The 57,671-nt window shown below is 50.9% G+C and carries 56 protein-coding genes and 4 tRNA genes (2 of these 60 cut by a window edge); 22 read left to right on the forward strand and 38 right to left on the reverse strand.

Features of this window, described 5'->3' with window-relative positions:
- The 9 genes from P2G88_RS13965 to P2G88_RS14005 all read right to left on the reverse strand — a co-directional run.
- Window positions 1-802: the 5' portion of an amidohydrolase family protein gene (locus P2G88_RS13965; protein ID WP_275797103.1), read on the reverse strand. It extends 446 nt beyond the left edge of the window; the window shows 802 of its 1,248 coding nt (coding positions 1-802); it begins with the start codon at window positions 800-802; its stop codon lies off the left edge, out of view.
- A gap of 97 nt (window positions 803-899) precedes the next feature.
- Complete coding sequence (lnt, locus tag P2G88_RS13970; protein WP_275796985.1) at window positions 900-2,426, reverse strand: apolipoprotein N-acyltransferase; 1,527 nt, start codon at window positions 2,424-2,426, stop codon at window positions 900-902.
- Window positions 2,404-3,282, reverse strand: coding sequence for a CNNM family magnesium/cobalt transport protein CorC (gene corC, locus P2G88_RS13975; RefSeq protein ID WP_275796987.1), 879 nt, complete (start codon window positions 3,280-3,282; stop codon window positions 2,404-2,406). Before corC ends, lnt begins: the two co-directional genes overlap by 23 nt.
- Before the next feature lie 32 nt (window positions 3,283-3,314).
- Complete coding sequence (ybeY, locus tag P2G88_RS13980) at window positions 3,315-3,776, reverse strand: rRNA maturation RNase YbeY (protein WP_275796989.1); 462 nt, start codon at window positions 3,774-3,776, stop codon at window positions 3,315-3,317.
- Window positions 3,773-4,807 (reverse strand): PhoH family protein, encoded by a 1,035-nt coding sequence (locus P2G88_RS13985; RefSeq protein ID WP_275796991.1) that lies wholly within the window; start codon window positions 4,805-4,807, stop codon window positions 3,773-3,775. Before P2G88_RS13985 ends, ybeY begins: the two co-directional genes overlap by 4 nt.
- Before the next feature lie 12 nt (window positions 4,808-4,819).
- On the reverse strand, window positions 4,820-6,253 hold the full coding sequence (miaB, locus tag P2G88_RS13990; RefSeq protein ID WP_275796993.1) for a tRNA (N6-isopentenyl adenosine(37)-C2)-methylthiotransferase MiaB: 1,434 nt from the start codon (window positions 6,251-6,253) through the stop codon (window positions 4,820-4,822).
- A 119-nt stretch (window positions 6,254-6,372) separates the two neighbouring features.
- Window positions 6,373-7,233 (reverse strand): DMT family transporter, encoded by an 861-nt coding sequence (locus tag P2G88_RS13995; RefSeq protein ID WP_275796995.1) that lies wholly within the window; start codon window positions 7,231-7,233, stop codon window positions 6,373-6,375.
- Window positions 7,234-7,340: 107 nt separating this feature from the next.
- On the reverse strand, window positions 7,341-7,835 hold the full coding sequence (locus tag P2G88_RS14000; RefSeq protein ID WP_275796997.1) for a nuclear transport factor 2 family protein: 495 nt from the start codon (window positions 7,833-7,835) through the stop codon (window positions 7,341-7,343).
- A gap of 89 nt (window positions 7,836-7,924) precedes the next feature.
- On the reverse strand, window positions 7,925-8,215 hold the full coding sequence (locus P2G88_RS14005) for a hypothetical protein (protein ID WP_275796999.1): 291 nt from the start codon (window positions 8,213-8,215) through the stop codon (window positions 7,925-7,927).
- A 228-nt stretch (window positions 8,216-8,443) separates the two neighbouring features.
- Between P2G88_RS14005 and P2G88_RS14010 the strand changes: the two genes are divergently transcribed.
- A complete protein-coding gene (locus P2G88_RS14010) occupies window positions 8,444-9,604 on the forward strand; it encodes an FAD-dependent monooxygenase (RefSeq protein ID WP_275797001.1) in 1,161 nt (386 codons plus the stop codon).
- 103 nt (window positions 9,605-9,707) lie between these two features.
- A complete protein-coding gene (locus P2G88_RS14015; protein ID WP_275797003.1) occupies window positions 9,708-11,360 on the forward strand; it encodes a winged helix-turn-helix domain-containing protein in 1,653 nt (550 codons plus the stop codon).
- Here P2G88_RS14015 and P2G88_RS14020 read toward each other — a convergent pair.
- Window positions 11,333-12,517, reverse strand: a complete 1,185-nt coding sequence (locus tag P2G88_RS14020) for a hypothetical protein (protein ID WP_275797005.1) — start codon at window positions 12,515-12,517, stop codon at window positions 11,333-11,335. The genes P2G88_RS14015 and P2G88_RS14020 overlap by 28 nt on opposite strands.
- 570 nt (window positions 12,518-13,087) lie before the next feature.
- Here P2G88_RS14020 and P2G88_RS14025 point away from each other — a divergent pair.
- A complete protein-coding gene (locus tag P2G88_RS14025; RefSeq protein ID WP_275797007.1) occupies window positions 13,088-14,215 on the forward strand; it encodes a helix-turn-helix transcriptional regulator in 1,128 nt (375 codons plus the stop codon).
- 113 nt (window positions 14,216-14,328) lie between these two features.
- A complete protein-coding gene (locus tag P2G88_RS14030) occupies window positions 14,329-14,832 on the forward strand; it encodes a nuclear transport factor 2 family protein (RefSeq protein WP_275797009.1) in 504 nt (167 codons plus the stop codon).
- Between the two features lie 78 nt (window positions 14,833-14,910).
- Here the strand turns inward: P2G88_RS14030 and P2G88_RS14035 are convergent, their stop codons facing one another.
- The 8 genes from P2G88_RS14035 to P2G88_RS14070 all read right to left on the reverse strand — a co-directional run bounded on the left by P2G88_RS14035 (window position 14,911) and on the right by P2G88_RS14070 (window position 19,388).
- Window positions 14,911-16,053, reverse strand: a complete 1,143-nt coding sequence (locus P2G88_RS14035; RefSeq protein WP_275797011.1) for a nuclear transport factor 2 family protein — start codon at window positions 16,051-16,053, stop codon at window positions 14,911-14,913.
- A gap of 84 nt (window positions 16,054-16,137) precedes the next feature.
- Complete coding sequence (locus P2G88_RS14040; RefSeq protein WP_275797012.1) at window positions 16,138-17,172, reverse strand: helix-turn-helix domain-containing protein; 1,035 nt, start codon at window positions 17,170-17,172, stop codon at window positions 16,138-16,140.
- A 33-nt stretch (window positions 17,173-17,205) separates the two neighbouring features.
- Window positions 17,206-17,454 (reverse strand): DUF2164 domain-containing protein, encoded by a 249-nt coding sequence (locus P2G88_RS14045; protein WP_275797013.1) that lies wholly within the window; start codon window positions 17,452-17,454, stop codon window positions 17,206-17,208.
- 24 nt (window positions 17,455-17,478) lie between these two features.
- The gene (locus tag P2G88_RS14050; protein ID WP_275797014.1) at window positions 17,479-18,903 is read right to left on the reverse strand and encodes an alanine/glycine:cation symporter family protein; all 1,425 of its coding nucleotides are present in this window, start codon (window positions 18,901-18,903) and stop codon (window positions 17,479-17,481) included.
- 128 nt (window positions 18,904-19,031) lie between these two features.
- Window positions 19,032-19,106: transfer RNA gene (locus P2G88_RS14055), tRNA-Gln, on the reverse strand.
- Between the two features lie 36 nt (window positions 19,107-19,142).
- Window positions 19,143-19,217, reverse strand: a tRNA-Gln gene (locus P2G88_RS14060).
- Between the two features lie 3 nt (window positions 19,218-19,220).
- Window positions 19,221-19,305, reverse strand: a tRNA-Leu gene (locus tag P2G88_RS14065).
- A 6-nt stretch (window positions 19,306-19,311) separates the two neighbouring features.
- Window positions 19,312-19,388 (reverse strand) — tRNA-Met (locus P2G88_RS14070).
- Window positions 19,389-19,580: 192 nt separating this feature from the next.
- On the opposite strand from P2G88_RS14070, the gene P2G88_RS14075 reads away from it, so the two are divergent.
- The 3 genes from P2G88_RS14075 to P2G88_RS14085 all read left to right on the forward strand — a co-directional run bounded on the left by P2G88_RS14075 (window position 19,581) and on the right by P2G88_RS14085 (window position 20,878).
- Window positions 19,581-20,336, forward strand: coding sequence for a transporter substrate-binding domain-containing protein (locus P2G88_RS14075; protein WP_275797015.1), 756 nt, complete (start codon window positions 19,581-19,583; stop codon window positions 20,334-20,336).
- Window positions 20,337-20,422: 86 nt separating this feature from the next.
- Complete coding sequence (locus tag P2G88_RS14080) at window positions 20,423-20,665, forward strand: hypothetical protein (protein WP_275797016.1); 243 nt, start codon at window positions 20,423-20,425, stop codon at window positions 20,663-20,665.
- A 15-nt stretch (window positions 20,666-20,680) separates the two neighbouring features.
- Window positions 20,681-20,878, forward strand: a complete 198-nt coding sequence (locus P2G88_RS14085; protein WP_275797017.1) for a RidA family protein — start codon at window positions 20,681-20,683, stop codon at window positions 20,876-20,878.
- A gap of 35 nt (window positions 20,879-20,913) precedes the next feature.
- Here the strand turns inward: P2G88_RS14085 and ychF are convergent, their stop codons facing one another.
- From ychF to P2G88_RS14105, 4 genes are all read right to left on the reverse strand, one after another.
- Window positions 20,914-22,005 (reverse strand): redox-regulated ATPase YchF, encoded by a 1,092-nt coding sequence (gene ychF / locus P2G88_RS14090; RefSeq protein WP_275797018.1) that lies wholly within the window; start codon window positions 22,003-22,005, stop codon window positions 20,914-20,916.
- Window positions 22,006-22,019: 14 nt separating this feature from the next.
- Entirely contained in the window at window positions 22,020-22,604 is a 585-nt protein-coding gene (gene pth, locus P2G88_RS14095) for an aminoacyl-tRNA hydrolase (protein ID WP_275797105.1), read from the reverse strand.
- A complete protein-coding gene (locus tag P2G88_RS14100; RefSeq protein ID WP_275797020.1) occupies window positions 22,604-23,239 on the reverse strand; it encodes a 50S ribosomal protein L25/general stress protein Ctc in 636 nt (211 codons plus the stop codon). Before P2G88_RS14100 ends, pth begins: the two co-directional genes overlap by 1 nt.
- A 142-nt stretch (window positions 23,240-23,381) precedes the next feature.
- On the reverse strand, window positions 23,382-23,795 hold the full coding sequence (locus tag P2G88_RS14105; RefSeq protein WP_275797022.1) for a hypothetical protein: 414 nt from the start codon (window positions 23,793-23,795) through the stop codon (window positions 23,382-23,384).
- Between the two features lie 109 nt (window positions 23,796-23,904).
- Here P2G88_RS14105 and P2G88_RS14110 point away from each other — a divergent pair, with 109 nt between their 5' ends.
- Window positions 23,905-24,603, forward strand: a complete 699-nt coding sequence (locus P2G88_RS14110; protein WP_275797024.1) for a transporter substrate-binding domain-containing protein — start codon at window positions 23,905-23,907, stop codon at window positions 24,601-24,603.
- A gap of 55 nt (window positions 24,604-24,658) precedes the next feature.
- Here the strand turns inward: P2G88_RS14110 and P2G88_RS14115 are convergent, their stop codons facing one another.
- Genes P2G88_RS14115 through lolB form a run of 3 tightly spaced genes read right to left on the reverse strand, consistent with a single transcriptional unit; the run spans window position 24,659 to window position 27,089 of the window.
- The gene (locus P2G88_RS14115; RefSeq protein WP_275797026.1) at window positions 24,659-25,606 is read right to left on the reverse strand and encodes a ribose-phosphate pyrophosphokinase; all 948 of its coding nucleotides are present in this window, start codon (window positions 25,604-25,606) and stop codon (window positions 24,659-24,661) included.
- A gap of 44 nt (window positions 25,607-25,650) precedes the next feature.
- A complete protein-coding gene (gene ispE / locus P2G88_RS14120) occupies window positions 25,651-26,511 on the reverse strand; it encodes a 4-(cytidine 5'-diphospho)-2-C-methyl-D-erythritol kinase (RefSeq protein WP_275797028.1) in 861 nt (286 codons plus the stop codon).
- A complete protein-coding gene (gene lolB / locus P2G88_RS14125; RefSeq protein ID WP_275797030.1) occupies window positions 26,496-27,089 on the reverse strand; it encodes a lipoprotein insertase outer membrane protein LolB in 594 nt (197 codons plus the stop codon). Before lolB ends, ispE begins: the two co-directional genes overlap by 16 nt.
- Window positions 27,090-27,220: 131 nt before the next feature.
- On the opposite strand from lolB, the gene hemA reads away from it, so the two are divergent.
- The 9 genes from hemA to P2G88_RS14170 all read left to right on the forward strand — a co-directional run bounded on the left by hemA (window position 27,221) and on the right by P2G88_RS14170 (window position 36,205).
- Window positions 27,221-28,483: a glutamyl-tRNA reductase gene (gene hemA, locus P2G88_RS14130; protein ID WP_275797032.1), complete on the forward strand. Its 1,263-nt coding sequence runs from the start codon at window positions 27,221-27,223 to the stop codon at window positions 28,481-28,483.
- Window positions 28,484-28,531: 48 nt separating this feature from the next.
- Window positions 28,532-29,620 (forward strand): peptide chain release factor 1, encoded by a 1,089-nt coding sequence (gene prfA / locus P2G88_RS14135; RefSeq protein ID WP_275797034.1) that lies wholly within the window; start codon window positions 28,532-28,534, stop codon window positions 29,618-29,620.
- Window positions 29,610-30,458 carry a peptide chain release factor N(5)-glutamine methyltransferase gene (gene prmC / locus P2G88_RS14140; RefSeq protein WP_275797036.1) on the forward strand — a complete coding sequence of 283 codons (849 nt, stop codon included), beginning with the start codon at window positions 29,610-29,612 and terminating at the stop codon, window positions 30,456-30,458. The genes prfA and prmC overlap by 11 nt, the downstream gene beginning before the upstream one ends.
- A 92-nt stretch (window positions 30,459-30,550) precedes the next feature.
- On the forward strand, window positions 30,551-32,101 hold the full coding sequence (locus P2G88_RS14145; protein ID WP_275797038.1) for a DUF3369 domain-containing protein: 1,551 nt from the start codon (window positions 30,551-30,553) through the stop codon (window positions 32,099-32,101).
- A gap of 141 nt (window positions 32,102-32,242) precedes the next feature.
- Window positions 32,243-32,620 carry a SirB2 family protein gene (locus P2G88_RS14150; RefSeq protein ID WP_275797040.1) on the forward strand — a complete coding sequence of 126 codons (378 nt, stop codon included), beginning with the start codon at window positions 32,243-32,245 and terminating at the stop codon, window positions 32,618-32,620.
- A 19-nt stretch (window positions 32,621-32,639) separates the two neighbouring features.
- Window positions 32,640-33,443 (forward strand): tetratricopeptide repeat protein, encoded by an 804-nt coding sequence (locus P2G88_RS14155; RefSeq protein WP_275797042.1) that lies wholly within the window; start codon window positions 32,640-32,642, stop codon window positions 33,441-33,443.
- 34 nt (window positions 33,444-33,477) lie between these two features.
- A complete protein-coding gene (locus P2G88_RS14160; RefSeq protein ID WP_275797044.1) occupies window positions 33,478-34,725 on the forward strand; it encodes a DUF819 family protein in 1,248 nt (415 codons plus the stop codon).
- Window positions 34,722-35,573 (forward strand): 3-deoxy-8-phosphooctulonate synthase, encoded by an 852-nt coding sequence (kdsA, locus tag P2G88_RS14165; RefSeq protein WP_275797046.1) that lies wholly within the window; start codon window positions 34,722-34,724, stop codon window positions 35,571-35,573. Before P2G88_RS14160 ends, kdsA begins: the two co-directional genes overlap by 4 nt.
- Window positions 35,574-35,575: 2 nt before the next feature.
- Window positions 35,576-36,205 carry a hypothetical protein gene (locus tag P2G88_RS14170; RefSeq protein WP_275797048.1) on the forward strand — a complete coding sequence of 210 codons (630 nt, stop codon included), beginning with the start codon at window positions 35,576-35,578 and terminating at the stop codon, window positions 36,203-36,205.
- 69 nt (window positions 36,206-36,274) lie between these two features.
- Here P2G88_RS14170 and P2G88_RS14175 read toward each other — a convergent pair whose 3' ends face one another.
- Entirely contained in the window at window positions 36,275-36,526 is a 252-nt protein-coding gene (locus tag P2G88_RS14175; RefSeq protein WP_275797050.1) for a hypothetical protein, read from the reverse strand.
- A gap of 194 nt (window positions 36,527-36,720) precedes the next feature.
- Between P2G88_RS14175 and P2G88_RS14180 the strand changes: the two genes are divergently transcribed.
- Genes P2G88_RS14180 through rlmM form a run of 4 tightly spaced genes read left to right on the forward strand, consistent with a single transcriptional unit; the run spans window position 36,721 to window position 39,669 of the window.
- Window positions 36,721-37,623 carry a transcriptional regulator GcvA gene (locus tag P2G88_RS14180; protein WP_275797052.1) on the forward strand — a complete coding sequence of 301 codons (903 nt, stop codon included), beginning with the start codon at window positions 36,721-36,723 and terminating at the stop codon, window positions 37,621-37,623.
- Entirely contained in the window at window positions 37,623-38,240 is a 618-nt protein-coding gene (locus tag P2G88_RS14185; RefSeq protein ID WP_275797054.1) for an alpha/beta fold hydrolase, read from the forward strand. The genes P2G88_RS14180 and P2G88_RS14185 overlap by 1 nt, the downstream gene beginning before the upstream one ends.
- On the forward strand, window positions 38,237-38,611 hold the full coding sequence (locus P2G88_RS14190; protein ID WP_275797056.1) for a DUF423 domain-containing protein: 375 nt from the start codon (window positions 38,237-38,239) through the stop codon (window positions 38,609-38,611). Before P2G88_RS14185 ends, P2G88_RS14190 begins: the two co-directional genes overlap by 4 nt.
- Complete coding sequence (rlmM, locus tag P2G88_RS14195) at window positions 38,611-39,669, forward strand: 23S rRNA (cytidine(2498)-2'-O)-methyltransferase RlmM (protein WP_275797058.1); 1,059 nt, start codon at window positions 38,611-38,613, stop codon at window positions 39,667-39,669. Before P2G88_RS14190 ends, rlmM begins: the two co-directional genes overlap by 1 nt.
- A gap of 243 nt (window positions 39,670-39,912) precedes the next feature.
- On the opposite strand, the gene P2G88_RS14200 is transcribed toward rlmM, so the two are convergent.
- From P2G88_RS14200 to yhbY, 12 genes are all read right to left on the reverse strand, one after another.
- Window positions 39,913-40,206 (reverse strand): GIY-YIG nuclease family protein, encoded by a 294-nt coding sequence (locus tag P2G88_RS14200; RefSeq protein ID WP_275797060.1) that lies wholly within the window; start codon window positions 40,204-40,206, stop codon window positions 39,913-39,915.
- Between the two features lie 1,061 nt (window positions 40,207-41,267).
- Window positions 41,268-43,301 carry a DUF3488 and transglutaminase-like domain-containing protein gene (locus P2G88_RS14205; RefSeq protein WP_275797062.1) on the reverse strand — a complete coding sequence of 678 codons (2,034 nt, stop codon included), beginning with the start codon at window positions 43,299-43,301 and terminating at the stop codon, window positions 41,268-41,270.
- Window positions 43,288-44,289 (reverse strand): DUF58 domain-containing protein, encoded by a 1,002-nt coding sequence (locus P2G88_RS14210; protein ID WP_275797064.1) that lies wholly within the window; start codon window positions 44,287-44,289, stop codon window positions 43,288-43,290. The genes P2G88_RS14205 and P2G88_RS14210 overlap by 14 nt, the downstream gene beginning before the upstream one ends.
- 1 nt (window position 44,290) lies before the next feature.
- On the reverse strand, window positions 44,291-45,208 hold the full coding sequence (locus P2G88_RS14215) for a MoxR family ATPase (RefSeq protein WP_275797066.1): 918 nt from the start codon (window positions 45,206-45,208) through the stop codon (window positions 44,291-44,293).
- Between the two features lie 220 nt (window positions 45,209-45,428).
- Window positions 45,429-45,824 carry an H-NS family nucleoid-associated regulatory protein gene (locus P2G88_RS14220; protein WP_275797068.1) on the reverse strand — a complete coding sequence of 132 codons (396 nt, stop codon included), beginning with the start codon at window positions 45,822-45,824 and terminating at the stop codon, window positions 45,429-45,431.
- 883 nt (window positions 45,825-46,707) lie between these two features.
- Complete coding sequence (locus P2G88_RS14225) at window positions 46,708-48,456, reverse strand: tetratricopeptide repeat-containing diguanylate cyclase (RefSeq protein ID WP_275797070.1); 1,749 nt, start codon at window positions 48,454-48,456, stop codon at window positions 46,708-46,710.
- A complete protein-coding gene (locus P2G88_RS14230) occupies window positions 48,456-48,662 on the reverse strand; it encodes a hypothetical protein (protein WP_275797072.1) in 207 nt (68 codons plus the stop codon). Before P2G88_RS14230 ends, P2G88_RS14225 begins: the two co-directional genes overlap by 1 nt.
- Window positions 48,663-48,716: 54 nt before the next feature.
- The gene (locus tag P2G88_RS14235; protein WP_275797074.1) at window positions 48,717-49,259 is read right to left on the reverse strand and encodes a GNAT family N-acetyltransferase; all 543 of its coding nucleotides are present in this window, start codon (window positions 49,257-49,259) and stop codon (window positions 48,717-48,719) included.
- 560 nt (window positions 49,260-49,819) lie between these two features.
- Entirely contained in the window at window positions 49,820-50,629 is an 810-nt protein-coding gene (locus P2G88_RS14240) for an SAM-dependent methyltransferase (protein ID WP_275797076.1), read from the reverse strand.
- Window positions 50,630-51,119: 490 nt separating this feature from the next.
- Entirely contained in the window at window positions 51,120-53,075 is a 1,956-nt protein-coding gene (locus P2G88_RS14245; protein WP_275797078.1) for a beta-propeller domain-containing protein, read from the reverse strand.
- 1,028 nt (window positions 53,076-54,103) lie between these two features.
- Window positions 54,104-55,399 carry a pepsin-like aspartic protease gene (locus P2G88_RS14250; protein WP_275797079.1) on the reverse strand — a complete coding sequence of 432 codons (1,296 nt, stop codon included), beginning with the start codon at window positions 55,397-55,399 and terminating at the stop codon, window positions 54,104-54,106.
- Window positions 55,400-55,937: 538 nt separating this feature from the next.
- Window positions 55,938-56,234: a ribosome assembly RNA-binding protein YhbY gene (gene yhbY, locus P2G88_RS14255; protein WP_275797081.1), complete on the reverse strand. Its 297-nt coding sequence runs from the start codon at window positions 56,232-56,234 to the stop codon at window positions 55,938-55,940.
- A 419-nt stretch (window positions 56,235-56,653) separates the two neighbouring features.
- On the opposite strand from yhbY, the gene ftsH reads away from it, so the two are divergent.
- A protein-coding gene (gene ftsH, locus P2G88_RS14260) for an ATP-dependent zinc metalloprotease FtsH (protein WP_275797082.1) crosses the window boundary here: on the forward strand, window positions 56,654-57,671 show its 5' portion. The gene runs 917 nt beyond the window's last position; the window shows 1,018 of its 1,935 coding nt (coding positions 1-1,018); the start codon lies at window positions 56,654-56,656; its stop codon lies beyond the right edge, outside the window.

The raw sequence follows: 57,671 nt of genomic DNA on the forward strand, positions 1-57,671 counted from the left end.
TAATGGCTTCATCATCGAGGAAGCTGGCATGCTCTACGCTGCGCACCCCGGCTTTAATCGCGGCTTTAATGCCTTCGGTGCCATGGGCGTGAGCGGCCACATGAATGCCGCGCAGATTGGCTTCTTCAACAATGGCATTCATTTCTTCCTGACTGTATTGCTGCGCGCCGACTTTGGTGCCTTTTGACAGCACCCCGCCGGTGGCGCAGTACTTAATCAGATCGGCACCGTACTTGATATTCATGCGCACCTTTTCACGCACCGCCCAAGGTCCGTCGGCTACCGCAGGGGATTTGTCCTGATATTCATAGGGCAGCAGATTGTTGTCGCAATGGCCGCCGGTGATCCCAAGAGGAATGCCCGACGCAAAAATCCGTGGTCCAGGTACTTCGCCTTTGTTAATGGCATCACGCAGCGCCACATCCGAATAGCCGCTGGCGCCCACATTGCGAATGGTGGTAAAGCCTGCCTCCAAGGTGGTTTTCGCATTAGCCACACCGGTAATGGTCTCGGCTGGCAGCGATACTGCCAATCCCTTATAGCCATGCACAGCGGCATCAGAGGTGATATGCACATGCATATCCATCAGGCCGGGCAGCAGGGTTTGCCCGCTGAGATCAAGGAGTTTGGCGCCTTCGGGAATGGCCAGTTTGCCCTGTTCACCGATATCACGGATACGGTTGTCTTCCAGAATAAGCAGGGGCTTTTGTTGTAGTTTGCCGGTTTTGACATCCAAAAGGGCATCGGCTTTAACCACAGTGATATCGGCTTGTGCAGTGAGTGATATGGCACTGACTAACATGCCAGTGGTAAGAGAAAGGTAACGCGCTGTTTTCACAATGGATTTTCCTGAGGTTACAAAGCTCTCAGGATAGTGTTAAGCGACCCATTAATTCAAGCTAGATCCAATCGGTGCGCGGTAACCATAGGGCCAGACCAAAGCCGGCCAGACTGAGCAGCACAATCCATAGATCACCGTAGGCGCCAAAGGGCGTATCGCCGCGGTAGGTAGGCACCTCTGCACGTAATACTGCATCTTCAAATTGTGGCACTTTTGCAATGATTTGACCGTTGGCATCAATCACTGCGGTAATGCCGTTGTTGGTCGCGCGAAGCACAGGTATTCCAAACTCTTTGGCGCGTACCTGGGCTATTTCCAGATGTTGGTGGGGACCGTGTGAGCGGCCAAACCAAGCGTCATTACTGACGGTCAGAATAAAATCCGTATAGGGATGCAGGTTGGCGCGCATTTGTTCCGGGAAGGCAATTTCAAAGCAGATCGCGGGGGCCAGGCGATAATCATTGGCGATCAGGTTATTCTGCTCGAAGTTTCCGCGGCTGAAGGAAGACATGGGCAGATCAAAAATCGGTGCCAAGCCTCTGAGCCAATCCTCCAGAGGAATAAATTCGCCAATCGGCAACAGGTGGTGCTTGGCATAGCGATTGGTATGCATATAGCGATAGTGGCCCTGTTTTTCCCCGTGCAAACTGCCCACACCAATTAACTGGTTAAAGGCTTGGCGGGTTTCAAAATTGTAATTGACGATGCCGGTAATCAGGCCCGTGCCGTTTTCTGCGGCAATTTCGTCCAGCTCACCCAAATACTCGGGGACCAGGGGCTCTAGTCTGGGAATGGCGGCTTCCGGCCAAATGATCAAATCGGCATCCCAGTAGGGGGCGGTCATCTCCAGGTACTTGCGCATGGTGGGACCGTCTTGTTCCGGTACCCAGCGTAATTCCTGCTTAATATTGCCCTGCACCATTACCACATCGGCATGCTTGCCGGTGGCTTTGGTCCAGCTATGTCCATCCAGAACCACACCGCTTATCATCGGCACAACTACCAACAAAGCAGCCGACAGCCAATGGCGCTGACGCAACAGCAGCATGACGCCCGATGCCATAAGCACCAGCAGCAGACTGACGCCGGTCTCACCGACAATAGGTAGCCAGCCTCCTAAGGGACCATGAAGCTGACTGTAGCCAAGCGATAGCCAGGGGAAGCCGGTCAACATCCAGCCACGCAGCCATTCTGTGACATACCAAATCAGCGGGATGGCCATGGGCCAATAGGGGAGCTTGATAAAGCGAACCAGCAGCCAACTGGCCAATGCGGGATACAGAGCCAAATAGAGACAGAGTAACAGCATCAGGCTTAAGGAGCCGAGCAAGGGTAAGCCGCCAAAATCGGCAATGCTTACGTGTACCCAGCTGACACCTGCGCCAAACCAGCCGAGGCCGAAAGACAATCCGGTCAGAAAAGGAAAAGCCCTGCCTGGTCCTGACAACAAAGCAAAAAAGCCAAGCAGCAGCAATGGCACCAAATACCACTGTGAAAAAGGCGCGTAGCCCAGCGTCAGGCCTGCCCCAAGAGCAAGTGACGCCAGACTCAGGGCGTAGCGGTTAACCGCCTTGTTCTTCGGCATCATCCTTTCTGGGCAGACTCACTTTAAGCTGGATCAGACGTCGTTTATCGGCGTTGGCGACCCGAAATTCGATGCCGTCAATTTCCACCGCTTCGTCGCGACTTGGCATATGACCAAAGGCGCGCAGCACAATACCGCCAATGGTATCGGCTTCTTCTTCATCGAAGTGGGTGGAAAAAAATTCGTTGAAGTCCTCAACCGGGGTCAAAGCTTTCACTGAATAGGTGCATTTGTTCAATGCACGGATATCATCGGTTTCATTGTCCTCGGCGTCGTGCTCGTCTTCGATTTCACCGACGATCAACTCCAGGATATCTTCGATGGTGACCAAGCCTGATACGCCGCCGTACTCATCGACCACGATAGCCATATGGTAGCGTTCCTGACGGAACTCACGCAGCAATACATCCACGCGCTTGCTTTCCGGCACGATAATGGCCGGGCGCAGGATCTCTCTGAGCTTGAATTCCTTTTCGGAATCGAAACCATACTCAAGCAGGTCCTTGGCCAGCAAAATCCCTTCGATATGATCTTTGTCTTCGTTGATCACCGGAAAACGGGAATGAGCGGACTCGAGCACCACAGGCAGAAATTCTGCCACTTGCTGGTCGATACCGATGGTCATGATCTGGGCGCGCGGGATCATAATGTCTCTGACCCGCATTTCACTGATTTCCAGTACCCCTTCGATCATGTCGCGGGTAGCGCTGTCTATCACTTCGCGCTGCTGTGCTTCGCTGATCACTTCGACCAGCTGCTCTCTGTTTTGCGGTTCTCCCGACAGGGTCTGGACTATTTTTCCCAGCCAACCCGACTTGGAAGAACCGTTACTAGAGTGGGGATTGTCGTCGCTCATAGGCTCCAATCTATATTAACGAAGAGGGGCTATCATTCCCGATCCGCATAGGGATCGTCAATTCCTAATTGGCCGAGAATGGCGATTTCGATACCTTCCATCTCCTCGGCCTCAGCATCCTCAATATGGTCAAAGCCAAGCAAATGCAGGGTACCGTGCACACAAAGGTGGGCCCAATGGTGTTTAAGTGGCTTGTTTTGCTCTGAGGCTTCACGGGCGACCACCGGTGCACAAATCACCAAATCACCGAGCAAATCTATCTCGATACCGGGCGGAGCCTCGAATGGAAAGGACAGCACATTGGTGGCGTAGTCCTTTGCGCGATACTCATGGTTTAGCTCACGGCCTTCCTCTTCGTCGACGATACGCACGGTGAGTTCACCGCTTGTAAGGCCTTGAGAATGCAACGTTGCATCTACCCATTGTTGAATATCAGATTCAGCGGGTAAATCCGGCGCATCACTGGCTAATTGCAGATCAAGGGTGGCTATCAATTGGATTTGTTCTCGTCGTTGCCGTTGGCTTTTTGCTGTTTTAACACTTCCTGCTGACGATCATGCTCTTCATAGGCCATGATAATGCGTGAGACCACCGGGTGGCGCACTACGTCATTGGCGGTAAAGAAATTAAAGGACACATCCTTCACCTCTTTCAGCACTTCGATGGCATGGCGCAGGCCGCTGCGTACGCCGCGCGGCAGGTCTACCTGAGTGATATCACCGGTGATCACCGCGCGGGAATTAAAGCCAATGCGGGTCAGGAACATTTTCATCTGTTCCACCGTGGTGTTCTGGCTTTCATCCAGAATAATAAAGGCATCATTGAGGGTGCGGCCGCGCATATAGGCCAATGGCGCCACTTCAATCACGTTTCGCTCAATCAGCTTTTCCACCTTTTCAAAGCCGAGCATTTCAAACAGGGCGTCGTACAAGGGGCGCAGATAAGGATCGACCTTTTGTGATAAATCGCCAGGCAGGAAACCCAGCTTCTCGCCGGCTTCCACTGCTGGGCGGGTCAACAGAATACGTCTGATTTCCTGGCGCTCCAGCGCGTCCACCGCACAGGCCACCGCCAGGTAAGTCTTACCGGTACCGGCCGGTCCTACCCCAAAGCAGATGTCATGATTAACGATATTCTGCACATACTGAGACTGATTGGGGTTACGTGGCTTAATCACACCACGCTTGGTTTTGATATGTACTTCTTTGCCGTACTTACCGGCTTCAGCCTGCTCCAGGCACTTGGCTTCCTGAATAGCCAGATGCACTTTTTCAGGGGCAAGGTCCGGAATAAGACCTTTGATCGGCTGGGTTTCGATATACAGCAATTTCAACAGTTCTGCGGTGGCGTTAGCCTGCTGGGGGTTACCCAGGACCTTAAACTCGTTGTTGCGATAGCTGATTTCCACCCCCAAACGGCGCTCAATCTGCTTGATATTGTCATCGAAGGGACCACAGAGGCTGGACAGTCGCTTGTGGTCGTTTGGTTCTAAAATAACGGCATTGCTGACGAGTTGACTGGACAAGTCTGGACTCTCCTAGCTTGGCATAAACTGGCCCACGCCCAGTGCATCGGGCAAAGTAGCGGCCTGTTTGTTGATAATGGTTTGCGGGGCGATGCTGATACGCAGGCCCATGTCTTTTTCACGGCGGATCACTTCGCCGCGCAGGCTGTTGGCAAATACATCGGTGATGCGTACATCTACAAATTCGCCAATCATATCTGGACTGCCTTCGAAGTTAACCACACGGTTATTCTCGGTACGTCCTGACAGCTCCATCAGATCCTTACGGGACGGGCCTTCCACCAAAATGCGTTGCTCGGTACCTACCATGCCACGGGCAATGCGCAAGGCTTGCTGGTTGATACGCTGCTGTAACAGATACAGACGCTGTTTCTTGGTTTCTTCAGAGACATCGTCAGGCAAATCGGCCGCCGGCGTACCGGGACGGGCGCTATAAATAAAGCTGAAGCTGAGGTCATAATCGATGGCCTGGATCAAATCCATGGTGGCCTGAAAATCATCATCGGTCTCACCAGGGAAGCCGATGATAAAGTCGGACGACATACTCAGATTCGGGCGAATTTTCTTCAGACGACGGATTTTAGACTTGTACTCAATCGCCGTATGGCCACGCTTCATCAGGGTCAGAATACGGTCTGATCCGCTTTGCACCGGCAGATGCAGGTGATCCACCAACTCCGGAATATGGGCGTAGGCTTCAATAATATCGTCGGTAAATTCCACCGGGTGCGAGGTGGTGTAGCGGATACGATCGATACCGTCGATGGCAGCCACTAAATGCAACAGCTCGGCAAAGGTGCAGATGCTGCCGTCATGGTTGGCGCCACGGTAGGCATTAACGTTCTGACCCAGCAAATTGACTTCACGCACGCCTTGCTCGGCCAACTGGGCGATTTCAAAAATCACATCGTCGGCCGGGCGGCTGACCTCTTCGCCGCGGGTGTAGGGCACCACGCAGAAAGTACAGTATTTGGAGCAGCCTTCCATAATGGAAACAAAGGCCGTAGGGCCTTCGGCACGCGGCTCGGGCAGGCGGTCAAACTTCTCGATTTCCGGGAAGCTGATATCTACCACCGGTGAGCGGTCGCCTTTGACGGAGTTAATCATCTCCGGCAGGCGGTGCAGAGTCTGCGGTCCAAATACGATATCCACATAAGGGGCGCGATCGCGAATATGCTCGCCTTCCTGAGATGCCACGCAGCCACCGACGCCGATAATCAGATCGGGATTCTTTTTCTTCAGCGTCTTCCAACGACCCAACTGGTGAAACACCTTTTCTTGTGCTTTTTCGCGGATAGAACAGGTGTTGAGCAGGATCACGTCGGCCTCTTCAGGATTTTCAGTGGCCTGATAACCGTGGGTGGAATCCAGCAGGTCCGCCATTTTCTCCGAGTCATACTCGTTCATCTGGCAGCCCCAGGTCTTAATAAATAGTTTCTTGCTCATACAACCCTGACAAAGAAAGAATAATGAAAGGCCGAAGGCCCTTCGCAAAAAGATTAAACCGGTAACGAACCGCGCATTTTACCGCCAGGGCGGCTTGGTTGCCAGCATTCGCTTAAATATCACCATAACCAGCGCTGGCGAATCGTCAGGTTGGCGGCCCAGAGGATCAGTACAAAGCCGCCGATAAGCCCCATATGCACCGGTTCATCCCAGAACCAGTAACCCAATATGGCGGCAAAGATTACACTGGAGTAAGTTAAAAGACCGATACGCACCGGCGAGGCCAGCTTAAAGGCCTTGGTCATTAATAATTGCCCCAGGGCGGCCAGCAGACCCATCAGCGCCAGCCACTGCCAGGCTTCCACCGGCATCGGCTGCCAGTTGATCAGCATGGGCACGGCAGAGACCAGGGTGGCCAGACCGGTAAAGTAGATAACGATACGGGCCGAGGGTTCGGTACCGGACAAGTGACGAATGGTGCATTTGGTAAAGGCCACCAAACAGGCGCAGCCAAGGGCCAGCACTATGTAAAAATTCATCTCTTCGCCACCTACCGGACGCAGGATAAACCCGGCGCCCACAAAGCCAATGCCGATGGCGATCAGACTTTTCTGACCGATTTCTTCCTTTAGCCACAGCTTGGCGATTATCGGCACAATAAAAGGTGATACCAACAGCGCCATCATGGCCTGTGCCAGCGGCAAATTGGCCAGCACCACAAAAAAGCAGTACATGGCAATCAGCCCTGAAGTGGCGCGCATTAAATGTAAGTGAAAAAAATCGGTTTTAAGGCTGCGAAGTCCCGCACGCAATATCCAGGGCATAAGCGCTGCCATGGCAAACAAATTGCGGAAAAACACCAGTTGGGTTTGGCTGACGGTTTCGCTTAAGTGTTTGACCAGCGCACCGACCCCGGCAAACAGGGCTTCGGCCAGCACCAGGCAAAGGGCACCTAACAGCGGAGCGGAAAAGGGCGGCAAGGGGGATTATCCGAAATTTATCAGGGGCTTATTGTAACATTTTGAAGAGGTTAAGCATCGGCCAATTTGTGCAAACCGTATTAGCTTTGGATTATCAAAGTGCTGTCCTAAAACATCGAATTATCGTTTTTCGAGTCCGCCGGTACTGCCTGAATCACATTCCAGTGTTCAGCAAATTTTCCTTCTTGCATACGAAAAATATTGACCACCGCACGACCCAAATCCTCAGGGCCACGCCTAACATGCTGGTGGATCCAGACCAGATCGCCGTCCGCCGCAGTGCGTTTGATTGAGGTGCTGATATCTGGATGGTTTTGGTAGCGTTTGGCAAATATCGCCAACACCGCTTCCCGGCCGTCTTCCACATGAGGAGAGTGTTGAATGTAATGCTCTGAAAAACATTGCTCGCGCAAAATATCGATACGCTTTGCCGGTGCTAAATCCGGCCTGTTCTCCAGAATCTCCATGCAATACAAGGCTTTTTCAAGGTTAGCGTTTTCACTGCTTCGAGGCTGAATGTCATTTGCCTGGCAAACTCCTGTTAGCAAAAGATTTATTGCCGCAATTTTGGATACGAACCCTAATGTAGGAACAATGGCCATTGTGTAATCCTTTTTCAATTGATCATCCCAGAATAGTAAAAAATCACCGCGGCTTGCGAACAAGCCGCCGTGATCCAGGAAGTCAGGCCCTATTCAGCCATCCGACGTGAAGTATCCTCGGCGGTGGAAAGGGTACGAGCGATCATCTGCATGTCAGCGTCAGCGCTTAGATTTTCTTGCACCTGGTGCTGGATATCGGCATCCAGGCGAGCGTTGATATCTTCACTGGCTTTCAGATAATGATATTCCACCAGATTTACGCTTTTGGTGCTGTAGTAAAAGGTATGGCGACTATATTGATTATCGCTGTTTTCGGTTGCCAAGGCCGCACTGCTTAGGCCAATCAGGGCAACGGCTGTTATTTGAGTCAGGCTGTTCATAATGTCCTCGGCTTGGGTTATTGAGGCAACAGATGTCGCCTCTTGCCTATATATGTAACCTCTGCGAGCCAAAAGGTTGTTTTGTTGTTGTAAAAGTTCATGTCAAACCGCCGACTTTCTATCGGCTTGTTACATTCGTAGCAAAAACTGTTGTTAAACGCGCCAGATCAAAGATTGGTCGACAGTCTGTGTTAAACTTTTTCTAACTGTTTGAGCGGTATATAAAAAATGACCAAATTCGATGTCATTATCGGTGGCGGTAGTATGGTTGGCGCGGCCATGGCGCTGGGTCTGGCTCGTCGTCACTGGCAAGTGGCGGTGGTGGAGCCGCATCCGGTGCAGCCTTTTTCAGCCTCGCAACCACCGGATTTAAGGGTGTCTGCTATCAGTGCTGCTTCGGAAACACTGCTAGATGCGCTGGGTGCCTGGGACGCGGTATCTGCCATGCGTTTATGTCCCTATTCCCGCTTGGCGGTATGGGAAGCTCCCGGCAGTCGCACCGAGTTTGATGCTGATAAAATTAATGTCAGCCGTCTGGGCCATATTATTGAAAACCGCATATTACTGTTAGGTCTGCTCGAGGCCCTCAAAGCCTGCTCCACGGTGACCTGGTTTAATGCAGCAGTTAGCCAATTGTCTGTTGGCAAGCCATCCAGCCTGTGCTTAAGCGATCATCAGGTACTGGAAGCTCCTTTGATCATTGGCGCCGATGGTGGGCGCTCCAAAGTGCGTGAGTTGGCCGGTATCGGCACCAGTGGCTGGCAGTATAGCCAGCAAGCCATGGCGATTTCAGTAAAAACCCAAGCCCCGCAGCAGGATATTACCTGGCAGGAGTTTCATCCCAGTGGTCCGCGGGCATTTTTACCCCTTTATGATGGTTACGCCTCTTTGGTGTGGTACGACAGCGCAGATAAAATCCGTGAATTGCAGTCACTGTCACCGGCGCAGTTGAAAGCGGCAATTAAGACTGCTTTCCCACCAGAATTGGTGGATTTTGAGGTGTTGGATACGGCGGCCTTTCCCCTGGCCCGTATGCATGCCAATCAGTATGTGAAAAACAATGTGGTGTTGGTAGGCGATGCCGCTCATACCATTAATCCACTGGCCGGGCAGGGACTGAATCTGGGCTTTAAGGATGTGGCTTGTTTACTGAACGAGTTGGATGGCATTGAGGCCGGCGATAGCGAAGCACTTGGTAACGCCTTAAAACGCTATGAGCGTAAACGCCGCCCGGATAACCTGATCATGATGTCGGCCATGGATGCTTTCTACCTGGGCTTTAGCAATGATATCGCGCCATTGCGCCTTGCCCGTAATCTGGCGCTGTCACTGGCCGAGCGTAGTGGGCCGATTAAAGATAAGGTGATGAAATATGCCATCGGACTGTGAGTGCGACAGTATGACCAATGCTTAAGTTTTCTGGCCTTCTAACACCGACATGGCGCTGGTAGACTGCCAGGCAATGTCTTAATCACAGGGATGCAGAACCTCATTGCAACCGTTTCCTATTGGTCAGGGAGAATTTGATAGTAAAACCGGACAATTGCGTCATGGTGATGTTTCCCATGCGCTAAAGCCCCTTCATGCCAAACTGCTTACCCATTTTGTCACGCAGCCTGGAATGGTTTTTAGCGTGGAAGCGTTAAAGACGCAGGTTTGGCAGCAGCAATATCTTACCGACAGCGCAGTAAAAAAAGCTATCAGCGAACTTCGCAAAATACTCTCCCCCTTGTTACAAGACGCCGAAGGCGGTATCGAAACGCTACCAGGTCAGGGCTATTGCTACCGCCCCGCAGAGGCTAGGAAAAGCCTTGGTTTGGCGACCCTGCTCAGATGGCCAACGGTCATCGTCGCCACGCTGGGGATGCTGATTGCGGTGATTTTGTGGTGGCAAAGGCCACAGACAATCACCTTGACCCTGGTAGAACAAACCGATCCGCAATCGCAGCAAGGGCTGCAAATCCAATCTATTAATGAAGTGCTGCGTACCAGCTTGTTGGGATCGCTCACGCCTTATTTCGACGTTCGCCAATTGTATTCAACGCCTGTCTCTGCTGACTTGATTTTGCGTTATCAGGTATCAGGGAAAGGGCAATTAACTATGCATCTGGAGGATGAGTCGGGCGCAAGGTTATGGGAGAAACAAGCCCTAATCGATGAGGATATCCATGACTTTGTGTTGCAGGTGTTAGCTGAGCTCTCCAGCATTCTCGATGTGCCCCTGGCATTGCCGCTAAACGCAGAAATGCATCAATCGGAGGCTTATGCCCTCTACCTGAAAGGGAAAATCATTTATTACCAAGGCGGTGCGACTGACAAGGTGAAAACCTATTTCACCCGCAGTTTACAATTGCAGGCGGACAATAATCCAAGCCAGGGGGCGCTGTTGGATATTCTCGGCCTTGAGGTTCGTTCTTTACCCTTTGAAAAGCGCACGCCATCGAAGATGATGGCCCTTAACAACCAGGTTAAGGCGGTCGAACAGCATCTTGATGGTAATGTGGATAATCATGTGGCCCTGGCTAAATACTTTTTGGTCAATCAAGGTGATGCCAAAGCAGCCCTCAAAGTGCTTGATGATGCGCCCATTTCACTCACCCATGCATACGACTTGCACGTGCTTGCTCTTACCTACGCGCTGAATGGCGAAAAACAGCAAAGTCGTTTCTTAATGCAACTGGCCGAACAGCGTTTCCCGCAACGTAACGTGGTGCTTTGGTATAAGGCCATGGTGCATTTGATTAATGGGGAACTCAGCGAAGCCAGGTTGCAGGTCCGCTGGGCACAGGATGTGGCACCTGATTGGTATCCGCTCAACTATATTGCTGCTCATTTGTTTAATGGGGAAGTTCAATCGGTTCTTGAGTACCTGGCCGACAGCCCATTGCAAATACTAAAAATGGATTGGAGAAAAGACCAAAAGCTTAATGAGGAAGTAAAGCGCTACTTTAATGAGCTTAGCCTGCCGCAATGGCGCCCCTTTGAAGCGGAACTTGCCTATTTGCTGGCTGGTTATTTTGGTCTTCAACATGAAATGGAAAAAACGGGCCAGTATATACTGGCCCAATATCCGGAGAAAAAGATGATGCTGTCGATGATCGACAGCTGGTTAGCCCTTTATGGTGCGGCTTCGTCTTCAGGCTGAATGGGTTGGCCCTGGTGGTCGAACTGGGTTTCTATGGCGTTGCCAGCCTCGTCGTAGCTAAAGCGACTTACGGCAACTCCCGTCTTACGCAGACCGTTATCGTCGCCAAAGTAGCTGATGGCAAGACGACGGCCATGTTCGTCACGTTCAATGTCGATGCGGGCAAAGCCAGCGTCGGGATCAACAATCAATTCGCCGTTTTTATTCAGGAATTGCCAGCCGGTGAAGTTGCCAAGTTCATCTTTAAAGGTGCCGACACGACAGACACCACTGGCTTTGCAGAAGGGCTTGCCGTCGGCTGTCTGGTAAGATTCTTCAAACATGGTGTATTGGCCCAGGCGACGATCCTGCCAGGTCATTTTATACTGCCATTGGGCGTAGCCGCCATCGGTTATGTTGCTCGCCCGGTTGGCCAACTGGCCGCCAATGTCGCGAAAATCCCAGCCCAATTCATTCCCGAACTCATCAAAATGCAGGCGCATTTCGGCAAAACCGGCGGTTGGATGGTTTGCGCGCTTCAGGGATTGGGGATCGAGATAAATGATCTGATAAAGATGATCATTGCTGTCTACGGTGATCAAAGACTGCTCAAAGGGTAGGTATTCAAAGATAATATTGGCGCTGCCATCAGTCTTAAACTGGCGCTGGATAAACTGGTCTTTGGCAATGTACTCGGCCCTGAACATAGCACTGCCGGTACCGACGCTAACCGGCTCGCCATCAAGTCCATAAAGGGTTAATTCAACTTTGTTACCACTTTTTCTATAGGCTTCGTGATGAACATTCTGGCTTTGATAATAGTGCCGCCACATGGTAGCCGGTTGACCATTTTCATCATAGTAGCGACGGTCATGGCCCTGTTCATGGTAGCTATAGCGCACTTCATGGGCACTATAATAGGCGGCGGATAATGGCGTATCGCCCTGATAGAAAGCCATACTGGTCAATCTGCCTTGGTTATCATAGGTGACCCGGTAGTGGCGGAGTGCTTTGGCTTGTTCTGCGTCAATCTCGCCACGCGGGCGGTATTCAAGCAAAGGGGTGATGACCCCGGCCAACTTGGCAAAGTAATGGATATTGTCGTTCCCAGCCATAGATGGCATCGACAGGGCAGCCAGAGTAATAATCAGACACTGCCTGAATAAGCGCACAAACATATATTTTTCCTTGTTCGGGGTAGAGTCAAACCTACCCTATTCTTTGTGTTGCCAGGAAGCCAGTTACCGCGGGTTACCTGAGGTTACCTCAATAGAAAACTTATTATCCCACTGCTTGTGCATCTAACCATCTTGTTATCGGTGCAGTGCTTTGCAGGCCTTTTGCCATGGCCTACTTGCAAAGTTTGCCACATTGTTTTTCGTTTTTCGTCAATGTTTCCTCTGGGCTTCTTACAACCTTCATGCACAGAGTCAGCTGGCTCGGAATGGAGGATTCAGACCCGACAAAAATTTGAGGAACCCTCTTGTCCGGACGGTCTCAGAATTTGTGCAGGCGTAGAACCAGTGTTGCAGTAGTACTGGGTTGTCCGGGGGCGGGGAATTTGGGCATGGCGCTTAATCCCTGCCCGGACAAGAGGCCACACTCTGCAACTTAAGCTGCCGCTATGCCCTGTTATGCAATGAGACGGGTTACCTTAGGTTACCCAAGGTAAAGGCACTATTGCCTGTTAGTGACCTTTGGTTAAATGGGTATACTGGGTCCATCCTGAACAATAGAGCGATGTTGATGTGCTTTTAACCACTATTGCCAGTGCCGGCGTGGCAATTGGCCTGTTGTTGGTCTTCCTGTTGCTTACCTTGAAAAACGGACGGCAATACGGCAACCGCCTGCTGGCCGGCTTTGTACTGGTAGTTTGTTTGTCTCTGGCCACCACCTTCTTACAGGATCAGCCACAGTTATACTGGCTCTATGCGTTGCATATTCCCTGGTTGTTTACCCTGGGACCATTGCTTTTCTGGTATGTGCGCTGGATAACCTGCGATGACAAGATACAGCCTTCCTGGCTTTGGCATTTTTTGCCGTTGCTGCTGGCGGCGGCAAACTGTTTTCCAGTTTATTTCTCTGCGTTATCTGGCCAGATGCTTTCCGGTCATAATGCGATGTTGTTTATCCCCGAGCCCAGAATATTCAACCTGCTGTATTTACAGATTCTGGTTTACGGCATGTTGTCGACCCGGCTTATCAATCAATACCGCAAGAGCCTCAAAAACCGCTTCTGTGATATTCAGCATATCCAACTTCGCTGGCTCAATGCGCTAACCCTCGGATTGATGGCACTGCTGGTACTGGATGCGGTGCTCGGAAGCTGGGCGCAGTGGATGGGCGCCGGTTGGCTGATGATGCACAACAGCATGATCACGGCGCTGGTGGTCTATGTGATTTGTATGGCTTATGGTGCTCTCAAACAACCGATACTGTTGCACGGTGAACCCATCAACAAAACTGATGTGACTAAATATCAGAAGTCGGGCTTGCGCGAAGACAGCGCCAGGTATTATCTGCAAAAACTGCAAAAGACGATGCAGGATGAACAGCTTTATCTGGATAGCGAATTAACCCTGAAGTCATTGGCCGGGAAGTTGAAGATGTCTGAGCACCACCTGTCCCAGATCCTCAATGACCACTTAGGCATGACCTTTTATGACTACATCAATCAGCACCGAATAGAACATGCCAAATCCTTGTTGGCAGACCCCGAAATTGCTGTCACCGATATCTGTTTTGCCGTGGGATATAACAATAAGGTGACGTTTTACAATGCATTTAAAAAGCGCACCCGGCTTACGCCCAGCGCCTGGCGGAAACAGCTTGTTTCCAGCCAAAGCCATGAAAGTCACTTAAAATCAATGAAGTAGCCTCTTTTAAAAGGGAAGGTAAACTTCCGTTAAGCTAATGCCCGATAGGGATTAACGCCTACAAGGCCCGCATTCGATAGGTTGATGTCAGTGTCGTCAAACGGAGAATAAAGATGAAACTGAAATCAATTTTGTTGCTACTAGGCTTTGTTACTTCCACGCTGGTGCAGGCCGGTGGTTGGCCAGAGACCACAGCAGAACAACGTGAAGTTGCTCTGACTTACAACCACCTCCTCAATATTCAACAGGTTGAACAGGCCATGGCGCTGGTGGATGAGAACGTGCGGTTTTCCGATCCTACCTGGGGCGTTCACAATCAAAACAAAACGCATCTTGCCACTGCGTACAGCTCAATGTCAGGCAGTTACCATAATATGCAGTTCGATATCCGTAAGGTGAGCAGCAGCAAAGGCACCCTGGTCATCCATATGATTGGCAGTGCCGATGTTGATCTCAGCCCGGATGCCAGCGCCGATCAACGTGTCCACCTGTTTGCCGATTTTATCCGCGTATTGGAAGTTAAAGACGGTAAGATCGTCCGGCATTTGGATTTGTCAGATTACGACAAGTTTATGCCGTCACTTATGCCCTCTACAGGAGACTCTTCAGGGCAGTAGAATGTCAGGCCGTGAACGACCTGACACAACAGCGGCTTGATAAGATTAAGATCAATAACCTTGCAGGCGAACGCTGTCTTAGCTTGCAGGGTTATCTTGCCGTGTGAGTTGTTCGATGATCTTTCTGGCCACCCCGGCAGAGGACAGGTAGTTCTGGCCGGTAATAATGCGACCATCCACTTCCACATGAGCAGTATTTCTGGGGCTATGCAGGAAGATTCCGCCGCGCGCTTCAATGGTTTTCTGGATCAGGAAGGGGAATTCTTTGAAGTATGCTTTGGTCTGGTTTTCAAAGGCCTCCGGGTAACCACTGATGCGTTTCCCGCTGACCAGATAGTCGCCATTTTTAAGCTTTAAGTGGGCAATTCCGGCCGTGCCATGGCAAACCGCCGAGATTATGCCGTTGTGCTTTTCATAGATGGCCATGGATATCTGCTGAAGCTGCGGATTGTCGGCCACCCCATACATGGCGTTGGTGCCGCCCACATAATGTACGGCCCGATAGTTTTCAGCCTGCACCTGCTCCGGACGCAACGTATTGCCGATGGCATACATAAAATCGTTATCGTAGAGATACTTTTTGTGCAGTTGATCAGATGTATTGATATAAGCCAGGGGTAAGGCGCCGCCCTTAGGACTGACAAAGTCCACATTGAAACCGGCCTGGATAAACTCCTCATAGGCATTCACTATTTCTGAGAAGCTAACCCCGGTTGGTAGGTCAGTATCACCGTGGAAGTGGGCGCTGGACAGGATAAACAGGATGCGCTGGCCATTGTTAGCGCTGTGAGTGCCCGCGGCCGACTTGCTGATGATTTGCCATTGGTCTTCCAGCTTTTTCAGCAAGAACATATCGATATAGCGCAGCTGCTTATTGGGCATCAGGATCTCGGCTTTGACGCTGGCCAGGCCTCCTTCTACATCCATACTCAGGATACGTCCGACCCGGCCATTAAACCGGCCCCTGTTTTCTTCCTTATGCCAGCCAATGTAGTCTTTGGCACTGACTTCCCAATAAGGCATGCCGGACTTCTCAAGATACAGCCTGGCATTGTCATGAAAGGCTTTTTGCAAGCTGCCCTGGTCGCTGTGGGCGCTGCCATAAAAATAGTGCTTAATGACCTTTTCTATGGCTTGCCTGTCTGCGTTAGTGTTGTCGATTGCCTTTGCATCTGAACACGGTAATGCCAGAAAAAGGAATAAGAATGTAAAATATTTCAAGTGATTACCCTCCGAATTAAGCAAGGGCAATGTATCGAAATCAGGGCAAATGACAGTACGAAATCATAAATCCGAAGTCCGGTTTTATGGATTGGTAATGTCTGTTTTCTGTTGTTGACGAAACTTAGCAGGTGTGGTGCCGGTAAACTTTTTAAAGGCGCTATAAAAGGTGGATTGGGAGTTAAAGCCAGCCGCCTCACCGATTTGCTCCATGCTCATCGACTTATTAGATAGCAGCAAGGCTTTTGCATGGTCAATACGCAGTTCGTTTAGATAGTGGGGAAAAGTGCTGCTGAGATTGTCATTTACAAACTGGGATAAGCGGGAGGTATTGGTGCCCAGTTTCTTCGCCAGTTGCGCCAGGGTCAGATTGGCATCGAGATAAAGCTGCTCCTCACGCATCAGTCGGGTTAGCTTTGCCGCCAGCTGCTGTGCTTCATCCGGCTCGATTTTCTTATCCTGGTATTTTGCCTGCCGGCTCTCCCGCCGGGAAAACAATACAATCAGAACGCTTAGGTAAAGTATCAATGAAAAACTCAGCGCCCCACTGATATAGGAGGTATAGGAGCCGGTCACATAGGCCAGCCAAATCAGGCTTGTACCGATAGCCGCACTTATGCAGAGGGTCTGTGCTGGATGTAAGCGGCTATTGCCTTTAAACAGGTCAAGCAGTAATGGCCTAATCAGTAAAAAGCTAAAAGCCAGGTAGGCAAACCAGACATAGTTCACCAACTTGTATAAATAGCTTCCCCAAAGCACTTCATGCTGTTGGTAGGGAAAAAGGACGCCAATGAGCACAATCGTCGCGAATGGCAGCAGAAAATGTAACCAGCGTAGGCGGCTGATTGTTTCTGAGCGCATTATGAAAAAGCAATACAGATACAAACTGGGCCCAATCAGCAGGCAGGCTGACAGACCGATTTGCAGATAAATCTTGGCCAGAGCCGGAGAGAAGAAGAAAAACACCGACTTGCCGACCCTGATGCTCAGCATAAACAGCAATAAAGCCAATAGCGCATTGCCAAGGTTTCGGGGCGTCTTCAGTAGCAGATAAGCACTCAGTAAAAGTCCGTTAAAGACGCCTAAGGCACTGAAAAAGAATAAAATTTGTGCTGTCATGCCGGATAATGATTCACGCTGACGATTCGCTAGTTAAAAGGCGGTGGGCTTTTCAATATCGCCAATGGCTTCCTGGATAGATTCCAGGCGTCCTTGCAACATGGCCTGGGCGTCGTGCAGGCCCTGATTGTAGAAATAGGCGCCGAACTCCTTGCCGATAAAATCCAGCAGGAATTCGGCGTCAAACTGGCCCAGTTCCACATCTAGCTCTTCCATCAAATAGCACCGCAGCTTAGTGCAGAGGTGATCCCTGACTTCCTTGGGAAAGTCGACACTGGACATACTACTCCCTTTCTTAAAACGCGTTCACGGGCGCGAGTCGCCAGACTCGTGCCAAATGCCATTTTCCGTCTCACCCTGAATAGGGCAGTTACCGGTTTTATATTCCGGGGTTTGGCCGCGTTTACGTTGCGCAAGGTAATCCTTACTGACAGATACGATAGTCGGGGTGAGCCAGATAATGGCGATGGTGTTGATCACTGTCATCAGGCCCAAGGCCATATCGGCCATGGCCCACACATGGGGCAGGGAGGCCATGGCACCCCATAAAATCATGGCCAGATAGCCTGCCGTGTAGCAGCTGCGGCCAATTTTATTGTCCAACTTAAACATATGCAGGTTACTTTCGCCGTATGCGTAGTTGGCGACCACCGAGGTAAAGGCAAACAGGCTGATGGCGGCGGCCACAAAGTCAGTGCCACCTTCGCCCAAGTGGAAGGTCATGGCGTCCTGGGTCATACGGATGCCTTCCATTTTTTCGCCCATGCCGCCACCGGCCAACAGGATGATGATGGCAGTACAGGTACAGAGCACCAGGGTATCGAAGAACACCCCCAGCATTTGCACATAGCCCTGACTTGCAGGGTGGTTGGGATTAGGGGTGGCGCTGGCCGCGGCATGGGGCACCGAGCCGGAGCCGGCCTCGTTGGAATACAAACCGCGTTGAATACCATTTTTGATGGCGGCACCTAACAGGCCACCACCGGCTTCCTGTAAGCCAAAGGCGGAGGTAATGATGTTGTACAGCATGGCCGGTACCTGCTCGATATTGATGGCGGTGATAACGAGCGCCACCAACACATAGCTGATGCCCATAAATGGCACCATCCATTCGGCAAAGCGGGCGATGCCGCGCAGGCCACCGATCACAATGACCCCGGCCAGCATAATAATGACCACGCCTGCGTTTAGCGTTGAGACCCCATAGGCATGATTTAAGGCATCGGTAATGGAGTTTGCCTGTACGGCGCTGAAGATAAAGCCATAACCCATAAACAGGCAGAGTGAGAAGGTGATGGCCAGCCAACGCTGATTAAGTCCTTGCTGAATGTAATAAGCAGGGCCACCACGATATTCGCCGTTGCGATCTTTAACCTTGTACAACTGGCCCAACAGGCTTTCGGCAAAGCCGGTGGCCATACCCAAAAGGGCAATCATCCACATCCAGAATATAGCGCCGGCGCCGCCTAAGGAAATGGCGACCGCCACCCCTGCCAGATTGCCGGTGCCAACCCGGGCTGAGAGACTGGTGCATAAGGCACCGAAGGAGCTGATCCCGGCTTTATCGCTTTTGCCGCTGCCTTTCATCAGGCTGAACATATGGAAGAATTGGCGGAATTGGATGGCACCGAGGTGGTAGGTAAACCACAGGCCGGTAGCGACCAGAATGACGATTAGCAGTCCGCCCCATAACACGCCATTAATGGCATTAACAATTTCGTGGATAAACATCAGGATTTTGCGTTCTTGTTCTTTTATCCGACATAGTCGCAGAGAAGCCGGCCGGGTGGCAAGGGATTGGTGAGCAGTGGCAAAATCAACAAAGCAAAAAGCCGGTCATTGACCGGCTTTTCAGAAGATGGCTGGGGTGGCTGGATTTGAACCAACGCATGGCGGGATCAAAACCCGCTGCCTTACCGCTTGGCGACACCCCAATTGGGCACTAAAACGAATTATACCAAAGAAGAGAATGGCTGGGGTGGCTGGATTTGAACCAACGCATGGCGGGATCAAAACCCGCTGCCTTACCGCTTGGCGACACCCCAACATGGTGCGGAAGGAGAGACTCGAACTCTCACGCCGTGAAGCACTGGAACCTAAATCCAGCGTGTCTACCAATTTCACCACTTCCGCATAAAATGGTGGCTACGGCGGGAATCGAACCTGCGACCCCAGCATTATGAGTGCTGTGCTCTAACCAGCTGAGCTACGTAGCCACTTTGGTACTCGCTTTGAGTGGCGCGTATTATGCTGATCCCCCCTTTGAGCGTCAACCCCTTTTTTGCCAACAAATGCGTGAGTGGTCAGTATCTGGACAATCTTCATCCCTTAGCGCTGATATTGGGTGTGTTTGATGATTTTATCGACTATGTTTGCAGTGAGTTTGGGTCGTCAACGGACATAAAACCATGTTTGTCGCCAGCCGTCGTCGTCTTTTATTGAGCGTACTGTTTAGTGCTTTTCTGTGCAGCGCAGCCACTTTTGCCGAGGAAGCCCCGCTGAGGGTATTGTTTTATCAGCCCGGCAATCCACCGTATACGTTGTTTGATGGGAATAAACCTCAAGGTATCTTTGCCGATCTGTTCGCCAGGATTGAAGAGATCAGTGACTTGAAGTTTGAGTTAATGACCTACCCGGTGGCGCGGGGATTGGCCGAATTCGACGCCGGTAATGTGGATATTGAACCCGGAGTTAACCCTGACTGGCGCAGGCATATGCGGGTGTTGGGGGTGTTCAGTATTCCCTACGCCATTTCCGAAGAGGTGGTAGTGTTTGCGCCGGGCAAACTGGTGGCGGTCAACGAACCGGCAGATTTATTCGACAAGGTAGTGGGAATCGTAAGGGGCTTCTCATATCCGCGCTTTGACGCAGCATTTAGTACCGGGCTGATTACCCGACTGGATAATTTGTCTTACGACCTGTTAGCCGAGCAGCTGCTGCTGGGGCGGCTCAATCAAATATTTATCGGCCTCAATACCATCTTGTACTTTCAGAAAATGCGGCCCGAGTACCAAGCTCTGGAAGTGGGCGATGTGGTGGACTCACAGCAGGTAATGCTGCGCATTCATCCGAGTAAGGAGCATCTGTTACCCGTCATCAATCAGGCCCTGGAGCAGATGAAGACGGATGGGGAAATTGAAGCTATCTACGCCCGTTACCGCTAGTTCCTGTTGATTTAGCTAATGCGCCTTGTATTAGTCTGGCTAGCTTTTAATAGTGGAAATCCACTTAATCTCGTTAGGCTCGTCTGATGAAACCGATACTGTTGTTACTATCCCTGATGTCTTTTATCTGTGTTTCCGCCCATGCTAACTCTGATACACCTGTAACAGCTATAGAAAGACATTTTAGTCATACTTGGGAGCAGGAGATCGGCTACACCCAGGTGGTCAGGGTGGGGCCTTGGTTGATGCTGTCCGGGGTCACCGCACCGGGGAATGATATGGCCGAGCAACTCAACCGGGTTTACGGCAATATTGAAAAGTTGCTTTAACGGCATCACCTTGGGATGGGGGATGTGGTTAAGGAAACCCTGTTCACCAAAGATATGGAGGAGATGAAGGCCAACATGGGAGTACGAAAGGCCTTTTATCCTGACGGTCAGTATCCCGCAGCCAGTTGGGTGCAGATAAACAGGTTGTTTATGCCTGACAGCCTGGTGGAGGTAGAAGTGATGGCTTATCTGGGAGAAAAGGATAAAAACTAAAAAGGCCCGCAAGGGCCTTTTGGGTTTCTGTCTGCTTAGACGTTGAAGCGGAAGTGAATGACATCGCCATCTTTAACGATATATTCCTTACCTTCCAGACGCCATTTACCGGCATCCTTGGCCCCTTGTTCGCCTTTGAACTCCACAAAGTTGTCATAGGCAATGACTTCGGCGCGGATAAAGCCTTTTTCGAAGTCGGTGTGGATCTTACCGGCTGCTTGCGGTGCGGTGGAGCCTTTGGGGAAGGTCCAGGCACGCACTTCTTTTACCCCGGCGGTAAAGTAAGTGCTTAAGTTCAGCAGGCTGTAACCGGCGCGGATGACGCGGTTCAGGCCCGGCTCTTCCAAGCCCATGTCAGCCATAAACTCTGCGCGCTCGTCTTCTTCCAGTTCGGCGATTTCTGATTCCATAGCGGCGCAGACGGCAACCACCACGGCATTCTCAGCCGCCGCGATTTCCCTGACCTTATCCAGGTAAGGGTTGTTTTCGTAGCCGTCTTCATTGACGTTGGCAATGTACATGGTCGGCTTCAGAGTCAGGAAGTTCATGTAGGCAATGGCGGCCAGCTCTTCTTTTTCGAGTGGCACGGCGCGCAGCAGCTTACCTTCATCCAGATGCGGTTTGATTTTTTCCAGCACCTGCATTTCAAATTTGGCGTCTTTGTCACCACCTTTGGCGCGCTTACCTACGCGAAGCAGGGCCTTTTCACAGGTTTCCAAATCGGCCAGGGCCAATTCGGTGTTGATCACCTCGATATCATCGGCCGGGTCAACCGCACCGGCGACGTGCACGATGTTGTCATTTTCAAAGCAGCGTACCACATGGCCGATGGCGTCGGTTTCACGGATATTGGCCAGGAATTTGTTACCCAGGCCTTCACCTTTGGAAGCGCCTTCCACCAGACCGGCGATATCCACGAATTCCATGGTGGTGGGGATCACGCGTTGGGGCTTAACGATTTCTGCCAGCTTGTCCAGACGCAGATCGGGCACAGGTACCACGCCGGTGTTGGGCTCAATGGTACAAAACGGGAAATTGGCCGCTTCGATGCCGGCTTTGGTCAGGGCGTTGAACAGGGTGGATTTACCCACATTCGGCAGGCCAACGATGCCACATTTAAATCCCATGGTAATTCCTCAGGTTATTCTGCTTTGAATGAGTGCAGACGGTTCATGGCTTTAGTCATGCCGTCTTTGATCAAAATATCGGTACAACGCACCGCCTCATCGATGGCGGCGTCTATCAATTGCTGTTCTTCGCTTCTGGCACGGCCCAGTACATGGCCGGTGACTTTTTGTTTATCACCCGGATGGCCGATACCGATGCGAAGGCGATGGAACTCTTTGTTATTGCCCAACTTGCTGACGATATCGCGAATACCGTTTTGGCTGGAGCTACCGCCGGTTTTTAGTTTTGCCACGCCAGGAGGTAAGTCTAACTCGTCAAAAGCCACCAGAATATTGTCCACCGGAATACGATAAAACTTCGCCATGGCACCAACGGCCTGGCCACTGAGATTCATAAAGGTGGTGGGGAGCAACAGTCGGATATCCTGACCGGCAATTTGCATGCGACCGGTGAATCCGGAGAATTTGGCTTCGAGTTTAAGCGGACAATTATAGTGGCGGGAGAGTGCATTGAGATACCAGGCACCAGCGTTGTGCCTGGTATGCTCGTATTCTGGGCCTGGGTTACCCAGGCCCACAATCAGCTCGATCAAGAGGATTATTCCTCAGATTTAGCTTCTTCGTCACCTTCTGCATCGGCAGCGGTGGTGCCTTTGGCAGTTTTCACAGTCACAACGGCTTGGTCATGGTCTGCGCCTTTGGCCAGCTCTACCAGGGTAACACCCTTAGGCAGTTTCAGATCAGACAAGTGCAGGGTTTGACCCAGAGCAACGTTCATCAGATCTACTTCGATGAACTCTGGCAGGTTTGCAGGCAAGCAGCTGATGGCTACGTCAGCAATGTGGTGCTCAGCGTGACCGCCCTGAATCTTGATAGAAGGCGCCTTGGCTTCATTGATGAAGTGCAAAGGAACGTTAGTGGTAATGGCTTGCTTGGCATCTACGCGCAAAAAGTCGATGTGAGTGACTTTGGGCTTATAAGCGTGACGCTGCATGTCTTTAACCAGGGCTTCTACTTTCTTGCCGCCGATGTTCAGAGTCAGAACATGGCTGTAGAAAGCTTCGAAAGCTTGGGCTTGCAACACTTTGCTGTGATCCAGGGTCAGAGACACAGGGGCTTCACCAGCACCGTACAGGATAGCAGGTACTTTATCTTCACGACGCAGGCGGCGGCTCGCACCTTTCCCCAGGTCTGTGCGGATCTCTGCATCCAGGTTAAAAATCGCTTCAGACATAATTTACTCCAAATAAGGACATGGGCGGGATTTCGCGACCAAATTCCCGCAATAAGGTTTATCCCTTAAAAAAGGGCGGCGAATTCTACCACCGCGAAGCGATAAGAAACAAGCTTTTAACTGACAAGAGAAGCGAACCTGATCAGATAGAACGCGGGTCGACACCGACCTTAGTGTCGTCCACGATGTTGATATTCAGCACCCGCACTGGTGTACCATGCTGTTGAATAGTCATCACGTCCGGCTCCAACCGGCCTTCTATCTCTACTATCAGTCCATGACGTTTGAATTCTTTGGCCAGATTCAACGGGTAATAAGCTTTGCCGCGCTTGTCATAGATAGCGAAAAAGCCGCCCTCCAAATCCAGATAGCGGACTTCACCGACAATACGGATGACCTGCTTATCTGAGCCTTTGACTGTTGGCGTGGTCTTAGAGGTATCACTCAAGCTGCTTTCCTTTACAGGAGTATCGCCAGATTCGGAGGTTGGTGCTTGAGACAGTTCCTGCTGACATCCCAGCAATACCAACACCATGGCAATGGTTGTTTTTTTCAAGGTTTCACAAGGCCGTTTTCTGATTTCTGCTGATAAGGTTAAAACAGATTGATTCCGTTGACTAATCTTAAAGCCGAACTTGGGATAAAGGTGTGAAATGAGATCTTGTTTGCTTTTGCTCTTCCTTTTCTTCTGTGGACTCAACGCTGCCCATTCTGCAGAGCCGAAATTGCTGGTTGTCACAGAGAGTTTGCCGCCCTTCCAGATACAGCGGGCAGGGGGAAATATAGAAGGCATTGCAACCAACAAGGTACGGCAACTGTTGTCCGGATTGGCACTGGACGCGGAGATCGAAATGATGCCCTGGGCCAGAGCCTATCTGATGGCGCAGAGCGAGCCCAATGTTCTTATCTACTCCATTGTTCGAACCCCATTTCGTGAGAATTTGTTCCACTGGATTGGGGTTTTGGTCAGTACTAAAACCCACTTTATTGCGCTACGTGACAGGCAAGATATCCATATCACGGACGTTGATGATTTGAGTCAGTATCGTATCGCCGTGAAGCGGGACGATGTGATTACCGAATGGCTGGAGCGCAGCGGTATTCGCAGCAACCTAGTGCAGATTAAGAATACACAAAGTACCTTAGCCATGTTGCTTCTGGGGCGGGTGGATCTGATCCCCGGCTCTAAAATCCATATTGAATACATGTGCCAGCTTGAGGGATGTACTCTGGACCAGTTGGCCTTTTTGTACGAAATAAAAGAGGTGAATAACGACTTCTACCTGGCTGCCAGTCTTGGCACGCCACTGCCGCTTGTTGAAACCTTGAGAACCGCCTTATCGGCTATCAATGCTGAGGAATGAAATGGACTGGCAATAAAAAAGCCGCTCGAAAGCGGCTTTTACAAGACGTACTCTATCAGTATTCAAACATTGCAGAGATAGACTCTTCGTTGCTGACCCGGCGAATGGCTTCGGCCAACATATTGGACAGGCTAAGTTGCTTAACCTTACCTAATGCCTGAATTTCAGGACGCAGAGGGATACTGTCGGTAACCACAATCTCATCAATCACGGAGTCGGCCAGATTTTGCGGTGCATTACCGGAGAAAATCGGGTGGGTAGCGTAGGCGAATACGCGCTTGGCGCCGTGCTCTTTCAATGCGATAGCGGCTTTGCACAAGGTGCCGCCGGTATCAATCATGTCATCAACGATAATGCAGTCACGGTCCTGCACATCACCGATAATATGCATCACCTGAGACACATTGGCCTTAGGACGACGTTTATCGATAATGGCCAAATCCAGATCATTCAGGACCTTGGCCAAAGCGCGGGCACGCACCACACCACCGATATCCGGTGATACCACCACTGGGTTATGGAATTCGCGCTGACGCATATCTTCAAGCAGGATCGGAGTACCGAAGGCGTTATCCACCGGCACGTCGAAAAAGCCCTGGATCTGCTCGGCGTGCAGGTCGACGGTCAATACGCGGTCAACGCCGACGTTTGACAGAAAATCGGCAACCACCTTGGCGGTAATCGGCACACGGGCGCTGCGTACGCGGCGGTCCTGACGGGCATAACCGAAGTAGGGCAGTACGGCGGTGATACGACCGGCTGATGCACGACGCAGGGCGTCGATCATCACGATCAGTTCCATCAGGTTATCGTTAGTAGGGGCACAGGTAGATTGGATAATAAAGACATCGGAACCGCGGACATTTTCATGGATTTCGACGCTGATTTCTCCGTCGCTGAATCGTCCTACACTGGCGTGGCCCAGTTTGGTGTAGAGTCTGTTGGCTACTTTCTGGGCGAGTTCTGGAATGGCATTACCAGCAAAAAGCTTCATGTCCGGCACAGTAGGATCCTCAGTGGGCGGTCTAAATTGTATCGACACCGGACTTATTCTAGCCGTTTTAACCTCTCAAGCAGGCTGTGCACAGGTGAATAATTCACTCCTTGCGCCACGAAACCCCGGCAACCCTCTGGCAGGGCCGCCAGCAGCCTTTCGGCCTGAACTTTATCGGGGAAAACGGCAAATAAACAGGACCCTGTGCCTGTCATTCGCGACGGCGCGTATTCTAGCAACCACTGTAATATCTTTGCAACTTTAGGGTGCAGCTTACAAACCAGTTCCTGGCAGTCATTATGGGTACTTTCGAACTGATAATCCTGCCAGCGAAGGGGGGGGGTGTTTCTTGGTAGGTCAGGATGGGTAAAGATATCTTTAGTCGCCACATGGATGCCGGGACTGACCACCAGATACCATAACCCAGGTTGGGACACCGGATAAAGATGCTCGCCCACGCCCTCGGCAAAGGCGGTATGCCCCCTGACAAAGACCGGGACATCGGCACCAAGACGCAGGCCAATTTCGGCCAGTTTGTCGATGCCAAGATCCAACTGCCACAGATGATCCAACGCCAGCAATGTGGTTGCCGCATTGGACGAGCCACCGCCGATACCACCGCCCATGGGCAGCTTTTTATCCAGATAAATCCGGCAGCCCTTTGTGCCCTTGCCGTGTTTTTGCAGCAATCTGGCCGCTTTGACCACCAGATTATCTTCATCGGGTACGCCGGGTATGGGGGTTACTAACTGAATCTGACTATCGTCAGTAACCTCAAACTGCAGGCTGTCGCCTTGATCTAAGAGTTGAAACAGACTTTGCAGGCGATGATAGCCGTCTTCACGGCGTCCTAATATATGCAGGAACAGATTGAGCTTGGCCGGAGACGGCCAGCGGATCAGTTGAGTGTCCATTGATTTACCCGGATCTTTATCTGGTTTTGACCTGCCGTTAATTGCAAAGAGTAAGGCAGCGCATAGTTATCTACCTGACGGTAGTCCGCCAATTCCACCAACCAGCCCTGTGGTGATTCCAACTGATAAATCAGTCCCTTATCTGCCTGTAATATTCGCGTGCCGTCGGTGCGCTGGCCCTTTAGCCACAGCGGTAAATCATTCACCGGCATTTGCCAGCCGGTGAGGCTGTGTAAAAGTGAAGCCGCATCATAGTGCTGATAGTCCTTACCATCATATTGAAGCTCCACCAGACCCTGATGCTGGGTCATTTTCAGCAAGGTCGTGCCAAATAAATTGCTGAGCAGCAATTCATAGTCTGTGTCGGATTGTCGCCAATTCAGGGCGGCGCTGAACTTGTCATTTTCGCCTTTAAAGGCCAGTTTACCGTTGATGCGCCACTGCTTCAGCTGGGCCAGCGCTTGCTGGTGTTCACTGGCATCCACAACCTGCTCCACCCTGGGCACGCTGGCGCAAGCACTGAGTAAAGTCAGCAGTATCAAAAGAAAGGGGAAGCCGAGAACCTGGGAGCGGGGCATCACAAACCTGCCACAAATAGAGTTGGCGCTATGGGAACACAGAACGCCAAGCGCTTTCAATAGGTTTGGCTTTTGCGTACAATGCCACGCCGAAATTGACGGCTTAAACAGGTCTTGCGCTCGACATCCACATGGCCCTAATTGCATTTGGTATCAATCACAACACGGCCCCAGTGGAGGTCAGAGAAAAGGTTGCCTTCACGCCAGACAACGTGATGGACGCACTGCTGTCTATTCGTCAAGAGTTGCAGGCCAATGAATCGGTGATCCTCTCCACCTGTAATCGCACTGAAATTTATGCTGACCTGGATGATGCCCAAGTAGCAGGTTTAAGGGCCTGGATTGCCGGTTTTCATGGCATCGAGCATCCGGTATTGGAAAAAAGCAGTTATTTTCATGCCCAGCAAGACGCGGTGAAACACCTGATGCGGGTAGCCTGTGGTTTAGACTCCATGGTGCTCGGCGAGCCGCAAATCCTGGGGCAGGTCAAGCAGGCCTATACCCAAGCTAAGGACAGCGGTGCCGTGGGTGCCAATTTCGAGCGTTTATTCCAGCATACCTTTGCCATTGCCAAGAAGGTCCGCACCCAGACCGATATTGGCGCCAATGCCGTGTCGGTGGCGTTTGCCTCGGTGCAACTGGCCAAGCACATATTCTCGTCGCTGGAAAAAGTAAAAGTATTGTTGATAGGTGCCGGGGAGACCATCGAACTGGTCGCCAGGCATTTGTCGGAACAAGGCGTAAGCCAGATGATGGTGGCCAACCGCACCTTGGCCAGAGCCAATGAGCTGGCCGAGCCCTTAGGGGCGCAGGTGATGACCTTGTCGCAAATTCCGGAGCATTTGGCCCAGGCCGACGTGGTGATCAGTTCCACTGCCAGTCAGTTGCCGATTCTGGGTAAAGGGGTGGTGGAAACGGCCCTCAAGCAGCGCCGCCATCAACCCATGTTCTTAGTGGATTTGGCCGTGCCAAGGGATATCGAGGCAGAAGTAGCCGAGTTGGACGATGCTTATCTGTATACCGTGGACGATTTGCAGGAAATCGTGCAGCAAAACCTGGCGTCCAGACAAACCGCTGCCGAGGCAGCAGAGCTGATTGTCGACGCCGGTGTGGTGGAATTTACTCAGTGGCAGGAAGCGCGGGGCGCCATCGATCTGGTCCGCCAATACCGCGAGCAAAGTGAATCCTTCAAAGCCAAGCTCCATGAAAAGGCATTGAAACAGCTGGCTGAGGGACGTCCTGCCGAACAGGTAGTCACCGAGTTGGCCAATAAATTAACCAGTAATTTGATCCACGCGCCGACCCAGGCCATTCGCCGGGCAGCGCTGGACCAGGATGAGAACCTGTTAAACCTGTTGCAGCAAGTCTTCGGACTGTCGCAGGACAAGACATAGACCATTAAACAAGGGCTGCCGGCCCTTGTGGCAGACACCGGGAAAGTCATGAAATTATCCGTACAGCGCAAGCTAGAGTCGTTGATTGAACGCTTCGAGGAAGTGCAAGCCTTACTCAGCGACGCGCAAACCATTGCCAACCAGGACAAGTTCCGCGCCCTGTCGAAGGAGTATGCGCAGCTTGAAGATTTGGCCAAATGCTTCGGTCAATACCAGCAAGCACAGGACGATTTGGCCAGTGCCCAGGACATGCTAAAGGAAGACGACGCCGAGATGCGTGAAATGGCCGAGGACGAAATCAAATCCGCGAAGGCCAAGATGCAGGCATTGGAAAGCGAGCTGCAGCTTTTACTGTTGCCCAAAGATCCCAATGATGAGCGTAACTGCTTCCTGGAAATCCGTGCCGGGGCCGGTGGTGACGAGGCAGCCATTTTTGCCGGTGACTTGTTCCGTATGTACAGCCGCTATGCCGAGCGTCGCCGCTGGAAAGTTGAGGTTGTCAGTGCCAACGAAGGCGAGCACGGTGGTTATAAGGAAGTGATTGCTAACGTAATTGGCGAAGGCGCCTACGGCATTCTGAAATTTGAATCCGGCGGTCACCGCGTGCAACGGGTCCCGGAAACCGAATCCCAGGGCCGTATCCATACCTCAGCTTGCACAGTTGCTGTGTTGCCGGAGTTGCCTGAATCTGAAGCCATTCAGATCAACCCGGCCGATCTTCGGGTCGACACATTCCGCGCCAGCGGCGCCGGTGGTCAGCACGTTAACAAGACTGACTCAGCAATTCGTATTACCCACCTGCCATCGGGCCTCGTGGTGGAATGCCAGGACGAACGTTCGCAGCATAAAAACCGCGCCAAGGCCATGTCGGTGTTGGCCGCCAGGTTAAACCAGGTGGAGCAGGACAAGCGCGCTGCTGAAGAAGCCACAACCCGTCGTAATCTGGTGGGTAGCGGCGATCGCTCCGAGCGAATCCGCACCTATAACTACCCGCAAGGCCGGATCACCGACCATCGCATCAATCTGACCCTGTATCGTCTGGATGAAGTGGTAGAAGGGGACTTGGACAGCATCATCGAACCCATTCGCCAGGAGCACCAGGCCGACCTGTTGGCGTCATTGTCAGATGAGGCCTGAGACGCCGGTTAGCATTGCCCAGGCATTGACCTGGGCCAAATCCCAATTTGCAGCATCAGAAAGCCCGGCCCTGGATGCCAAGGTGCTGTTGGCTCATTGCCTGGAAAAACCCGCTATCTACCTGCATACATGGCCGGAGCGCGCCTTGAGTGAAGCGCAGTGGCAGCAGTTTCAGAGCATGGTGGTCAAGCGCGAAGCGGGCCATCCCATTGCCCATCTGATAGGTTATCGGGATTTCTGGAGTTTGCGCCTCAACGTCAGTCCACACACCCTGATCCCAAGACCAGAAACCGAGTTGTTGGTGGAAACTGCCCTGTCGCTTTGTGAGCAAAGAGCAGCCAATGTGCTCGACCTTGGCACCGGTACCGGCGCTATCGCGTTAGCCCTCGCCAGCGAGCGGCCTGACTGGCAGGTGCTTGGTGTTGATATCAAAGCTGAGGCTGTGGCACTGGCCAATGACAATGCCAGAATCAACCAGGTTACTAATGCGCGCTTTTTGCAAAGCGACTGGTTTGACGCCATAGAAGCACAGCGTTTCGATCTTATCCTCAGCAATCCGCCGTACGTGGACCCCGCCAGTCCTTATCTGGCCCAAGGTGATGTGCGCTTTGAGCCCTTAAGTGCGCTTATCGCCGATAATGCCGGGATGGCGGATTTGTTAAAAATAATTCAACTTTCTGTTCAATATCTTGTTGATTCTGGTTTGCTGCTGCTGGAACATGGGTACGATCAAGGCGAAAATGTGCGCGACTTGCTAAACGCCCATGGCTTTACAGATGTGCGCACAGTGCAGGATTTGGCCGGGCTTGACCGCGTCACTTTGGGACGGCTGGGCTAAACCACTTCAACGCCGTCTTTGGTCGTAATTGCTTAGGCATGGTTGGCGAAATGAGCCCCATGGTGTCAGAGTTGCTGCACGGAGATGTTTGAATGTCCGATGATTTGTTGTTCATGGATGAGTCTGATGATGACTTGCCAGTTAGTCGTGACAATTGGAAGATTTTAATTGTCGACGACGAACCCGAAGTTCATGCGGTCACCAAGCTGGCCTTAAGTGATTTTGTGTTTCAGGAAAAGGGCATCGAATTCTTAAGCGCTTACTCTGGTCAAGAAGCCAAGCAACTCTTTATGCAGCACAAGGATATCGCCATCACCCTGTTAGATGTGGTGATGGAAACCGACGATGCAGGCTTGCGGGTGGCGGAATTTATTCGCAATGAAGCCAACAACCATTTCACCCGCATCATTCTGCGTACAGGCCAGCCCGGTCAGGCGCCGGAAAAAGACATTATCATCAATTACGATATCAACGATTACAAATCCAAGACCGAACTGACCGCACAAAAGCTGTTTACCGTAGTGATTTCCACCTTGCGCTCCTACCGTGACATTATTGCCATAGAGGAAAACCGCGAAGGTCTGGAGAAAATCATTTCAGCTTCCGCCAACCTTTTCAGCATCCACAGTCTTGAGCATTTTCTTAACGGTATTATCCAGCAATTGTCATCGCTCCTTGGGGGTACCCATGAGGCGGCCTATATTACCTCGGCGGTTGCTGGTCCCAAGCCTATTACCAACACCGAATCCTCCGATTTTTACGTGTTCACCGCCAAAGGCGAGTTGGAGGAATACGAAGGTAAACTGTTGGAGCAGGCGCTGGATGGCGAGCAACTGGAGGCTTGTCACAAAGCCTTGAAGCAAAAGCGTATTATTTATGCCGATGAATATTTGGTGGCCTATTGCGATAGCAAGTCGCACCGTGGCTCCTTGTTGTATCTGTCTGGATTGCCACGCAAGCTCAATGAACTAGACAAGCATTTACTGGAGATTTTCTCGCAAAACGTACAGATTGCCTTTGATAACGTGATGTTGACCAAAGATATCGAAGACACCCAGCGAGAGATTGTTGAGCGTCTCGGTCAGGCCATGGAAAAGCAGTACGAAGGCAGTTGCCATATTGAGCGTATGCGTCTTATCTGTGAATTGCTGGGAACCGAATACGGCCTTAATGAAGAAGAGGTGGAGATCCTCAAGCTGGCGGTGCCTTTGCACGATATTGGCAAAATCAGTATTCCCGATAACGTGTTGGGCAAGCCCGGTAGACTGAATGAGCAGGAGAAAGCCATTGTTCGCAATCATGCAAAATTTGGCTACGAGTTGCTGAAGGATTCCAAGCGCCCGATTATCAAAACCGCCGCATTGCTGGCCCGCGACCACCATGAGCATTGGGATGGTAACGGCTATCCACAGGGGCTCAAAGGCGATGAAATCGATATCAATTGCCGGATCACGGCAATTGCCGATGTAATAGATGCCTTGATCAGTAAAAATTGCTACAAGGAAGCCTGGCCTTTGGACAAAGTGCTGGAAACCATCCAGGCCCAGCGCGCCAAGCAGTTTGATCCCAAGTTAGTGGATATTTTGATGTCCAACAAAGGCCGCTTAGAGGAAATTCTCTCAGCCCATCCTCAGCCTGACTGACTACCAAATTAAACCGCCTATCAGCTAGTTAGAATAAAGTCTTCAAACAGGGCTCGATTTTACTGTCGCAGCACAGTAAAGTTGGGCCCGCATCGGCAAATTTTTTGTACCTGCTAAAAAAATAATAAAAAGGAAGCGTCTATGTATATGCTGGTTAAGCATCTGCACCTCAGCCTTATATCTATTAGCCTCGCTCTGTTTATTCTGCGCTTTTACTGGCGTTTAAAAGATTCCCCGCAATTGCAACGAAAGTGGGTAAAAGTGCTGCCCCATGTGGTGGATACGCTACTACTCGCTTCTGCTGCCGCACTGTGCGTACTGATTGCGCAATATCCTTTTGTGCATTTGTGGGTCACAGAAAAACTGTTCGCCGTATTGCTGTATATCCTGATGGGGCTGGTTGCACTTAAATTGGGTCGTACCACAGCCATGCGTTGGGTGGGCTTCATCGGTGCTATCAGCTGGCTGGCGTTCGCCGCGAAAGTCGCGGTATTGAAGCAGCCTTTGCTGTTCTCCTGATTGTGATGAGGTTGGTGTTTTGACCCTGACACAAGCCATTCAGGAAGAGCAGTCCCTGCTTGGGGCGCTATTGGTGGCCAAGGCTTTTAACCCGGCGCTGGATATTGAAAAGTATCTGGCGCAGGTCGCCCAATGGCAACAGTTTTGCTTCTCCCGCATCAATACAGACGACAACGAGCGCACCAAGTTATTGCAATTGGTACATCTGTTTTACCGTGAATTGGCCTTTGGTGTGGACGAATATGCACCGCTTTCTTCACGCCATGGTTTGATTGACATGGTGATGGATCACCATACCGGCAGCCCGGTGACCCTGGCGATCTTGTTTTGCAACATCGGTCGCAGCTTGGGCCTTAATCTTCGCGAAGTAATTCTGCCAGGCTACTGTCTTATCCGCTGTGAGCTCGGCGGTGCACGCTTAATGTTTTTCGATGCCCTGGACGGGCGTCAGTTGAGCTGGCGACAACTGGAGCAGTTGTATCAGCAACACAGCGACGAAGACAGTGATATGAGCTTGAAGGACGTTGCTCCGGCTGGTTGTAAGGCGCTGATGATCCGTTTACTGAATAACCTTAAAGCGGCCTGCTTTGACGAACAACGTTACCAGCAAGCCCTGGTTGCCACCGATTTGTTGGTGCAGCTTTGTCCTGACGATCCCTATGAGCGTCGTGACAGAGGCTTTTTATATCAACAACTTGATTGTCATGGCGTGGCACTGGCAGACTACCGCTTTTTTATCCGCCATTGCCCCAAAGATCCCGCCGCTCAGTTGCTGAAAATGCAGCTTTGGCGTTATCAGACTGAACCTGTCGTATTGCACTAGCTAGTGCTATTGGGCCATTTTCACAGGAGAATTCATGACCCAAGCCCCGATGATCACCAATGATGCCGTCGTGTTCGGCTTACTCGCCGCCATCCTCGGTGCGGTGTTTTACACGTCCCATAGCAGTCACCCGGTCTTTCGGCGTTTTTACCAATATGTGCCGGCCTTATTGTTGTGCTATTTCTTTCCCTCCTTACTCAATACCTTTGGCGTGGTGGATGGCCACGCTTCAGCGGCCTATTACGTGGCCTCACGCTTTTTGTTACCGGCATGTTTAGTACTTCTGACCTTAAGCATGGATCTGAAGGCCATCATGTCCCTCGGTCCCAAAGCTTTGATTTTGTTTTTCACCGGTACGGTAGGTATTGTCATCGGAGGCCCGATTGCGTTGTTGATTATGTCCGCGGTGGCCCCGGAAGCCATGGGTGGACAAGGTCCTGATGAAGTATGGCGCGGCTTAACTACCATCGCCGGCAGCTGGATAGGCGGCGGCGCCAATCAGGCGGCCATGAAGGAAATCTTCGAAGTAGGCGGCGGCATTTTCTCGGCCATGGTGACCGTGGACATTATTGTCGCCAATCTGTGGATGGCGGTGTTGCTGGTGATGGCCGCCAGAGCGCCGGATCTGGATGCCAAAAGTGGTGCCGATACCAGTGCCATTAAAGACATTATCCAGCGGGTGGAAACCTTTGAGCGCGAGAAGACCCGTATTCCCACACTTCGCGATCTGATGTTGATTGTGGCCGTTGGCCTTGGCGCCTCCGGTGTTGCCCATTTTGCCGCTGATCTGATCCAGCCGTGGATGGTGGAAAACGCCCCCTGGGGCGAGCAATACAGCCTGCATAGCCAATTTTTCTGGCTGGTGGTATTCGCCACGACCTTCGGTATTGTTTTGTCTTTCACCAAAGCGCGGGATCTGGAGCAGGCCGGCGCTTCTAAAATCGGCAGCGTGTTTGTGTATGTGTTGGTGACCACCATCGGCTTACACATGGACGTCACCAAAATTGCCGAAACGCCGGTGTTCTTTGCTCTGGGTGTGATTTGGATGTTGATCCACGCCAGCCTGATGTTGGGGGTTGCCAAGCTTATCCGGGCACCCATCTTCTACATGGCGGTGGGCAGCCAGGCCAATGTGGGCGGCGCAGCTTCCGCCCCTGTGGTGGCAGCAGCCTTCCATCCGTCACTGGCGCCGGTGGGTGTATTGCTGGCGGTAATGGGTTACGGCTTAGGCACCTATATGGCGTATATTTGTGGTCTGCTGATGAAAGGAGTGGCCGGATGAACAATATGAAGACAATAAAGCTCGGTGCTATCGAGGTCGCTAACGACAAGCCTTTTGTGCTGTTTGGCGGCATGAATGTGCTGGAATCCCGCGATTTGGCCATGCGTATTGCTGAACACTACAAGGAAGTGACCACGCGCCTGGGTATTCCCTATGTATTTAAAGCCTCTTTCGATAAGGCCAACCGCTCTTCGGTGCATTCCTACCGGGGGCCTGGGATGGAAGAAGGGTTGAAGATTTTTGAGGAAATCAAAAATACCTTCAACGTACCTTTGATTACCGATGTGCATGAGCCCTATCAGGCGGCGCCGGTAGCCGAAGTCGTGGATGTGATCCAATTACCGGCCTTTTTGGCCCGTCAGACCGATTTGGTGGTGGCTATGGCCAAAACCAACGCGGTCATCAACGTCAAAAAACCACAGTTTTTGGCGCCCCATGAGATGCGCCATATCATCAGCAAGTTTATGGAAGCCGGCAACGACAAGATCATCCTGTGCGAGCGCGGTAGCTGCTTTGGTTACAATAACCTGGTGGTGGATATGCTCGGCATGGATGAAATGAAAACCTTTGCCCCGGTGATCTTCGATGCCACCCACGCCTTGCAAAAACCCGGTGGTCGCAGTGATTCAGCCGATGGTCGCCGCGCGCAGGCTGCACAGCTGGCCAGAAGCGGAATGGCCTTGGGCTTGGCGGGTCTCTTTATCGAAGCCCACCCGGATCCAAATCAGGCCAAATGCGATGGACCCTGTGCACTGAAACTGGACAAGCTCGAACCCTATCTGGCGCAGATGAAGGCGCTGGATGAGTTGATTAAGTCCCTGCCGGCGCTGGATACTTCTGCCAGCTGACGATGCAGGCTAATCAGGTGCCCGTAAGGGCGCTACTAGTCACTGATATTTTCGGGCCAGGCGCCGGTATCAACGGCCTGGCCACTTTCCTTGAAGAGGCTGGAATGGCTTGTTCCATTCTTGGTCCTTATCCCCAACCTATCCTCTTCGCCGACGAACAAAGCGCCTATCAGCGCTTTCTACAAGAATGTGGGCATGACGGCTATTTGGCATTGGTCACAAAAGCGCTGGATAACTTCACTGAACCGACAGTGGTGATTGCTTTTAGTGCAGGCGCATCTGCCGTGTGGCGCGCTGTAGCGAGTCATTCGCGGCAATATTTGCAGCATGTTATTGGTTTCTATCCGGGCCAGATAAGGCATCACACTGACCTTAGTCCCAAGGTGCCGACGAGTCTGATTTTCCCGCGCCAGGAAGCGCATTTTGATGTGTTGGCAGTGATGGCAAAACTAACCGCCAAGCCACAGCTGCATTACATGCAAACCGCGTATGAGCATGGCTTTATGAATCCATTATCAAAAGGCTATTCAGAAAAGGCCTGTAGAAGCGTTTGTCAGGCGCTGCTGACAATAGCCGTTACAAGTGATCTGACACAGACCAGGCAAGCACTGGCTTGTGCTGTGGTATCTTAGGACGAAACAAGACATTATCTGCCTGGCAGTGCTCCCGAAGGAGCACACCCATTGCAGATGAGAGCGGTCTTAGTCGGCCAGTTTGGGCGTTGCAGCTTCCTGCTCTGATTGGGCGATTAGTATCGCTTGTTCGCTTTCTGGCAAGTTGATAGCCAATGATTCAGAAGTTAACGGGTTGATATCCAGTTCAGCGATGGCAATTTGTAAATAGTCAGCCGCTTGTACTTCAGCCCAATTTTTGTCCAGATTGTCATCGGCAAAAAGGGGCAGGGCAACGATGGCGGCTAGGCCGGCGAGAAGAAATTTGTTACACTTTTTCATCTGCAATTCCTTAAGTAAAAATAATGTTAAAAATACATCCGTGTGAGACGTTTATTACAGTGACATGTCAGTAAGGTCGCTTTTCTTAAGCATTTTTCAATCTCACGGTTAAAATATAAACTAAGGTTTTGCAGAGTTAAATTGACATTATCTCGGGCATGTTCATTAAAAAAACTAATGGAAAATACATCTAAATGTCACGTCGTTTACCGCCCCTGAATTCCCTCAAGGCATTTGAGGCTGCTGCCAGGCATTTAAGCTTTACACGGGCGGCCGACGAGCTGTTTGTGACTCAGGCGGCAGTCAGCCATCAAATCAAGTCGCTGGAAGAATTTCTCGGCATCAAGCTGTTCCTGCGCAAAAACCGCTCCTTGCTGCTGACCGAGGAAGGTCAGAGTTATTACCTTGATATCAAAGATATTTTTGCTTCGTTACAGGATGCCACCCAGCGCCTGTTGGCCCGCGGTGCCAAAGGCGCTATCACCGTGGCCTTGCCGCCGAGTTTTGCCATTCAGTGGCTGGTGCCCAGGGTCAATAAATTTAGTGCTGCTCACCCGGAGATAGATGTGCGCATCAAGGCCGTGGACTTCGATGAAGGCCATCTTACCGATGATGTGGATGTGGCGATTTACTATGGCCGCGGTAAATGGCCGGGGTTGCAATCGGATAAGCTGCATACCGAATATCTGACGCCCATGTGTTCTCCCTTGTTGTTCCAGTCGGGTAAGCCGCTGGATAGCCTCGATGATCTGCGCCATCACATGCTGTTGCACGATTCATCCCGCGAAGCCTGGAAGCAATGGATCCGCCATTTCAATGTGCTCGGGGTCAATGTGAACCAAGGGCCCATATTCAGCCACTCGATGCTGGTGTTACAGGCCGCAGCCCTAGGGCAGGGGATTGCTTTGGGCCACAGCGTGTTGGCACGGGCCGAAATCCAGTCAGGGCGCCTTGTCTGTCCGTTCGAAGAGAAACTCATCACCCGCAATGCCTATTATCTGGTATGTCACGAGTCCATGTCGGAGTTGGGTAAAATTAAAGCCTTCCGCGATTGGATGCTGGCCCAGGTAGAAGAAGAGCAGGAGGGGGAAATTTAATGTATCTGGTGGATAAAGCCAAAGGCGAAGCTAAGGCCAAGCTGTTATTGGCCCATGGTGCCGGTAGCGGCATGCACAGTGACTTTATGCAGCAGATAGCGGCGTTGATTGCTGCCCAGGGTTTCGATGTTTATCGTTTCGACTTCCCTTATATGCAGCGCGCTATGCAGGAAGGCAAACGTCGCCCGCCGGATCCCATGGCCAAGCTTGAAGCCGCCTTTATGGAAGCCATAGCGCAGTTACCCAAAGCGCTGTCCTTGTTTATTGGTGGCAAGTCTATGGGCGGTCGGGTAGCGTCAATGTTGCTTGAACAGACCCAGGCCAAAGGCGCTATTTGCCTTGGTTATCCCTTTCATCCACCGGGTAAGCCAGACAAATTGCGCACAGAGCACCTGCGTAAAGCCCGCAAGCCGATGCTGATCATTCAGGGGGAACGCGATACCTTCGGTAATCAGCAGGAAGTTGGCGCATATGATTTGGCCCCTTGCATCGAGGTAAAGTTTTTGGCCGATGGCGATCATAGTTTTAAACCCCGCAAAGCCTCAGGCTTTACCCAAGAACAACATATGCAACAGGCTGCCCTGTGGGCGGCGGCCTTTATGGAGAAAAACAGATGAATTGGATGTTGGCGCTGGCCGCCTTTTTTGGCATGACCGGCGTGATGCTGGGCGCTTTTGCAGCCCATGGCCTCAAGGGGCGTTTAGACGCGGCGATGCTGAGTGCCTTTCAAACCGGCGTGCAATACCAGCTATGGCACGCGCTGGCCGTATTGCTGTTGGTGGTGCTTTACCGCCAACAACCCCAGCCACTGTTAAGTTGGGCGGCGATGGCCATGCTCACCGGCATTTTGTTATTCAGTGGCAGCTTATATTTACTGGCCTTAACCGGTATCAAGTGGTTCGGCCCGGTGACACCTATGGGCGGCCTGTGCATGATCCTTGGCTGGGGATTGCTGCTGATAGCCGCCTTTAAAGGAGCGACACACTGATGGCCGGATTACTTGCCTATTGCCGTCCGGGCTTTGAAGCGGATTTGGCCAAAGAGCTTGGCGATAAAAGTGCCGCGCTGGGCCGTTATGGCTTCGCCCGTACCGAAAGCGGTAGTGGTTTTGTCTATTTTGAATGTTATCAGGCTGAGGATGCACAGGCTCTTTATGCGGCCTTGCCCTTGAGTCAGCTGATCTTTGCCCGTCAGCTCTTTGTGCTGATATCTCATCTGTCTGACTTGGATGCTGCCGATCGCATCGGCCCCATTCTTGACGCCTGCAGTGATATGCCACGCTGCGGCGATCTTAGGGTGGAGTATCCCGATACCACAGAAGGACGTGAGCTATCTAAGTTTTGCCGCAAGTTCTCGGTGCCGCTGCGTCAGGCACTGCGCAAAAAAGGCCAGCTTACCCCAAAAGAAGATAACCGAAAGCCCGTGCTGTTTGCCTTTTTCACCCGCTCCGACCGTGTGTATCTGGGTTATGCCGAGCGCAATCAATGCTCACCTTTTGAACTTGGCATTATGCGCCTTAAAACCCCGGCAGAGGCACCGAGTCGTTCCAGCTTGAAGTTGGATGAAGCGATTCAACTCTTTCTCAGTCCCAAAGAGCAGGAAGCGCGTATGCAGGCGGGCATGCAGGCAGTGGATTTGGGCGCCTGTCCCGGTGGCTGGACCTATCAGTTGGTGCGCCGTGGCTTGTTTGTACAGGCGGTAGACAATGGCGCCATGGCTGACAGCCTGATGGAAACCGGCCAGGTCAGGCACTTTGCGGAAGACGGCTTTAAATTCCGCCCTAAAAAGAAAAACGTGCATTGGCTGGTGTGCGATATGGTCGAGCAGCCAACCCGGGTGGCCAAACTGATGAGCCAATGGCTGCTGGAAGGCTTATGCAAAGAAGCCATCTTTAACCTTAAGCTGCCCATGAAGCGCCGCTATGAATCGGTGCAGGAAGCCTTGGCCGTCATCGATGAAATGCTGTCGCCCAAAGCCTATCTGCTTCAAGCCAAGCACCTCTACCACGACCGCGAAGAGATCACGCTGCATCTGCGTTTGTTATAGGTTGGCTCCCGTATCCGTTAGCACAAGTGTCAAAGGTCGTCATTCCCACTTACTACATGTGGGAATGACAGGATATATATTCGCAAATTGTTACTGGCGGTCGTGCCCGAGTGTAGTTATCGGGCATCCATAAAGAGGTTCGTTCCTTTCGGATATAGACTCCCGCTTACTACATGTGGGAACATGCCCGGATGTTCTCGCCACGAAGTAGTAAGCGGGCATCCATAAGGCATCAACCAAAACTCAACCAGAAGCAATATCCGGCCATAAATCCCGCCATTCAGGGTTGGCTTTCTCAATCAGTTGGATCTTCCATGCACGGTTCCATTTTTTTAGCTGCTTTTCACGCACGATGGCCTGATACATATCTTCGAATTGCTCAAAGTAAACCAATCTTTTCACGCCATACTTCTTGGTAAATCCTTCGGCCAGGCTCTCCCGGTGCTGCCATATTCGTTGCACCAGGTTTGACGTTACGCCGATATAGAGCGTGCCATAAGGTTTACTGGCCAGGATATAAACGGTGGGTGAGAACATTAGTCTTGGGCATACAATGTTTAAATTGAGTGTAGCCCGTCCTTAAATGTCACTGCCTGTCATTCCCGAATGTGGTAATCGGGAACATTCCCACAAGTAGTAAGTGGGAACATTCCCACTTACGACCTGTGGAAATGACAAGATATCTATTCGCATTGTTGTTACAGGATGTCTTGCCCGCATGTAGTAAGCGGGCATCCATAAAGCACCTCTGTTGTATTTAAAATAGACTCCCGCTAACTACAGCGGGAGTGACCGAGTGTTTTATTTAAGAGGGGCGCAGATTCGGGCTTGTCGTCGGGGCCTAGTAGGATGTCGTGCCCGAATGTTCTCGCCACGAAGTGGTTATCGGGCATCCATAAAAAGTTTGGTTTTATCTGAAATAGGTTCCCGCTTACAACATGCGGGAACGACCAAAAAGAGAACACCGTCATTCCCAAATGTTCTCGCCACGAAGTGGTTAGTGGGAACATTCCCACATACGACCTGTGGAAATGACAAGATATCTATTCGCATTGTTGTTACAGGATGTCTTGCCCGCATGCAGTAAGCGGGCATCCATAAAGCACCTCTGTTGTATTTAAAATAGACTCCCGCTAACTACAGCGGGAGTGACCGAGTGTTTTATTTAAGAGGGGCGCAGATTCGGGCTTGTCGTCGGGGCCTTGTAGGATGTCGTGCCCGAATGTTCTCGCCACGAAGTGGTTATCGGGCATCCATAAAAAGTTTGGTTTTATCTGAGATAGGTTCCCGCTTAAAACATGCGGGAACGACCGAGCAAGACCGTCATTCCCACATGTTCTCGCCACGAAGTGGTTAGTGGGAACATTCCCACTTACGACCTGTGGAAATGACAAGATATCTATTCGCATTGTTGTTACAGGATGTCTTGCCCGCATGCAGTAAGCGGGCATCCATAAAGCACCTCTGTTGGATTTAAAATAGACTCCCGCTAACTACACGCGGGAGTGACCGAGCAAGACCGTCATTCCCACACGTAGTAAGTGGGAACATGCCCGCATGCAGTAAGCGGGCATCCATTGAGTAACTGATCTAGTTAACTACGGCTGTTGACGAAAAGAAGGCGCGGTGCGCAACGCCTTTTTCAGGCGCTTAAGCAGCAAACGCATTTTTTGCAGGCTTTGCTTTTGTGCCTGTGCAGAAGCAGGCCGGTATTGATGGCTGCTATAAAGCGCCGATAACTGTTTAAAGTACACAGCGGCCTGTGGTGAGAGCTGGGCAGTGGCCACCTCGGAAAAATCCTGTGGACCCTGCCATTCAGGCCGTTCGATCCCTTGTGCTGCCAACATTGTTAAGGCTTTCTGATAATAGCGGGTAGCGGGGGCGTGTCTGTGTGGCAGCCACTGCTTCAATTGATACAGGCCCAGCAACAAGGCAATAAGGGCTACCACGGCCAGGCCGAATAGGGCCAATCGACCTGGGGTCAGCTGGCCGAGAATACTTCTGAGTAATGCCTGCTGATTTTGCCGATCGAAGCCCAGCACCATGCGGCTCCAATAGTAGTCCATATCGGCCAGCAGCAGACGCACCTGGTTGAGCCAGGCAATATTCTTAAGGGCGGCCAGGTTAAAAGGCGCATCGGCCAAAAAGCTGTTTTCATAGGCCACCGCCTGCTCCAAACCAAAATCCAGGCGCATGGGCGACACCAACACTGTAGGGTCGAGCCGTTGCCACCCCGTATCCGACAGCCATTCCACCCAGGCATGGGCATCGTATTGATGCACGCTCATATAAGCTTCGCCGCGCATTTCACCGCCTAAATAGCCGGTTACCATCCGTGCAGGAATACCGCCCAGGCGCAGCAAATAGGTCATGGCGCTGGCATAGTGAGAGCAAAAACCGGCCCTGTCATCAAACAGGAACTGGTCTACCGGATCTACCGGCATCGGGTTAGGTCGTAAGGTATAGCGAAAGCCATTACTGGTGAAATAGCTTTCAATGGCGGCAATATAGTCTTTTGGATCCGGGTGTTCTTGCAGCAGTTTGGCAGCCCATTCGCGGGTGCGTGGATTGCCGTTCTTCGGCACTTGCAGGTTAATGTTGTCGTCAATGCCTGGATAGGCCGCCACTAATGGTGTGTTGTAGTAAGAGCGCACCTGATAACTAAAGGTGGATTGCAGCGGAATCTGACTGATCAGCTGATAGTCATGGCTGTGATACACCAAGGGTGCGTCAGAGCGGGCAATATCCAAGCCATACAGCCATTTTTGCTGAGTGGGTTGGGCAATAATCTGATAATCAAAGGTGGGGCCGGCCACCGGCGGTGCAAAACTGAAGCGGCTGCTTTGCATACGCTCACGAAACTTGCTGCGATAAGGGTGTACTTGCCAACTGCGCCCGTCAAACTCTTCCAGCACCAGCGCCCGCCAATAACGTTGCCCTTCTTTGGGGACGGCTCCGGAGAAGGTCGCCCGAAAGGCTAAATCTGCCGAGCGCGCCAGATTGGCGATATCACCGGGGGTGACCTTTTCACTTAAGCCTGATTTGCTGCTGCCGGCGTTGGGCATCTGCCACAGCGGGCCGAGCTTGGGGATCACCAAAAACAACAGCAGGCTTAAGGGTAACGCTTGCAAACAGAGCTTACCAACCCGTTTCAGCTGGGTCACAAAGCGCGTAGAGGGGCTGATATGAAAGGCCAGGCTAAGCAGCAGCATCAGTGCCAGTACGGCATAAAACAGGCTAAAGGCGATGTTTTGCTGGAATACCAGGCCGGTACCGAGCAGGAAAAACTGCACGCCGACTAATTGGAAGTAGTCACGTCGGCTGCCCAGTAGCATCAGCTTTAAACTCGACGCCATCACCAGCAGGTTCAACATGCCAAGTAACAGCCCCAACTGCCAGCCGAAATAGGCCAGGGCAATGGCGCTTAGGATGGCGAGCAGATTCAGCGTACGCAGCGAAATCTGATGTTTTTGCCAGTTCATATACAAACTCAGGCGAATCGCCACGCTGCACAGTACCAATACCAAAATCCACAGCTGTAACGGCTGATACAAACTCCCGGTCAGGCACAGCAATACCAGCGTTAACAGCAGATGGGCTTTGTTATGGGCAGAGGGGTTAAGCCTGGGCATGGTCGCTCTCAAAAACCGCCAGGGCTGTCAGACAAGCCTGCTGATGAGCATTGCCGCTGTCAGGCTCGATGATCACGCTGCCGAGATCCAGGCCAAAGGTCTGGCCGATGGCACTTAGCTCCAGCACCATAAAACACAGCTGTGACAAGCGCTTTTCCAGCTCCGCTTTGGCGCCATGGCCGAGGCTGAGCCATACCGCGCGCTGGCTGTTACTGGAAAATTTCTTGCTGACCATGCCCTGGCCCTTGGCCACTTGCTTCCAGGCCACATGATAAAGCGGCTGGCCGAGGCGATACTCGGTCAAACTGTCGAAATTGTCATAGCCGTCTTCTTGCGCTAACTGCCCTTCCGACTCGCCGGGGCTTTTGCGGTTTTCCACGCTAAGCGGGCAGGGCAGCGGCGTGGGGTAAACGATAAGCTCACAATCAAAACTTAAGTGGGTCCAGCAGCGGAACAGGCCCAGGGGATAATAGCTGCAAAGGGTGATACGCGGCGGCCGAAAACGGCCCCGTGCCGGGGTAGGGATTTCCACTTCCACCGGATTATTGAGGCCATCCAAATCCACTGAGGTCTGCACCGGCTCGCCATACAGCGAAAGATGTAACCGGCCAAATTTTTTCTGCTCTTTTTCCGCGGTTATCCATAGGGGCAGGCAGGCACTGTCGCCGGCAAAGCTGTTTCCCACCTTACCTTGCTGGATCTCCAAGCCGGCAAAGTTAAAGTAGGTCACCATCAGGCTGACTAAAAACAAACTCAGCAAAAAGAAGCTCAGCAGCAGGATCAGGTTGTTCTGATAGTTAGTGCCAAGCAGAAACAAACACAGGCATAAGGCTGTAAACAGCCAGCCAAAGCGTGACGGGAAGATAAAAACATTATTCAGATCCAGGCGAAACATACGATTGCGTGGAATACGTTGTTGCAACCAGCTGTCAAAGTAGCGTTGTAGCCATCTGGACCTGAGCGATTTGCCAAGCACGCTTTGCTTCATCTTAGGCTGCCAGCGGATCCACCTGTTCCAGCAAAATGCGACTCAGGCTGGTCTGGGTGGGATGGTCGGTTAGTGCCGAACGTAAGCGGTGCTCGGCGACTGCCGGCAATACCGCCTGTACATCCTCCGGAATTAAATAATCCCTTCCTTCCACCACCGCCCAGCTTCTGGCAGCCTGTAACAGCGCTTTAGTAGCCCTGGGTGACAAGGCATTGGGGAATTGTTCGGATTCGCGGCTTAGGGTAACCAGGCGCAGAATATAATCCAGGATCCCTTCTGCTGCGTGCACCTTGGGGATGCTTTGCTGGATTTGTGCGAGCAGCGTCTCATCCAGCACTGGCTTGATGGTGGTGGCATTGTCTTGCATGGGTTGCTGCAACATGGCTTTTTCTGCCTGCCAGCTGGGGTAGCCAAGCTGGATGCGCATTAAAAAACGATCCAATTGGGATTCGGGTAAGGGATAGGTGCCGGCCTGGTGGATGGGGTTTTGGGTACCAATCACAAAAAAGGGGGAGGGCAGTTTATGGGTCTCTCCATCGAGACTCACCTGGCGCTCCTCCATGGCCTCTAACAACGCACTTTGGGTTTTGGGGCTGGCCCGGTTAATTTCATCGGCCAGCACTACCTGACTAAACAAGGGGCCTGGGTGAAACACAAAGGCCTGGGTTTGACTGTTGAAGATGTTCACCCCCAACATATCCGCCGGCAGTAAGTCCGAAGTGAACTGCACCCGCGAAAAGTCCAGTCCAAACACCCGTGCCAGGGCATGGGAGAGGGTGGTTTTACCCATGCCGGGTAAATCTTCAATAAGCAGATGGCCACCGGCCAATAAGCAAGTCAGCGCCAGCTTGATCTCGCGCTGCTTACCGATAATTAATTGGCTTATTTCGACCACCGCCTGTTGAATTTGGTTTTGCATGGCCATTCTCATGTGCAATCTCGCCTTATGCTGAAAATAGAGTGTTTTAGCGATTTTGTATGCAAGAAATCATAGCTTGTTCAGCAGCAGAGAATGACAAGACTGGCGTATTGGGGTCGATAACCTGCGGATATTTGGGATAAGTGAGGGGCTTTGAAAAATTGAAACAAAAAAGCCGGCAACGCCGGCTTTAGCAAAATTAACGCTGCAACGCCGCTATTTAGATAGCAAAGTCTTGCAGCTTTTTACCCTGTTCCAGGGCATGGGCAAACACCTTTGGCATGCGGCCAATACCGGTCCAGGTATGTTCGCCGTCCTTATCGGTCAGCTTGTACTTGACTGGGCGCTTGGCACCCACACGCTTAGACGGTGCAGCGACTTCGCCGCCGGCCAAATCGTTCAGATCCAGACCTGCTTCCTGCATCTGCTTGAGAATGGCATCTTTGAGTGCCTGTTTCTTTTCTGCTTCGCGACGCGCTTCGGCTTCCTGTGCCTTTCTGTTTTCAATCGCGCTTTCCAGCTTTTCTTTTACTTGCTCAAGCTCTTCTACAGATAAATCTTTAACGGCGGCTTGCAGGCGGCGGGCGTGGGTCAGGATTTTCAGGAATTCGTTCATTCGTCACCTTATTAAAATAAGTTGTAGTGAAAGACAAGGATGGGGTCGCTAATAAAAATATAACTTGATGAAAAATAATGCAATAAGTTTTAGTGCCAATTGATTCTAATTAGGTGGATAACTGAATTAAGGAGATAACCATTTGTTAATGGCAAGATGTCTGTTATTAACGCCTCGTACTTAATTGGTAAAAAGCAGGGATTTAAAAGTAATAAATGCGCCTCTTACGATTGTCATGATATAAGCTTTTGAAAAATAAGGATAAAAAATCGGAATGGACTGGCAAGGGCTTAAGGGTCCTGATCCCTCCAAGTCCTGTTTTTATTACGCTAAACAAGATAATCTTCATCAAAAGAAAGGGATAACAAATAGCTACAGTTAGGTGAATGCATTGGCTCTACTGTCATTGTAAAAGGATGTTAGATGAGGCAAATAGCAACAAAAATCCTTTGTGGAAATCGCTTTCAAAAAGCCAAAGATAAGCAGAGTGAGATTAGGACAAACCTTTCACTAATTAGCCGGGAAAGTGAGCATTGGTCAAAATGGTGGGGAACAATCCATTTGCTTTCACTCGATGTCTGCGGGAAGGAAAGATTATAAATGTACACCGCTATTCCAGACCGTCATTCCCGAATGCTGTAATCGGGAGCTTGCCCGCATGCAGTAAGCGGGCATCCATCAAGCACCTCTGTTGTATTTAAAATAGACTCCCGCTAACTACATGCGGGAGCGACCGAGTAGTCTGATGAAAAAGAGACCACCAAACACATTGCAAGTCCCTTGCAGGTCGTCATGCCCGAATGTGGTTATCGGGCATCCATCAGATCGCAGAGTATTGTCAGACATAGACTCCCGCTAACTACATGCGGGAGCGTAAGGTGCCTTATTGCGGCCGTAAATCCATTTTCAGGTTCAGGTCTTCTTCATAGCGGTAAACCCGGTTGCGGCCCTGCTCCTTGGAATGGTAAAGGGCCTTATCCGCACAGCCATAGAGGCTGTCAAAGACATAGCCACAGACAGTAGAGTCAGATACGCCAAAACTGGCGGTGATCTGAAATTTCTCACCGCTGGGGCGGGTATCAATAGCGGCAATGGCCTTACGGCAGGCCTCGGCAATTTCCATGGCTTTATTTAAGCTACAGCCAGGCAGCACCAGACCAAATTCTTCACCGCCCATACGGCCGATAATATCCTGCTGGCGACAAACGCTTTGACAGGCGGCCACAGCAGCCTTTAACGCCCAGTCACCGACCTGATGGCCATAGGTGTCGTTAATCCGTTTAAACAGATCCAAATCGAAAATAATAAAGCTAAGGGGCTGCGCACTTTTTTGATGGTACTTAAGCGCAGATTCGGCCATCTGGGTAAAATGATGGCGATTAGCAATGCCAGTCAGATCATCAGTTTGTGCCTGTTGGCGCATCTGTAAATGCAAACGACGGTTTTTATAGGCCCAAAGCACAACCAGCAGGATCACCAGCATTAAAAAGGCCATAAAGAGACGATCGTTTTGCTGCTCCTGCTTAGTTAAACGCGCTTCGGTCTTAAGCAGGGAGTTCTCTTTGTCCAACAGGGCAATCTGATTGGCCCTTTCTATGGCATCGTGTTTGGCTTGTTGGATGGCTAGTTGTTTGGCCTTAACTTCGTCTATATAAGCTCTATCAGCTTCAGCAAACTTTTTGTAATAAAATAATGCTTCATCTGGCTTTCCTTGAAGTTCAGCAACTTGATATAGAGTTCTGAAAGCACTGACAGTTGGTCTCGTGTTTCCAAGGTTTTTTGCAACATCTAAAGACTTATTTGCACTTTCCACTGCTTTAGAGTACTCACCCTCATGCATATGTATGAGAGCTGTGAGAGAATAATGTTCTGAAATGGCCGGTGGATAATGTGTATTGTTAACTAGTTCCAAACTAGCTTGAAGTTTACTTTTGGCACGCTCAAATTCTGATTTCCCTATCAAATTATTCGCTTCCCAAATGAATGCCATGCTACTCGCAACAAATTCTTTTTCTTTGTCACAAACTTCAATGAGCTTACTTAGAGCTTCCTCCGATACGTCTTTTTTTAACTCGAATTTTGCTTCTATGGAAAGGTTGAGTGCGAAGCAAAGATTTCTGGGGTCAGGAGCATCGTCAATGACACCCTCAGCATAACTTAATCCCGACTCATATTCTCCCACTTGATTTAAAAATATTGCCAGCGCCACCAAACCGATGTGTTTAATTTTTCCTGATGAGTTTTGGATTTTTTTTTGTAACTCTAGAACCCATGAGTATCCATTTTCAAAATCTCTCATAAGTCCGTACAGATTTACTATTGATGCAGCAGACCTAACCTTCAAGTCTTCATGCTTAGAGTTTTTATATACGGCTTTGTATCCAGATATTCCGTCCTCTAAGTTCCCTGAATAAGCAGTCATGTAACTTTCTAAGAAATGTAAATAGTCAAGTTCTTTCTGTGATAAACTTTCTTTCTTACCGTCAAGCTCTTGCAGTATTTTTTTGAAAGTAAATGTGTCTTTGCTTTTTATGGAGTCTGCGTATTCAAGAGAGTTGAACTCATCGCCGGCGAATGAAATCCCGACGATGAAATTCATAACAAGGAAAATTATAAGAAAAGAGGCGTTCATTACTGAATTATATTTTCGTCTTTCTTCTCTTCATCTTTCTCGTCGCTGGACTCATCCTTATCATCTTCTGCAGGAACCATGAGGCACCATATCTTTTGACTGCCTAGATCTTCAATATCAAGTGATGATAAATCTATTCCTGAACCTTGATGATTCTTTAAAGAAGCTGTAGAGCCAATTTTCTCTAATATTTGAATTGCTGTCATTATAACACCTCAGTTTTAATGTTGCTTGTGGTAGGTTTATTTTAAAAATAAAAATTAGTTAAATTTCTTTGTGGAAGTTTGATTGTACCATTTTTCTTTACTAAGAACGTATAGAGATACGTTCTTATCAAGCGCTGCTTTTTTTATAGGTTGTTCAACAAATCCAAGCCTTCTGACAATTCTTAAGCTTGCGTAATGCGAAGGCTGGAATGATGCTCGTATAGCATCTAATCTTATGTTATCAAAAGCGTATTCTATTACACCTGTTAAAGCCTCTCTCGGAATGTTTTTCCCATTGGCATTGGGAATAATCATTATTCCAAGATCTGCCTGCTTATCCCCTGGAGATAACCACTGTAAACCTTGAACGCCGATAAACTGCCCTGAATCTTTGTTCTCAATTACCCATGTCAGGCGCGTTAATGAAGGGGAGTTGTTTTGTATTAGAGCTGAATTAAAATGCTGTTCTGATTTCTCTCGGTTAAACGGTGCAACAATCTTTCGCATTATTTTCTTATCCATGTAGAGGGCGCAGTAATTATCTCTATCGGATTCTAAAAGTGGGCGGCAGATGAGTCTTTTAGTTTGAAATTCCATTTTTAAGTTACACTCAAATATTGAAAGTTGAGAAATTCATCATTGATTGCACTGTTCGTCAACAAATTTCAAGGTGTAATTTAAGCTGTTAACATGGCTGATTTCAATGCGCATTTATTGTTTCCTATTCTTCACCTACAGCAAAAGCGGCTCTGAAGTTGTGGGCAACGAACGCTGCTTTATATTCCTCGTCTTTTAATCTCTCTAACTCTTCACTTTCTATGGAGAATTTAGAATAGCGCTTTTCAGCATTCTTACCAATAGATTCCAGCTATTTAATCAGTTGTGACATGATTTTTTCTTTTTTGTTTTGGTTGCTCTACTTGTTGTAACTAACACATCCATGTGGCTTGGTTCCAGCTGCGCCATCCAAGGTGCATCGTTCATATCTCTCGAAGTCATGTTAAATGACTTCTCATTCGCCTTGCTCACCGATATTCACCCCCGCTAACCACATACGGGGAAGACGGTGCTAGCTTTTGCCACACCCGCAGTTTGTTAGCGGGAATCCAGCATTCCTAACCTCTGTGCTCTCTGTGGCTCTGTGGTTATTTCTAGCCTTAGTTAGACTGAGCAAACTGCCTATCCAATTCCGCCAATCGATCAATTATCGCCTGGTTCTTTTGCATTTCTATGGCAGGCGGAATGGCCATGGTGGTGTGCTGATTAACCACCACGCTGGCGAAGTCCTTAAGCGCTATCCAATCAATCCGCGTGGGGTCGATAGGCAGCGTCGGGGCTTCATACAGCGCCACCTTATGCCCGGGCGGATAAATTTCCAGCAGCATTTCCAGCAGCACCTGGCGATAGGCGTTATCGGTAGAAAAACGCGCCGCCGAGCGGTCGCCGGCAATGCCTACCTGCCAAAGGATTAAATAAGCGCTGGCATCGATATTGCGTTTATAAAACATAAACTGGCTTGCTTCGAAATGCTGGCAGCCCACTTTGCCGGGATCGATACCCAAATCCGCATACAGGCAGTCTTCGGCGGACACGCCGGGCTCCATATGGGCGTCATAGCCTTCACTTCGGGCCACTTCAATCACTTTATGGGGCGCCCAGGCGAATACGCCGGGGTGACCATAAAACGCGCCGACCACTTTTTTACCGGCGCGCACCTCGGTCATCATGGCTTCCACCATTTCCCGGTAAGTAATGCGGCGATCTTTACCTTCCTGATAATGCACTTGCAGGCTGCGTACATCGGGGTTCATTTCTTTAACCCACATTTCCACTATGGCGTTAGACACTCCACAAAAGACCACATCGGCCTGTTCGATATAGCTACGGCACAATGGTGCGATATGGGAGCCTAAGGTCATGCCGATCCCGACACAGACGATACTGCCTTGCTGTTGTTGGTTTTCCATGACTGCTGCTTTTTTTATCAGCCTGACGGCCGTTTTTTTAATTCGGCCTATAAGATACGGATTTGTTTCAAAATTTCAGCAAAAAAATGAGTTTATTGAGTGAGCCGAGGGTTTTGCATTGGTTTCAAAGTTGGTCTTGCCCGAGGTTGTTATCGGGCATCCATCATGTGGTTTGGTTGTGACCGAAATAGACTCCCGCTAGGGACATGCGGGAGTGACGGAACCTGAACGGGGGGAGTGTTCCCGATTAAGACCTTCGGGAATGCCCCCGATAACCACTTCGTGGCGAGAACATTCGGGGGTGTTCCCACTAACTAAACGTGGGAATGACATGATAGCTATTCGCAAAGTTGTGTCAGGCCGTCATTCCCGAATGCTGTTATCGGGAACATGCACGAAGTAGTTATCGGGCATCCACAAAACAAAAAAGGGGACATCCTGTCCCCCTTTTTGTCCCGTCCCTGGGTCTTCTCCCAAGTTCAGACAGGCCTCAGTAAGGCCCGGTGATCTCGGCGTCGGCCTGCCATTGGCTGTGCCAGACGCTGTTGCCGTGGATATAGTAGAGATGGTCGCCGTGGATCACGCTGCGATCATTACCGCCAAAGAAGTAATACTCTTCGTCCTGTTTTACTTCCAATTGGCGCAGTTCAGTGAGGCTTCCGTCGGCGGTTGTGTCCACATCCAGCATCAGCAGGCTGTTACGGGGTTGCCATACGGCGGTGCACACCTCTTCACAGCTTTGCCACTGTTCCAGGGGCATGGCGAAACGATAGCCGTTGTCGGTTTGCAATACGGTCAGTGCTTTGTAGTCATATTCCACCGGGGTATAACCGTCTCCTTTGACCAGGGTGCCCACTTCCTTGGGATTGGCCGGGTCGCGCACATCAAAGAGGCTGACCTTAACGCCGCTACGTACCGGGTTATCTACCGGGATGCCGTTGCCGTCGGGCAGGCTCTCTATTGACACTTCCTGGCCTATGCCAAGCAGATAGCCGTTTTCCAGCGGGTGCAGATAGCTGGAGAAACCGGGAATTTCCAGGCTACCGGCAATACTTGGCTGTGTGGGATCACTTAAATCCAGCACATACAGCGGGTCGATGCGCTCAAAGGTGACCACATAGCCTTTATTGCCCATGTAGCGCACCGCGTAGATATCTTCGCCAGGCTTGCCGATGGCCTCGGGTTGCTGCTCATTGGGCAATCGTGAAATCTGCACCAGTTCCTGGCCTTGCTGGGTCAGCACGCTCAGGTGATGACTGATACTTTCACCATAGTGGCTGGTCATAATGCGCAGGTTGCCGTCAAACTCTGACAGGCGCAGATAAGGATTGGCCTGCCAGCCCAGGGTGCCGTCCACCTCGCCGCTGGCGGCATAGGTAAAGTTGCTGAGACTGATTTTGTGCAGTTGGGTGCTTTCTTTCAGGGTGGCGGTCAGATACAGGCTGTCGATGGACATATACATCTGCTCGGCTTCCTGCACCATACACAGGCTTTGAATGTCGCTGGGTGCGGCCAGGTTAACCTTGGTAATGCTGATAATTTGCGCCGAGCCATCTTTCTCTTCGGCCTCTTTGGGAATAAAGCAATCTTCGGCGTTATGCAGCGGCTGGCTTTGACCATTGATACTGATTTTGGGCATTAAATCGGCCATTGCCTGGGCCTGCACCAGGTTATAGTTGCGCCAGCGGGTATCATTGTCGCTGCTGCCAATTTCAAGGCCTGCTACCTGCGGGTAATGACTGGTGACCAGATACAAATCATCGCCGATACGTCTGCTCGACAATAGCCAGCCGTCGATTTCCACATCCGTTAGCTTAGTGGCCTGCTCTGGATCCGCGGTATTAAACAGGGTCAGATCCACTTTGTTTTCGGAAGGTACAAAGGGGCCGCGAATATCGGCCAGCATCATCATCGGGTAACCACTGGCTACTACTGCCACCCGGTCAGTATGCTGATAGATGCCATTGATATTGCTGTCGGCTTCATCGAGCGTCAGTCGATTCACTTCATTTAAAGAAAAATCGTCCTGGCGTTTCAATACGCGAATATAAGGCGGCTGTGGCTCGGTTTGATCCGGTGTCCACACAGGGTATTCGGCCACATACAGGTAGTTGCCGTCATACTCCATGCGATCCGCTTCATCCACGCCACCTTCCTGAGTAGTAGTAGTGGAGAAGGCACTGCGTGAATCAGAGGCTTCCGGAATTGCCGTTTGGTAAATTACCGGGTTCTGCCCGGCGCCGTACAGGCCGTTCTTAATAAAGCGGGATACGGTAGAAAGACCTGGCTGCACCAACGCACCGCTGATAGGCGCAGGAGGATTGACTTCCGGGGCCAGTTGCACCGCCGGTGGCGTAGGTTTAGGGGCGCTGACATCACTGCCGCCACCACAGGCGGCAAGCACGCATGCTGTACTTAGCAGAGAAAGGGTCACTGTAGTTTTCATTGTTGCTCTCCTTTTCAAAATTAAGCCTCGAACGACACTCAGCCTAATCCTGCAGACAGCAATTCGCCTGCTGATAATTTCAGCAATTTGTGAATAGTTGTAACTGCGAGTCCCCGCTTACCACTTCGTGGCGGAATATGCCCGAATGTTCATGATACGAAGCAGTAATCGGGCATCCATATTCAATCGGTACAGCTTCGAAAATAGACTCCCGCTTAAAGCATGCGGGAGTGACCAAACCCAAACGGTGGGGGATAGGTTCCCGCTAACCACTTTGTGACGGGAATATGCGGGAGTGTTCCCTTTTACTACATAAGGGAACGACGGGGAGGGATGCACAAATGTTTCATGCTGTCATTCCCGAATGCTGTTATCGGGAACATGCCCGAATGTAGTAATCGGGCATCTACCACACAGTTTGGTTGAATTTGAAATAGACTCCCGCTTAAAGCATGCGGGAGTGACCAAACCCAAACGGTGGGGGATAGGTTCCCGCTAACCACTTTGTGACGGGAATATGCGGGAGTGTTCCCTTTTACTACATAAGGGAACGACGGGGAGGGATGCACAAATGTTTCATGCTGTCATTCCCGAATGCTGTTATCGGGAACATGCCCGAATGTAGTAATCGGGCATCTACCACACAGTTTGGTTGAGTTTGAAATAGACTCCCGCTAAAGGCATGCGGGAGTGACCAAACCCGAACGGTGGGGGGATAGGTTCCCGCTTACCACTTCGTGACGGGAATATGCGGGAGTGTTCCCTTTTACTACATAAGGGAACGACGGGGAGGGATGCACAAATGTTTCATGCTGTCATTCCCGAATGCTGTTATCGGGAACATGCCCGAATGCTGTTATCGGGCATCTACCACACAGTTTGGTTGAATTTGAAATAGACTCCCGCTAAAGGCATGCGGGAGTGACCAAACCCCAACGATGGGAATGTTCCCATACATATCGGAGGTGACAGAAAGGACTCCTGTCATCCCCGCATGTTCTCGTCACGAAGTGGTTAGCGGGGATCCATTATGAAGAAAAGGTATTCACCAAATGCTCTTGAAGCACAGCTGGCACCGGGGCTTTCTGGGCAAAGTGGATAACGCCGGTGGTGTCTTCACTACGATCAAAAATGCTGTAGTAGTTATTTAAAAAGGGCAGGCCGACAATAGTCTGATTGGGCCACCCCGGCACCTGGGTAAACTTAAAATAGGCCTGGTTGGGCTTAGGGGCATGCACCTGCCAATAGGTATCCGGGCTCATTGTCAGGGTCACCGGCTCAGCGCGTTCGCCTGCAAAGGTAAAATGAATGGGCGGCCATTGTGTCAAATCCAGCCCGGCCATATCGATACCTACTTCTTCGCCGGTGAAGGTTTCAAAGGGTTTAAGCAGAGTGGCAAAGTCGGCATTGATATCGGTCAGCGCGGTCAGCAAAGCGCTGAATAATGAGCTTGGCAGCACCATGATACTGGCGCCGCTGTCGACTATGGCATTGGTGCGATAGCCTTGAATATCCTTGGCATCCAGTGGTGGCGCGGCAATGGGCTCAGCCTCCCCGACCTGCATACTCAACAGATTGACGTTGTAGTATTTGTCATCCAGCACTTTGATGGTTTTTGGCTCACCTTGATAGAGGTCGCGATGCAGCTTGGGTTTACCCAGCACAAACAGGCCGTGATTAAGCGGATGGGCCGCCAGCTGCTCTTGGCTTCGCTCCTTATCTGTTTGGTAAATGCTGGAGCGGTGGGTCAGCAGGGCAAATTGATTTCCCACCACGCCCTGTTCTTCTAATTGGCTAAAGTAGGGCTGAATGGTGTCTCTGGGATATTGGTGTAGAAAATGCAGATAATCGCTGACCGATTGCGCCTGATGCTCGGCAGACATTAAGTAGGGATAGCTCTGTAATGGCGACACCTGCTGTTGCTGTAAGTAGGCGCTGATATCATAGGCCGGATTCAACCCCGCATACGCCAGCCCCATAATGCCATCGGCCTGGCCAAAACTGCCCGCTTGCTCCTTGGCGGTCACCGCCACATGCACGTCGTTAAGGTCTGCGGCGTGCTCTAACAGGCCAATACCCACTTTGGTTTGGATCAGCGGACCATACCATCCCCCTTTGCCGTAGCGAACATCCTGTGCCAGGGTAGACGCCTTAAGGCTCTTATCGCTTTCAGGTTGATAACGATGATTACTGACCACCAGGGTACTGCTGCCTGTATCCAAGACCAAATTGGCCGGATGGGCAGGATGACCGATATGGACTCTGGCGCTGTAGCCGCCCTTGGTAAACACATTTACCAGTGGCACGCGAACCGAATGAGGCATGTTAACAGACTGTTTTGACTACGAATTTATGCAGGCTAACAGAAAAATGGTAAGAAAGGGTCTTTCTATGTTGTCATTCCCGCGTGTACCTGCCATGAAATGGTAAGCGGGAATCTATTCCGGATATCCATGGATGCCCGATAAATACTTCGTATCATGAGCATTCGGGCATGGCAGCCTGTGACACCGGTACAAATTCTGACCTGGCTTTCCCTTATGTAGTAAGCGGGAATGACGGTATCCATCAAAAAACGTCGCGCACAGATGTTGTAATCGGCAAAAACGAATACGATGTATGATTTTATCTGTTATTCATCCGCCTTTAAGGCCGGTAGGCTATCCCCGCTAACAATCCGCGGGGATGACGAGAAGCACCCGCTGACAATCCGCGGGGATGTTCCCGCTTTCGCGGGAATGACTTTTTAACTGAACACCATTGTTCCCATATGTTGTAAATGGGAACATTCTGAATGTATTAATCGGGAACAATCCCGCCGAAGCGGGAGTCTGGAAAAGGCGAATGCCGCTTTAGTTGGTATCAGCCTTTGGGAATGCGGATCTTCTTCTCTTCGCTTTCGCGATAGAGCACCAGCACGTGGCCGATTACCTGCACGTTGACGGCTTTGGTTTCGCGCACGATGGCATCCATGATCAGGCGCTTTTGCTCGCGATCATCGGTGGGGATACGCACTTTAATCAGTTCGTGGAAGGCCAGGGCACTGTCAATTTCGGCCACAACGCCTTCAGTGAGGCCGCTGGAGCCAAGCTGAACCACGGGTTTCAGGGAATGGGCCAGGCCCTTGAGGTATTGCTTTTGTTTGGTGGAGAGAATCATTGAGTTACAAATATAATTGGGGGTTAATGCTTGAAAAACGCTATTTTAGCGCCATCTGAGCACTATGCCTAATGAACTTATGGACAAAGGCAAAAAAAGCCGCCGCTTGCTGATGGCTGACGGGGCAAAATGATCAAGGCGCACAGTTTTAGCGTAGATCGAAAGGCAATACCTGATGATGTCCTTGAAAAAGGCCAACAGGTATGGAAATCCGGCGACCATTTTGTGGTCAAAGGGTAGATGTAAATCGGGCTGATTAGCGTTTTGTGTATTCATATCAAGCGCTTAGTGTTGCATCAGAGCCCACAAAACCGAACCCCCGGAAGTCCATTTTCTGAGGGCCTATCTGGTAGCGACAGGCTGCAAACTGTAGTAGTCTTGGTGCTGCCAAACTTGGTTTATAGACAGAGGTTACAGCGTTGAGCGACATGGCAAAAAATTTAATCCTGTGGTTGGTGATCGCCGTTGTGTTGATGACGGTGTTCCAGAGCTTTACGCCTGGAGATTCGTCCAGCCGCCAGTACGACTATACCCAGTTCATTAATGAAGTGAACCAGGGCATGGTGCGCGAAGTGCGCATCGATGGTCGTGAAATTAAGGGTAGTAAGCGCAGTGGGGAAACCTTTGTTACCTACGTGCCCACCCTATACGACGAAGACTTGCTCAACGATTTGTTGAAAAATGATGTGCGGGTCATTGGCGAGCCACCGGAGAAGCCCTCCATGCTGGCCAATATCTTCATTTCCTGGTTCCCCATGTTGCTCCTGATTGGCGTATGGATTTTCTTTATGCGCCAGATGCAAGGTGGCGGTGGCCGTGGCGCCATGTCCTTTGGTAAGAGTAAAGCCCGTTTGCTGGGTGAAGATCAGATCAAAACCACCTTTGCCGATGTGGCCGGTTGCGACGAAGCCAAAGAAGAAGTGTCTGAGCTGGTAGACTTCCTGCGCGACCCCTCTAAGTTCCAGAAACTGGGCGGTAAAATTCCTAAGGGCGTGCTGATGGTAGGTCCTCCTGGTACCGGTAAAACCTTGCTGGCCAAAGCCATTGCTGGTGAAGCCAAGGTGCCGTTCTTCACCATTTCCGGCTCTGACTTTGTGGAAATGTTTGTTGGTGTGGGCGCGTCCCGCGTGCGCGATATGTTCGAACAAGCGAAGAAATCTGCCCCCTGCATCATCTTTATTGATGAGATCGACGCCGTAGGCCGTCAGCGCGGTGCTGGACTTGGTGGTGGCCATGACGAGCGTGAGCAAACCCTGAACCAGATGCTGGTGGAAATGGACGGTTTCGAAGGTCATGAAGGTATTATCGTGATTGCCGCGACCAACCGTCCTGATGTTCTTGACCCTGCCTTACTGCGTCCCGGCCGTTTCGACCGTCAGGTCGTGGTTGGTCTGCCCGATATCCGTGGTCGTGAACAGATCCTTAAAGTGCATATGC

The organism is Aliiglaciecola sp. CAU 1673 (assembly GCF_029223185.1).
GTDB lineage: Bacteria > Pseudomonadota > Gammaproteobacteria > Enterobacterales > Alteromonadaceae > Bowmanella.

Coding starts and splice junctions, on each gene's coding strand:
- lnt (WP_275796985.1), bottom strand. CDS start 2,426: ATGCCGAAGAACAAGGCGGTTAACCGCTACGCCCTGAGTCTGGCGTCA.
- corC (WP_275796987.1), bottom strand. CDS start 3,282: ATGAGCGACGACAATCCCCACTCTAGTAACGGTTCTTCCAAGTCGGGT.
- miaB (WP_275796993.1), bottom strand. CDS start 6,253: ATGAGCAAGAAACTATTTATTAAGACCTGGGGCTGCCAGATGAACGAG.
- P2G88_RS14000 (WP_275796997.1), bottom strand. CDS start 7,835: ATGGCCATTGTTCCTACATTAGGGTTCGTATCCAAAATTGCGGCAATA.
- P2G88_RS14005 (WP_275796999.1), bottom strand. CDS start 8,215: ATGAACAGCCTGACTCAAATAACAGCCGTTGCCCTGATTGGCCTAAGC.
- P2G88_RS14010 (WP_275797001.1), top strand. CDS start 8,444: ATGACCAAATTCGATGTCATTATCGGTGGCGGTAGTATGGTTGGCGCG.
- P2G88_RS14020 (WP_275797005.1), bottom strand. CDS start 12,517: ATGTTTGTGCGCTTATTCAGGCAGTGTCTGATTATTACTCTGGCTGCC.
- P2G88_RS14030 (WP_275797009.1), top strand. CDS start 14,329: ATGAAACTGAAATCAATTTTGTTGCTACTAGGCTTTGTTACTTCCACG.
- P2G88_RS14040 (WP_275797012.1), bottom strand. CDS start 17,172: ATGACAGCACAAATTTTATTCTTTTTCAGTGCCTTAGGCGTCTTTAAC.
- P2G88_RS14045 (WP_275797013.1), bottom strand. CDS start 17,454: ATGTCCAGTGTCGACTTTCCCAAGGAAGTCAGGGATCACCTCTGCACT.
- P2G88_RS14050 (WP_275797014.1), bottom strand. CDS start 18,903: ATGTTTATCCACGAAATTGTTAATGCCATTAATGGCGTGTTATGGGGC.
- P2G88_RS14075 (WP_275797015.1), top strand. CDS start 19,581: ATGTTTGTCGCCAGCCGTCGTCGTCTTTTATTGAGCGTACTGTTTAGT.
- P2G88_RS14080 (WP_275797016.1), top strand. CDS start 20,423: ATGAAACCGATACTGTTGTTACTATCCCTGATGTCTTTTATCTGTGTT.
- P2G88_RS14085 (WP_275797017.1), top strand. CDS start 20,681: ATGGGGGATGTGGTTAAGGAAACCCTGTTCACCAAAGATATGGAGGAG.
- ychF (WP_275797018.1), bottom strand. CDS start 22,005: ATGGGATTTAAATGTGGCATCGTTGGCCTGCCGAATGTGGGTAAATCC.
- P2G88_RS14100 (WP_275797020.1), bottom strand. CDS start 23,239: ATGTCTGAAGCGATTTTTAACCTGGATGCAGAGATCCGCACAGACCTG.
- ispE (WP_275797028.1), bottom strand. CDS start 26,511: ATGGACACTCAACTGATCCGCTGGCCGTCTCCGGCCAAGCTCAATCTG.
- lolB (WP_275797030.1), bottom strand. CDS start 27,089: ATGCCCCGCTCCCAGGTTCTCGGCTTCCCCTTTCTTTTGATACTGCTG.
- hemA (WP_275797032.1), top strand. CDS start 27,221: ATGGCCCTAATTGCATTTGGTATCAATCACAACACGGCCCCAGTGGAG.
- prfA (WP_275797034.1), top strand. CDS start 28,532: ATGAAATTATCCGTACAGCGCAAGCTAGAGTCGTTGATTGAACGCTTC.
- prmC (WP_275797036.1), top strand. CDS start 29,610: ATGAGGCCTGAGACGCCGGTTAGCATTGCCCAGGCATTGACCTGGGCC.
- P2G88_RS14145 (WP_275797038.1), top strand. CDS start 30,551: ATGTCCGATGATTTGTTGTTCATGGATGAGTCTGATGATGACTTGCCA.
- P2G88_RS14150 (WP_275797040.1), top strand. CDS start 32,243: ATGTATATGCTGGTTAAGCATCTGCACCTCAGCCTTATATCTATTAGC.
- P2G88_RS14160 (WP_275797044.1), top strand. CDS start 33,478: ATGACCCAAGCCCCGATGATCACCAATGATGCCGTCGTGTTCGGCTTA.
- kdsA (WP_275797046.1), top strand. CDS start 34,722: ATGAACAATATGAAGACAATAAAGCTCGGTGCTATCGAGGTCGCTAAC.
- P2G88_RS14170 (WP_275797048.1), top strand. CDS start 35,576: ATGCAGGCTAATCAGGTGCCCGTAAGGGCGCTACTAGTCACTGATATT.
- P2G88_RS14175 (WP_275797050.1), bottom strand. CDS start 36,526: ATGAAAAAGTGTAACAAATTTCTTCTCGCCGGCCTAGCCGCCATCGTT.
- P2G88_RS14180 (WP_275797052.1), top strand. CDS start 36,721: ATGTCACGTCGTTTACCGCCCCTGAATTCCCTCAAGGCATTTGAGGCT.
- P2G88_RS14185 (WP_275797054.1), top strand. CDS start 37,623: ATGTATCTGGTGGATAAAGCCAAAGGCGAAGCTAAGGCCAAGCTGTTA.
- P2G88_RS14190 (WP_275797056.1), top strand. CDS start 38,237: ATGAATTGGATGTTGGCGCTGGCCGCCTTTTTTGGCATGACCGGCGTG.
- rlmM (WP_275797058.1), top strand. CDS start 38,611: ATGGCCGGATTACTTGCCTATTGCCGTCCGGGCTTTGAAGCGGATTTG.
- P2G88_RS14200 (WP_275797060.1), bottom strand. CDS start 40,206: ATGTTCTCACCCACCGTTTATATCCTGGCCAGTAAACCTTATGGCACG.
- P2G88_RS14205 (WP_275797062.1), bottom strand. CDS start 43,301: ATGCCCAGGCTTAACCCCTCTGCCCATAACAAAGCCCATCTGCTGTTA.
- P2G88_RS14210 (WP_275797064.1), bottom strand. CDS start 44,289: ATGAAGCAAAGCGTGCTTGGCAAATCGCTCAGGTCCAGATGGCTACAA.
- P2G88_RS14215 (WP_275797066.1), bottom strand. CDS start 45,208: ATGCAAAACCAAATTCAACAGGCGGTGGTCGAAATAAGCCAATTAATT.
- P2G88_RS14220 (WP_275797068.1), bottom strand. CDS start 45,824: ATGAACGAATTCCTGAAAATCCTGACCCACGCCCGCCGCCTGCAAGCC.
- P2G88_RS14225 (WP_275797070.1), bottom strand. CDS start 48,456: ATGAACGCCTCTTTTCTTATAATTTTCCTTGTTATGAATTTCATCGTC.
- P2G88_RS14230 (WP_275797072.1), bottom strand. CDS start 48,662: ATGACAGCAATTCAAATATTAGAGAAAATTGGCTCTACAGCTTCTTTA.
- P2G88_RS14235 (WP_275797074.1), bottom strand. CDS start 49,259: ATGGAATTTCAAACTAAAAGACTCATCTGCCGCCCACTTTTAGAATCC.
- P2G88_RS14240 (WP_275797076.1), bottom strand. CDS start 50,629: ATGGAAAACCAACAACAGCAAGGCAGTATCGTCTGTGTCGGGATCGGC.
- P2G88_RS14245 (WP_275797078.1), bottom strand. CDS start 53,075: ATGAAAACTACAGTGACCCTTTCTCTGCTAAGTACAGCATGCGTGCTT.
- P2G88_RS14250 (WP_275797079.1), bottom strand. CDS start 55,399: ATGCCTCATTCGGTTCGCGTGCCACTGGTAAATGTGTTTACCAAGGGC.
- yhbY (WP_275797081.1), bottom strand. CDS start 56,234: ATGATTCTCTCCACCAAACAAAAGCAATACCTCAAGGGCCTGGCCCAT.